The organism is Bradyrhizobium sp. USDA 4354 (assembly GCF_054060315.1).
In genome coordinates this window covers 6,980,756-7,037,894 of sequence record NZ_JBSSDC010000001.1, presented here as the reverse complement: position 1 = coordinate 7,037,894, position 57,139 = coordinate 6,980,756, and the positions used below count along the sequence as shown (strand labels likewise).

The following is a 57,139-nucleotide window of genomic DNA, read 5'->3' as shown; positions in this document are numbered from 1 at the left end:
TCGCTCGCAAGCCCGAGAAGACCTATCACCATGGCGATCTTCGCGATGCGTTGATCAAGGCCGCGCTGCACGAGGCAGAGCAGGGCGGCGCCGAGGCGATCAGCATCAAGGCGCTTGCCAAGCAGCTTGGCGTCTCGCAGCCGGCGCCATATCGGCATTTTGCCGACCGCGAAGCGCTGCTCACGGCGGTCACTGCGGAGGCGTTCCGGCAACTCTCAGCGCTCCTGCGCGAGGCAATGGCAAAGCCGTCGAAGCAGTCGAAACTCTCGCGGCTCGCTCAGGCGACGCTCGATTTCGGTCTGCGCCGCAATGGCATCTACCGCTTGATGTTCGCTTCGCGCACGGTGTCCTGTGCGGCCAAGGGCAGCGAGCTGCACGAGGCAACGCGGGAGACCTTCGCGCTCGTGATCGAAGCTTTGGAAGTGCCCGCCGTCGGCTACCTGCGCGAACGGCAGGCGCTCAAGATCTGGGCGGCGCTGCATGGTGTGGTGATGCTGGCCGAGCAGGGCCTGTTCACCGGTGAAGCGGCGCACGCCACGCGCGAGGAGCTGGTCGAGGATTTCGTCAACGAGACGAAGGCTGCGCTTGCGGTCGCAATCAAGGATGCGCTGCGTCGGACAAAGGCCGGCGCTTAAGCCTTCAGCAGCCTCATCAGCTTCTCGACAGCGCTGTCCGGCGTCGTCACGACGGGACGGCCGGTGGCCTCCGCAACCAGTGGCGCAGTCGCGGCGATGCTGAATTGCGCGAGCGCGATGACGTCGCAATCGCGCAGATCCTTCGACGCTTCGACAATCAGCCGGTCATGCGTGGCGCGGTCGCCGCGATCGAGCGCGGCCAGCGCGCCTTCAGCAAGCTTGGGCACGACCTGGACCGAGGCGGGAAACTCGGGCGGCATCGAGACCAGCGTTGGCGGAAAAGTCGAGAGCAGGCCGATGCGCTGACCCATCGTCGCCGCCCTCTCGATCATGGCCTCGTTCGGCTTCAGCACCGGCATCGGCGCATGTGCGCGCGCGACCGCCTCGATGCAGGGGCCGAAGGCCGAGCAGGTGAACAAGATCCCGTCTGCCCCGGTCGCTGCCGCATAATCGCCGAGCGCGAAGAAGCGCTCGGTCATGGCATCGTTGAGTTGGCCGTCGCGCGCCAGATCCGCCGACAAGCTGTCGTCGAGCAGATTCATCAGCCGCGCCTCGGGCCACGTCTGCGCGAACGCGGCCTCGATCGGTGCGATGGAGTGCTTGAGGGCGTGGATGAGGGCGATGCGCATGGGATGTCTCGTCTCCCTCGCCCCGCTTGCGGGGAGAGGTGAAGCACCTTTACTTGAACGGAATGGCGTACATCAAGCCGCCCTTGCTCCAGAGGCCGTTGAGGCCGCGATCGAGCTTGAGCGGGCTCGCTTTGCCGACATTGCGCTCGTAGATCTCGCCGTAGTTGCCGCCGGCCTTGATCGCCGTGACCAGCCATTTGTTGTCGAGCCCAAGCCGCGAGCCGAGGTCGCCGCTGGCGCCCAGCAGCCGCTGGATCGCGGGCGTCTGCGACTTCGTCATCTCATCGACATTGGCCTGCGTGACGCCGAGCTCCTCGGCCTCGATCAGCCCGTAATGCAGCCAGGTGATGATGTCGCTCCAGACCTCGTCGCCATTGCGGGTGAAAGGCCCGAGCGGCTCCTTGCTGATGGTCTGCGGCAGCACGACGTAGTCAGCCGGGTTCGGCGCCGCGGTGGTCACCGCGCCGGCCAGCGCGGAGGCGTCCTGGGTCATGGCATCGCAGCGGCCGCCGAAGAAAGTCTGGTACATGGTGTCGACGCGGTCGAACACCAGCGGCTTCCAGTCGATGCCGTTGGCGCGGCCGTAATCGCCCAGCGTGACCTCGTGCGTGGTGCCCTGCGCGACGCAGACGGTGGCGCCCTTGAGGTCCTTCAGCTCCTTCACGCCGAGGTCCTTCTTCACCACGAAACCCTGGCCGTCGTAGAAGTTGACCGGGCCCTGTCGCAGGCCCAGCGTGACGCCGCGCAAATAGGTCTGCGTCGAGTTGCGGTAGAGCACGTCGATCTCGCCCGATTGCAGGGCGGTGAAGCGGTTCTGCGCCGTCAGCGAGACGTAGCGCACCTTGGTGGGGTCGCCGAGCACGCCGGCCGCGAGCGCGCGGCAATAGTCAACGTCGAGGCCCTTGTAGTTGCCTTGCGAGTCCGGCGCGGAGAAACCGGCAAAGCCGGCGCTGACGCCGCATACCAGCGTGCCGCGGCTCTTCACCGTATCCAGCGTCGCCGCCGAGGCCATCACCGTCGATGCCGCGAGCACGCCCGCTACGATAACCACTTTCCTCATACTACTCTCCCCTCAGTGATTGACACTACGCAACACGTTGTCGACGGCCGTGCCGAGCTTGTCGACGATCAGGTCGATCTCGGCTGCGGAAGCGATATAGGGCGGCGCCAGCAGCACGTGGTCGCCGCGCACACCGTCCGCGGTGCCGCCGCCGGGATAACATCCGAGCCCGTTCGCGAAGGCTTCGACCTTGATCTTCTGGTGCAGCTTGAGCGCCGGATCGAACGAGGCGTGCGTCGCGCGATCGGCGACGAGCTCGATCGCCCAGAACAGCCCGCGGCCCCTGATATCGCCGACATGGCGGTGATTGCCGAAGCGCTCGGTGAGGCGCTGTTCGAGCCGTCGGCCGCGTTCCCTGACCTGGTTGAGCAGGCCGTCCTCGCGGATCACGTCCTGCACCGCGAGCGCCGCCGCACAGGCGAGGGGATGCGCAAGGTAAGTATGGCCGTGCTGGAATGCGCCGGAGCCCGCGCGGATGGTGTCGATGATCTGGCCGCTTGCGAGCATCGCACCAATCGGCTGGTAGCCGCCGCCGAGGCCCTTCGCGATCGCCTGGATGTCAGGCGCGATGCCCTCCTGCTCCCAGGCGTGCGTCGTGCCGGTGCGGCCCATGCCGCACATGACCTCGTCGAGGATCAGCAGCGCGCCATGGCGGTCGCAGATCTCGCGCACCGCCTTGAAGTAACCGTCGGGTGCGGTCACGGCGCCGGCGGTGGCGCCGACCACGGGCTCGGCGAGGAACGCCGCCACGGTGTCGGGGCCGAGCCGCTGAAACTCGGCTTCGAGCTCGGCGGCGAGGCGCGCGACGAACTGAGCATCCGACTCGCCCTCGCGCTTCTCGTGATAGGCAAAGGCCGGCGTCACATGGCTGAAAGCGGTCGAGAGCAGCGGTGCATAGGGGGCGCGACGCCAGGCGTTGCCGCCGGCGGCGAGCGCGCCGAGCGTGTTGCCGTGATAACTCTGCCGCCGGGCGATGAAGTGTTGCCGCTGCGGCTCGCCGCGCTCGATGAAATACTGCCGCGCCAGCTTGATGCTGGCTTCGATCGCCTCCGACCCGCCGCTGACGAAATAGGCGTAGGCGAGACCGCCGGGCTCGTGCCCCACCAGCGCTTCGGCAAGTGCTTCGGCCGGCTCGGAGGAGAAGAAAGCAGTATGCGCATAGGCGAGAGTGGACGCCTGCTTGGCCATCGCCGCGGTCACGCGCGGGTGCTGGTGGCCGAGGCAGGAGACCGCCGCGCCGCCGGAGGCATCGATGATGCGCCGGCCGTCCTCGGCGAAGAGATAGACGCCTTCGCCGCCGATCGCCTTGGGCGGCGTCTCGCGAAGCGAGCGATGCAGCACGCGGCTGGTGCGAGTGCTCATGGGTCAACCTTTCTCTGAGACGTAGGTGGAGGCCACGGCGAGCCGCGCCTCGGTATTTTCCAGGCGCTTCTTGGCGGCCGTACCGCCAAGCGAGAACGTGACCGCCGCGAGCGACTGCGCGATTGCGATCGCGCCCGTGAGGCTGGGGAAAAAGCCGGGCGAGGACGCTGCCTCGAACAGCAGCACGTGGTCCGCGCCCTCGGCCATCGGCGCCGAGAGGCTGTCCGCGATCGCGATCAGCGTCGCGCCGCTGCGATGAGCGGCTTGCGCAACGCGGACGCTGGCATGCGTGTAGGGCAGGAAGCCGATAACGATGACGGCTTCGCCGGGCCGGAAGGCGCCGAGATCGAGGTCGTCGGGCCCGGACGTGCCGACGAGCTGCACCTGTTCGGGACGGAACAAGCGCAGCTCGTAGTTTAGGAGTTCCGCGACGCTGCGGCAGCTTCGGTAGCCGGCGATCCAGATCCGCTTGGCGTCGTGCAGCGCGCGCGCCGCTTCCGCGATCGGCTGTGCCGGGATGCGCGGAAGGCCGGCGGCCTCGGCTTCGAACTTGTCGATGACGAGCGCGACATCGGCGTTCGGCCCCTGACGGCGGCCTTTTGTGCGGCCGGAGAAGGGCGCAGTCTGGGACGGCCGCCGCGCCTCGGTCAGCGCCGCACGCAGCTCGTCCCAGCCGGAATAGCCGATCGCCTTGGCAAGACGCGTGAACGCGGCGGGATCGGCGCCGGCTTCTGCCGCGAGATCGCGCATCGAACGGGTGGTGGCGTCGTAATCATTGGCGGCGACAAAGCGCCCGACCTCCTGCAACCGCATCGGCAGCGACGGCAATGCGATGCGCAGTTCGCTCAGGGGCGAGGATTTCGCGGGCTCGGCCATGAAACATTTGTTGCATGAAATGGAGTTTGGTGCAACAGTTGACGTGCGCCGCCGGAAATCGCTGCATTTGAACAAGGATTTTTGTGCTGTGACCGCCGATCACCCCAGACCGCCGCCGCGCCGCCGCTTCTTCGCGCTCGGGCGCAACGAATTGAAGGGCCTGTTCTGGCAGGTCCTGGTGGTCGGGATCGCAGTCGCAGTGATCGCCTTCCTCTGGTCCAACACGGTCACCAACCTGTCGGCCCGCCGCATCACCACCGGCTTTGCCTTTCTCGGCCGCGAGGCCGGCATGCCGATTTCCGACAGCCTGCTCGCATATAATCCGAGGGACACCTATTTCTGGGCGTTCGTCGTCGGCATCGCCAATACTCTGCGCGTCGCCGTGATCGGCATTGTGCTCGCGACGATCTTGGGCACCCTGATCGGGATCTCGCGGCTGTCGGCCAACTGGCTGCTGTCGCGGCTCGCCGCCGTCTATGTCGAAACGCTCCGCGACATCCCGCTGCTGCTTCAGCTCCTGTTCTGGTACGTGCTGATGCAGGCGCTGCCGGCCGCACGCGCCGCGTGGCGACCTGTCGAGGGTGTGTTCCTCTCCAATCGCGGCCTGATCCTGCCGGCGATCCCGTTCGGCCCGCCACAGCTTTGGGTGCTCGGCACCGCGGTGCTGGGTTGCGCGGTGTTCTATGTCATCCGGCGATGGCTGGTCGCGCAGCAGATGCGCGACGGCAGGCCGCGGCCGGCCTGGCCGTTTGCGCTCGGCCTCATCGTCGTGGTGCCGGTGGCGGTCTCGCTGGCGCTCGGCGTGTCCTGGTCGATCGAATGGCCGCAGCTGCGCGGCTTCAATTTTGTCGGTGGGCTGACGCTCGCCCCGGAATATTTCGCGCTGCTGATCGCGCTCGTGACCTACACCTCGGCCTTCATCGCCGAGATCGTCCGCAGCGGCATCCAGTCGGTGCCGCGCGGGCAATGGGATGCCGCCAATGCGCTCGGCCTGCGCCGCAGCTTCATGCTGCGGCAGATCATCCTGCCGCAGGCGCTGCGCGTCATCGTGCCGCCGATGACGAGCCAGTATCTCAATCTGACCAAGAACTCCTCGCTCGCGGTCGCGATCGGCTATCAGGACGTGGTCTCGATCGCCAACACCACGCTGAACCAGACCGGGCAGGCGATCGAAGCCATCGCGCTGATCATGGCGGTGTTCCTGACCATCAGCCTTTCCATCAGCTTCTTCATGAACTGGTACAACGCGCGCATCGCGCTGGTGGAGCGCTGATCATGACCGCGATCACGGACATCCCCGATGCACCCCGCGCCGCTCGCCGACCGCAGATGGGCAATCCGGTGCTGCGCTGGCTGCGCAAGAACCTGTTCTCGTCGATTCCCAACGGCATCCTCACGGTCGTGCTGCTGGCGATCCTCGCCAAGGGAATCTTCAGTTTCGTGCAGTGGGGCGTGGCGAACGCGGTGTGGCTGACGCCGGGGAACGATTCCAGCGCCTGTCGCGCGGCGCGTGGCGTTGGCGCCTGCTGGGCGATCATCCCCGAAAAGTACCGCTTCATCCTGTTCGGCACCTATCCATTCGACGAGCAGTGGCGGCCGGGGCTGTCGGTCCTGCTGTTCATCGCGCTGTACTACCTCTCGACCCGCCGCGCGCTATGGCGGCGCGAGCTGGTCTATCTCTGGATCGGTGCACTGGCGCTGATCAGCGTTCTGATGTGGGGCGGGGTGTTTGGCCTGTCCTTCGTCTCGCAGGACCGCTGGGGCGGACTGCCGGTGACGCTGATCCTGGCGACTTTTGGTCTCGCCTTCGGCTTTCCGCTCGGCATCCTGGTCGCGCTCGGCCGGCGCTCGAAGCTGCCGGCGATCCGCTCGCTCAGCGTGCTCTATGTCGAGCTGATCCGTGGCGTGCCGCTGGTGAGCCTGTTGTTCATGGCGAGCGTGATGTTTCCGCTGTTCATGCCCGCCGGATTCAATATCGACAAGCTGCTGCGCGCGCAGATCGCGATCATCCTGTTCGCCGGCGCCTATCTTGCCGAGGTCATCCGTGGCGGCCTCCAGGCCGTGCCGCGCGGGCAGTACGAAGCCGCCGAGGCGCTCGGCCTGTCCTACTGGCGCAAGCACCGGCTGATCGTCCTGCCGCAGGCGATCCGCCACGTCATCCCGCCGCTGGTCAACACCTTCATCGCCTTCTTCAAGGATACCAGTCTCGTCCTGATCATCGGCATCTTCGACTTGCTGACGACCGCGAAGACCGCGATCATCGATCCCGCCTGGCAGCAATTTTCGGTCGAGGTCTACATCTTCGTCGCCGCGATCTATTTTGTCTTTTGCTTTGCGATGTCGCGCTACAGTCGCAGCCTGGAGGCGCCGACAACGCCGAAGTGACGGTTCCTCGTTTTGGTGCCGCTTGTTTGCGCTTGCACTGATTGCCGATCTTGAGTTGTAATACCAGAGATTGCTCCTGCAGTCGATTTGGCGAGGCTGTCATGCGCGTGGCCGTTTTGCGGCAATTCACCGCCGCCCAGATCTGCGTCCTGATCTTCACAACTGCTCTCGGCGTGTCGTCGCGTGCCGCGGAGGGGTTACGGGGCTATCGCGCGCCAATTGGTGAGAGTTCGATTTCGGGAATTTCGTCGGGCGCGTTCATGGCCGTTCAGTTCGGTACGGCGTGGTCGTCGGTGATCAAGGGCGTCGGCGTGGTCGCAGGCGGCCCTTACTGGTGCGCGAAGGCGGACGCGCTCGACGTCGCCACCTGGTACTGGGGGCCGATCTGGCGGGCCACGGGTGCATGCATGAAAGGGCCGGCGTCGGATCTGGATCCGAAGGATTTTACGGCAAAGGCCGACGCGAAGGCCGCAGCGGGCGAAATCGACCCTCTCAGCAATGTCGGCAGGCAGAAGATCTATCTCTTTCACGGCTACAATGACGCGGTCGTCGACAAGGCCGCGACCGATGCGGCCGCCGATTTCTATCGCCATTATCTGGGGGATGCCAATCGCGGCAACTTGTTCTATCAGGCCACGCTCGGCGCGGGCCACTCGTTCGTCGTGATGAAACAGGGCGTACCCGGGCTCAACGACTGCAAGGCCAACGCGGAGCCCTATATCGACCAGTGCGGCTATGACCAGGCCGGCGTCATCCTGCAGCATATTTACGGCCGCCTGAATCCGCCCGGTCCCGCGCAGCTTGCAGGCTCGGTGAGGAGCTTTGATCAATCGATCTATACCACGCCGCATCTGCCCGACGCGCTGAGCATGGGCGATACCGGCTATGTGTTCGTACCTCAGGATTGCGAGCAGGGCAGTCCGTGTCGCGTCCACGTCGCGCTCCACGGATGCAAGCAGGACGTCGCCGATATCGGACGCAGATTCGTGGATGAGGCCGGCTACAATGCGTGGGCGGACACGAACCACCTGATCATTCTCTATCCGCAAACCAAGACCAGCCCATTCTGGCCAAGCAATCCGCAGGCCTGTTGGGATTGGTGGAGCTACGTCGACCATCAGGATAGCTACGTGACGAAGTCCGGATCGCAAATGAAGGCAATCAAGGCCATGCTGGATGCGCTCACGGCCGGGGCTGCGGCGCCCGCCGGCGCGACCGCGCCATCGCTATCGGCACCGCAGTCGCTCACGGTGATCGATACGTCGGATAGCGGCGCTGACCTGGCTTGGTCTCCAGTGGACGACGTAACAACCTACCGGGTTTCGCGTGCGGGGCCAGATGGTGCGTTCCAGGTGATTGGCGTCGTGACAGGAGCGAGCTTTGGGGATTCCGGCCTGATGCCACAAACAACATATCGCTGGCGTGTCTCGGTCATTCTGAACGGAGCGGAGGGCCCGAGCTCCGACGATGCGACCGGCACCACGCGATCGACGCCTCCTCGCTGCGATGATCCCGGCTCCTGCCCGATCGCCAAATAGCGAACCGAGCAACCGTCCTGCGTGCCGCGCGATGACTGGTAGGGTGCGACGGGAGGTCGTGCCGCGCTCTACTTTGTCTTTTGCTTTGCGATGTCGCGCTACAGTCGCAGCCTGGAGGCGACCAGCGGGAGGTGAGGTCTCGTGTCCCGGACAAAGGGGCAGCGCGCTAGCGCTGCGCCGCAGAGCCGGGACCCAGGGCAGCACCGGAAGTCGCGGAGAGATGGGCCTCGGCTCTGCAGCGCAACGCTTAAGAAGCGCTGCGCTGCGTCCGGGGCACGAGAGTGAGGCTAGTTCTTCACCTTCGGATCGATCGGCGTCGTGCCGCGCAAGCCCAGAATATCCTCCAGCACCTTCGCTCCTGCGATCACCTGCGCGTCGGCGCGCGGCGCGCCGACCACCTGCACGCCGACTGGCAGGCCGGACGCCGTGAAGCCGCAGGGCAGCGACAGCGAGGGGCAGCAGGCGAGCGTGATGGCGTAGACGATGCCGAGCCACTCGACGTAATTGTCGAACCTCTTGCCGGCGCATTCGGCGACATAGCGGTTCTCGATCGGGAAGGGCGGCACGATCGTGGTCGGCACCAGAAGCAGGTCGTAGCTCCTGAAGAACTCGACCGCCCGCGCGGTCATGCCGACGCGTTGCGCCTCGGCGCGCGCCAACTGGTCGACCGTGAGCTTGAGGCCTTCTTCGATGTTCCAGATCACCTCGGGCTTGAGCAGGTCGCGCTTGGTGCGCAGCAGATTGGCCTTGGTGATCGCGAAATCGAAGGCGCGCAGCACGTGGAAGCATTCGTGCGCCTCGCGCCAGTCGGGATGGGCCTCCTCCACGACGGCTCCGGCCTCCGCGAAACGTTCGGCGGCCTTGCGCGTGATCGCCTTCACTTCGGGATCGACCGGGGTGATGCCGAGATCGGGCGAGTAGGCGATGCGCTTCGGCTTGTCTTGCCCGCCTGTGCCGCCGACAGGAACGAGATTTCGGGGGCCGGCAGCGACAGCGGGTCGTCCGCATAATCGCCGCTCATGGCATCCAGCAGCAGCGCGAGATCCTCGACGTTGCGCGCCATCGGACCGACCACGCCGAGATTACGATCGATACCTGAGTTGGGAGTATGCGCGACGCGGCCGATGCTCGGCCGCATGCCGACGACGCCGCAGAATGCCGCGGGGTTGCGCAAGGAGCCGCCCATGTCGGAGCCCTGGGCGAGCCAGGCCATGCCGGTCGCAAGCGCCACCGCGGCGCCTCCGGAGGAGCCCGCTGCCGATTTGGTCGTGTCCCAGGGATTGAGCGTCGCGCCGAACACCTCGTTGAAAGTATTGGCGCCGGCGCCGAACTCCGGCGTGTTGGATTTTGCGTAGACCACCGCGCCGTTTGCCTCGAGGTTCTCGACCATGAGGTCGGACTTCGCGGGAATGTTGTCCTTGAAGATCGGCGAGCCTTGCGCGTTCAAGACGCCTGCAACGTCGGTCAGGTCCTTGATGGGGACCGGCAGGCCCGCCAGCAACCCGCGCGCGCCGGCCGGCTTCCGCATCAGCGCCTTGGCGCTATCCCGTGCGCGATCGAAGCACAGTATCGGCAGCGCGTTGACCTTGCCGTCGACGTCGCTGATGCGCTTGTCCAGCATATCCAGGAGCTCGAGCGGCGAGACGTCGCCGGAGCGCAGCTTGTCGACGACGGCGCATGCTGTTTCGCGGATCAGGTCTTGAGACAATTGGTTTACTCCTATGCATAATCTAGGTTCGTCATTGCGAGCGCAGCGAAGCAATCCAGACTGTTACCCGCGGATACATTCCTGGATTGCTTCGCTGCGCTCGCAATGACGAGGATAGAGTTAACCCCACCCCGCGCTGATGCCGCCGTCCACCGTATATATCACGCCCGAGGTATAGCCGGCGCGATCTGACGCCAGGAACGCCATGAGGTCGCCGATCTCGCGCGCATGCGCCGGCCTGCCGAGCGGCAGGCTCTTCTGGAATTCCTTGTAGCGGCTCTCGTCGCCGAACTGGTGCTTTGCCCGCGTCTTGAGCAGGGTGACATGGCGGTCGGTGCCGACGGGGCCGGGATTGATGCCGACGACGCGGATGTTGTCGGCCAGACTCTTGCCGCCGAGCGCGCGGGTGAACGCCATCAGCGCGGCATTGCCGGCGCTGCCGCAGATGTAGTTGGCGTCGAATTTCTCGCCGGCGGCGCCGATGTCGTTGACGATGACGCCGCCGCCCTTGGCCTTCAGCTGGGCATAGATGTGCCGCGTCAGGTTGATATAGCCGAACACCTTCAATTCCCAGGCGTGCCGCCAGGCCGCCTCGTCGATCTTGTCGATCGAGCCGCCGGGGATGTCGCCGGCGTTGTTGACCAGCACGTCGATGTCGGCAGCTTCCTTGGCGAGCCGTGCCACATCCTCAGGCTTGCGCAAGTCGACAATGCTCGTTGCGGCGTCGATCTGGTGCGCGGCGCGCAAGCGGTCGGCCAGCGCCTTCAGTGCCTCGCCGCTGCGGGCCGCCAGCAGGAGATGCGCGCCTTCCTCGGCAAACGCCTCGGCGGCGGCTGCGCCAATGCCCTTGGACGCGCCGGTGATCAGGACGCGCTTGCCACGCAGATGCAGATCCATGGGGAGTACTCGTTCGTGGGAACAGGATCAAATCAGTAGGCGCCCGGCTGCGCCATGGTCAACATTGCAGTGCAGCGTTGCACCGCCGTCGACTTTGGTCCATTGCAGTGCGGTCAAAAAAAGACGGCGGCTGCCGGACCAACCAAGGACGTTCTCGATGAGCAAGAAACAATACCGGATCGCGGTCATTCCCGGCGACGGCATCGGCAAGGAAGTCATGCCGGAGGGCCTGCGCGTCATGGAGGCGGCCGCCAAGAAGCACGGCGTCTCCGTGCATTTCGACCATTTCGACTTCTCGTCCTACGATTACTACGAGAAGCACGGGCAGATGATGCACCGATGACTGGAAGGACAAGATCGGCAAGCACGATGCGATCTATTTCGGTGCGGTCGGCTGGCCGGCCAAGATTCCGGATCACGTCTCGCTGTGGGGCTCGCTGATCAAGTTCCGGCGCGAGTTCGACCAGTACGTGAACCTGCGCCCGGTGCGGCTGATGCCCGGCGTGCCGTCGCCGCTGGCGGGTCGCAAGCCCGGCGACATCGATTTCTGGGTGGTGCGCGAGAACACCGAAGGCGAATATTCCTCGGTCGGTGGCCGCATGTTCCCCGACACCGAGCGCGAGTTCGTGACGCAGCAGACGGTGATGACCCGCACCGGCGTCGACCGTATCCTGAAATTCGCCTTCGAGCTCGCGCAGTCGCGGCCGAAGAAGCACCTGACCTCGGCGACCAAGTCGAACGGCATCTCCATCACCATGCCCTATTGGGACGAGCGCGTGGAGGCGATGGCCAAGAAGTTTCCGGGCGTGAAGTGGGACAAGTACCACATCGACATTCTCACGGCGAATTTCGTGCTGCATCCGGATTGGTTCGACGTCGTGGTCGGCTCGAATCTGTTCGGCGACATCCTCTCGGACCTCGGCCCGGCCTGCACGGGCACGATCGGCATCGCTCCGTCCGGCAACATCAACCCCGAGGGTGATTTCCCCTCGGTGTTCGAGCCGGTTCACGGCTCGGCGCCCGACATCGCGGGGCAGGGCATCGCCAACCCGATCGGCATGATCTGGTCGGGTGCCATGATGTTGGAGCATCTCGGCGAGAAGGAAGCCGGCAAGTCGATCGTCGACGCAATCGAGCGCACGCTGGCCGAACGGACGTTGCGCACCAAGGACCTCGGCGGCAATGCCGATACCACGGCGTGCGGCAAGGCGGTTGCGGACATGGTGGATTGATGTTCTTCCCCTCTCCCCTTGTGGGAGAGGGTGGCTCGCCTGTCCAGACCGGATAGATGGGTAACACAGTAGACCGGATGGATGGGTAACAGTTCTCTATCGGCTGGAGGATCAGCCGATGCCTTGGCGAGAGAGCTGTGCAATGGACCAGCGGATTAGCTTCATATCGGAACAGCGAACCGGCTTGTGGACGATGACGGAGCTTTGCGAGCGATACGAGATCAGCCGCAAGACCGGTTACAAATGGCTGGATCGTTACCGGTTGGAGGGACCTGGAGGACTTGCCGATCGCTCCCACGCCGCGCGGGTGCATGGGCGAGCGACGCCGCAGCACATTGTGGATGCGATCGTTGGGCTGCGGCTCGAGCGGCCGAGCTGGGGACCGCGCAAGATCGTCAGCAAGCTTGAGGCTCGCCAAGGGGATGTCGATTGGCCGTCGGCCTCGACGGCGGGCGAGATTCTCAAGCGGGCGGGACTGGTCAGCAGCCGTCGGGTCCGGCGACGAGCGCCGCCGCGTATGGGACAACTGACGGTGCCGCAGCATGCCAACCATGTATGGGCTCTCGATCACAAGGGCTGGATCCGGCTGGGCGACGGATCTCGCGTTGAGCCCTTCACGGTGACCGATGGCTTCAGCCGCTATTTGATTAGCCTGGCGGCGACGGGCAGCACGCAATATGCCGAGTGCCAACCGCTGCTGGAGCGGGCGTTTCGCGAGCACGGCTTGCCGCAGATCATCCGTTCCGACAACGGCTCGCCGTTCGCCTCAACCGGAACCACCGGTCTGACGGCGCTGTCGGTATGGTGGATCAAGCTTGGCATCAGTCATGAACGAATTGATCCTGGCCATCCGCAGCAGAACGGCCGACACGAGCGTTTTCACCTCACGCTTCTGGAAGCCATGCGGCCACCGCCGCCGACCAAGACCGCGCAAGCCCGCCGGTTCGCAGCATTTGTGCGCGACTACAACGAAGAACGGCCGCACGAGGCACTTGGGCAGCGTCCACCTGCCAGCGCCTACCACGCTTCTCCTCGTGCGATGCCAAGTCGGCTTCCGGAGCCGGATTATCCGGTCGAAGCGGCGGTGCGCCAGGTTCGCTCCAATGGCGAGATCAAATGGCGCGGCGATCTCATCCATCTCTGCAGCGCTCTCGCTGGGGAAACCGTTGCCGTGGAGGAAGCCGCTGACGGGCAATGGCAAGTACGTTTCTTCAACGTGCCGATCGGCATCATCGACCAAAAAACATCAACGCTGCGGCGCTGCGCTAGCGCAGCGCCGCAGCGGACCGAACCATGAACGACTGTTACCCATCCATCCGGTCTGTTTTGTTACCCATCCATCCGCTGGACACGCCGCGCAGCGGCGAGACGGGTGAGGGGTCTGTCTCCGCAGATTCAGACCTAACACTTGCAGAAGCGCTTGCGGAGAGAACCCCTCATCCGGCGCCATAGCCGAAGCTTCGCTTCGGCGTTCTCTTAAGAACGGCGGCCGACGGCCGCCTACGCCACCTCCTCCCACAAGGGGAGAAGGGGGGCGCGCGGAATGGCTTTTCCAATCCCGCGCCGCAGACAGCGATCAGCCCACGATCTTCTCGATCGCCGCTCGGTCCAACCCGAATCGTTTCCCGGCATCCAGAATCTCCTGCCAGGTGTTCGGATCGACCGGAACACCTTCGGCCAGGCGCTTCTCCTTGGTCTCGCGCTCGGGCTCGCCGGCGATTCTGACCTTGTCGACGCCGGGGGCAGGCGGCGAGCCGGTGTGCCAGGCAACGAAGCTCTCGACTTCGCGCGCGAGATTCTCGCCGGTGCCGAGCTTGCTCGGATCGATGATGATGGAGAGCATGCCGTTGAGCACGCGGCGCTTGCCGTCGGCCGGACCTTTGACGACCTCGCCGCCCGACAGCGCGCCGCCGAGGATTTCACAGACCAGCGCGAGCCCCGAACCCTTGTGTTCGCCGAACGGCAGGATGGCGCCGTACGGGGCGATCACCGTGTAACGCGGGTTGGTCGTCGGCTTGCCCTCGCTGTCGATGATGGTGCCGGGCTCGAGCTCGATGCCCTTGTTGTGGGCCACGCGGGTCTTGCCCTGCGCAATCTTGCTGGTGGCGAAGTCGAGCACGATCGGCTCCTTGCCCTTGCGCGGGATGCCGACGCAGAACGGGTTGGTGCCGTGACGGGCATCGCTGCCGCCCCAGGGCGCCACGATCGGGCGCGAGATCACGTTGACGAAGTGGATCGACACCAGTCCGTGATCGATGCATTGCTCGGCCCAGTGGCCGATGCGGCCGATGTGATGCGAGTTGGAGAGGCCGACGACGCAGACGCCGCTGCGCTTGGCCCGCTCGGCGCCGAGCTCCATCGCTTCAAAGCCCATCACCTGGCCATAGCCGGTGAGGCCGTCGAGGGTGAGCAGGGGGCCCGTGTCCATCACGATCTTGACGTGCTGGTTGACGGCGAGGCCGCCCTCGGCAACTGCTTCGGCATAACGCGGGATCATGCCGACGCCGTGCGAGTCATGTCCCTTCAGATTTGCCTCGACGAGGTTGGTGGAGACAAGATCAGCTTCGCGATCCGTGGATCCCCCCGCCTTGGCAATGGCGCGGATGACGTCGGTGAGCGGCTGTGCCTTGATGGTGCGATAGTCGGCCATTGTTGTTGCTCTTATCCCTTCACGATTTGGCGGGGCGCGTAGGGTGGGTTAGCCGAAGGCGTAACCCACCGTTTCTGTCTCCGGGGAAACCAAAGAGGTGGGTTACGCCGAGCAGATGCACTTCGCGCATCTGCAGGGCTAACCCACCCTACAAATTCACGATCCGGCGGCAGTGGACCCAGGCCGCTTCAATCAGGTTCTCGCTCGCCTCTGGCGTGCGGAAGGCCGAATGCGCCGACAGCGTCACGTTCGGCAGTTTCGTCAGCGGATGATCGCCGGGCAGCGGCTCGACGTTGAACACATCGAGGCCGGCATGGCGAATGTGGCTGGACTTCAGTGCGTCGATCATGGCGGCCTCGTCGACAACAGCGGCGCGGGCGGTGTTGACGAGGACGACACCACGCTTCATCGCGAAAATCTTCTCGCGCGTGATCATGCCGCGGGTTTCGTCGTTGAGCAGCAGATGCAGCGAAACCACGTCGCTCCTTGCCAGCACCGTGTCGAGATCGGTGAACTCCACGCCAGGATAGCTCTTCGGCGAGCGGTTCCAGGCGATCACCTTCATGCCGCTGCCCGTGGCAATGCGCGCAACTTCCGCGGCGATTCCGCCGAAGCCGATCAGGCCGAGGGTCTTGCCGGTGAGCTGCATGCCGTCCTCGCGCAGCCAGTTTCCGGCCCGCATTTCGCGGTCCATCATCGCGATGACGCGGGCCGAGGCCCACATCAGCGCGATTGCGGATTCGGCGACCGCGGTGTCGCCATAGCCCTTGATCAGATGGACGGAGATGCCGAGCTCGGCGAGCTCCTCCGGGTTCATGTAGCTGCGTGCGCCGGTGCCGAGGAAGACGACGTGTTTGAGGCCCGCGCACTTCTTCGCGACCTCGGTCGGCAGCGCAGTGTGGTCGACGATCGCGATCTCGGCGCCGTCGAGAATCTCGGGATATTGCTCGGGCTTGATGTCAGGGTCCCTGTGGATCCGCACCTTGGGATCGCCGGGCTTCTCCAACCGCTCCATGATCGCGGCGAGGGCCTCATTTGCGTCGACGAAAACTCCGCGCATCGTTCTCTCCAGTCAGGATGCGACGCCGGCGATCGCCAGCACGGTATGCATGAGAACGTTAGTGCCCGCGGCGCAATCGCCTTGCGTGGCGTCCTCCAGCTCGTTGTGGCTGATGCCGTCCTTGCAGGGCACGAACACCATCGCCGCCGGCATGACAGTGTTGAGGTTGCAGGCGTCGTGGCCGGCGCCGGACGTGATGCGGCGCGAGGAATAGCCGAGCGTCTTCGCGGCGTTCTCGACTGCTGCGATCAGCTTCGGATCGAAATGCGTCGGCGGCTTGCGCCAGACCAGATCGATCTTGACTTCGACCTTGCGACGCGTGGCGATATCGGCGATCGCCGCGCGAAGATCGCGATCGAGCGCGTCCATGATGGTGCCATCGGCACTGCGGCAATCCATGGTGAAGGCGATCTCGCCGGGAATGACGTTGCGCGAGGGATTTGCGATCACGGCCTCGCCGATGGTGCCGACCGCGTTGGGCCCATGCTTCTTGGCAATGGCTTCCATCGCCAGCACGATCTCCGATAGCGTCGCCAGCGCATCGCGTCGCAACGGCATCGGGGTCGAACCCGCATGGCTCTCGAACCCGGAAATCTTTCCGTCGTACCAGAGCACGCCTTGGCCGGAATCGACCACGCCGATGGTCTTGCCTTCCGCTTCCAAAATCGGCCCCTGCTCGATGTGCAGCTCGACGAAACAGCCGAGCTTCTGGAAGCCGACCGGCTTGTCGCCGCGATAACCGATGCCGTCGAGCGCCTGACCGACGGTCGTGCCTTCGGCATCCTTGCGCGACAAAATGTCGTCGGTGGTGAAGTCGCCGACATAGGCGGCGGACGCCATCATCGCAGGTGCGAAGCGCGAGCCTTCCTCGTTGGTCCAGTTGACGACGCAGATCGGCGCCTCGGTCTCGATGCCGGCATCGTTCAGCGTCCGGATCACTTCCAGCGCGCCGAGCGTCCCCAAAATGCCGTCATACTTGCCGCCGGTCGGCTGGGTGTCGAGATGCGAGCCGATGCCGACGGGCGGCTTCGACATGTCACGTCCCTTGCGCAGGCCGAACATCGAGCCGAGCGCATCCACGTGAACTTCAAGTCCGGCGTCCTCGCACGCCTTGCGGAACCAGTCGCGTACCTGCTTGTCCTCGGTGCTGAGCGTGAGCCGCCGCACGCCGCCCTTGGCGGTCGCGCCGAATTGCGCGGTCTCGTGGATGGAGCCCCACAGGCGGGCGGAATCGATTTGCAGGTTCGTGGCGGCTCGGCTCATGCGTCTCTTCCATTGATCGCTGTCATTCCGGGGCGCCCAAAGGGCGAACCCGGAATCTCGAGATTCCGGGTTCTCGCTGCGCGAGCCCCGGAATGACGGTAGAAAACCCGGCGCCTTTTTCAATGACGCGCCTGTGCGGGCGCGTCAACCGCGAGGCTGCTCTGCGCAATCTGCCGTGCAAGCTCGGCGACGCGCTCCACGGCCACCACATCGGGCGAGGCGAGCCAGCTCGCCGTGAAGGTCAGCGGCGCGATCGCGAGATCGGTGTCGAGCAGTTGCAGCCGCCCGTCGGCGAGCTCGTTCTCGACGATGGCGTCGGGGATCACGGCGATGCCGAGCCCCTCGACCGCCATGTGGATGACGGTCGCTAGCGAGGCGGAGGCATGCAGGCGAATCGGGGGTAGCTCCGGCCGGTCGAACACCTCGCGCACGACCTCGTAAGGTTTGGTCTTGCGCGGGAAGGTGATGATCGGAAACCGCGCGAGCTCCGCCGGCGTCACGGGCCCCTTGCCGAGCCCCAGCGAGGGGCTTGCGAGGAAGCCGATCGGATAATCGGCGAGCACGCGATTGTGCACGCCGGAAGCGGACAACGGCCCGACGACGAAGGCGAGCTCGATCTCCTGCGCGAGCAGGCGCGCGGTGAGGTTCGGCGTGATGTCGACCTCGATTTCCAGCGACAGGTTCGGATAGACCTCGTTCACGCTCTTCACGAGCCGCGGCAGCCAGGTGTGCACAATGGTCTCGGCGACTCCGAGCCGCATCACGCCGCGCATCGCCGACCGGTCGCCGATCTCCGCCATCATCGCGGCGCGCAGGCCGATCAGCTTCTCGGCATAGACCATCATCTGCCGGCCGCTTGGTGTCGGTGAGGCGACGCGATGATCGCGGTTCAGGAGCCTCACGCCCATCTCGCGCTCGAGCTGCGCGATGCGCTGGGAGATCGCCGGCTGGGTGGTGTTGAGCCTTTGCGCGGCGCCACGGAAGCTGCCGAGCTTCACAACCCAGAGGAACGTCTCGATCGATCTGAAGTCCAGCATTGGAAGGATTTTCCCAATCGATAAATCAGATTTATCGAGATTGATTAGAAACGACGATTAGACTTTATAGCACGCTTGGTGTTGGCTTGTCTTTGTCGAGTTTATAGGCAGGTCGATCACATGACTGTTTTGGTGGCAGCGCAGCAAGCTGAAACGCCCGACACCCTTCCGAGCCGCAAGGCCCGGCTCGCCTACCGCGAGGGGCTGGTCGCCTCCACCGCCGGCGTCGCCCCCGGTTTCGTCCAGGGCAATCTGGCGATCCTGCCGGCGGAATATGCCGGCGCCTTCCACCGCTTTTGTCAGCTCAATCCGAAGCCGTGCCCGATCATCGGCATGTCCGACGTCGGCAGTCCGCATCTCCCCTCGCTCGGCGCCGATCTCGACATCCGCACCGACGTGCCGCGCTACCGTGTCTGGCGCGACGGCGAGGTCGTCGACGAGCCGACCGACGTGAAGAGCTACTGGCGCGACGATCTCGTCACCTTCGTGCTCGGCTGCTCGTTCTCATTCGAGGAGGCGCTGCTCGAGGAGGGCATGCCGATCCGCCACATCGAGAAGAACGTGCGGGTGCCGATGTATCGCACCAACATCGCCTGCGGCGAGGCCGGCCCGTTCGCTGGTCCCATGGTGGTGTCGATGCGCCCGTTCAAGCCGGCGGATGCGATCCGCGCGGTGCAGATCACCTCGCGCTATCCCGCCGTGCATGGCGCGCCCGTGCATCTCGGCCATCCACACCTGATCGGCATCAAGGACATTGCGAAGCCCGACTACGGCGATCCGGTGCCCGTGGCCGACGACGAGATTCCGGTGTTCTGGGCCTGCGGGGTGACGCCGCAATCGGTGATCAACGCCGCGAAACTCCCGTTCGCGATCACGCATTCGCCCGGCTTGATGCTGGTGACGGATCTGAAGAACAAAAACATGGCCGTGATTTAGTGGGCAGCATCTGCTGCTTCTTCAGGCTTTACCGCATCCACCAATCACTTCATTCGATCAGCCGAAATTCAGTAACAGGGGACTTTGCCATGACGATCACTCGCCGCGACGTGTTGTTGGGGGCCACCGCCACTGCCGCTCTCGTGCCGCTGGCAGCGCGCGCACAGACGTCGGAAGTCGTGATCGGCGTGATCTATCCGTTCTCCGGCGGCAGCGCGCAGCAGGGCGTCGACGCGCAGAAGGCCTATGAGACCGCGCTCGAAGTCATCAACAAGGACACCGATTTCGACCTGCCGCTGGCCAAGGGCGAAGGCCTGCCGGGTCTCGGTGGCGCCAAGATCCGTCTCGTGTTTGCCGACCATCAGGCCGATCCGCAGAAGGGCCGCGCCGAGGCCGAGCGCCTGATCACGCAGGAGAAGGTCTGCGCCATCATCGGCACTTACCAGAGCGCCGTCGCCGTCACCGTCAGCCAGATCTGCGAGCGCTATCAGGTCCCGTTCGTTTCCGCCGACAACTCTTCGCCGAGCCTGCATCGACGCGGCCTGAAGTATTACTTCCGCGCCGCGCCGCATGACGAGATGTACTCGGCCGCGATGTTCGACTTCTTCGACGCCATGAAGAAGAAGGGCACCAAGATCGAGACGCTGTCGCTGTTCCACGAGGACACCATCTTCGGCACCGACTCCGGCAATGCCCAGACCAAGATCGCCGGTGAGCGCGGCTACAAGATCGTCACCGACATCAAGTATCGCGCCAACTCGCCCTCGCTCTCGGCCGAGGTGCAGCAGCTCAAGACCGCCAATGCCGACGTGCTGATGCCGTCGAGCTACACCACCGACGGCATCCTGCTGGTCAAGACCATGGCCGAACTCGGCTACAAGCCGAATGCTATCGTGGCGCAGGACGCGGGCTTCTCCGAGAAGGCGCTCTATGATGCCGTCGGCGACAAGCTCGAAGGCGTGATCTCGCGCGGCACCTTCTCGCTCGACCTCGCGCAGAAGCGCCCGATGGTCGGCAAGATCAACGAGATGTTCAAGTCGCGCTCGGGCAAGGATTTCAACGACCTCACCTCGCGCCAGTTCATGGGCCTCATCATCCTCGCCGATGCCATCAGCCGCGCCAAGTCGACCGACGGCGAGAAGATCCGCGATGCCCTGGCGGCAACCGACATCCCGGGCGAGAAGACCATCATGCCCTGGAAGCGGGTCAAGTTCGACGAGATGGGCCAGAACAACGACGCCGATCCGGTGCTCTTGCAATATGTCGGCGGCAAGTTCGTCACTATCTTCCCGCCGCAAGCCGCGATCGCCGAGGCGATCTGGCCGATGAAGTAAGAACTGCGGGGGGCAGCGGAGCAAATCGAGATCGTCGCACGGGCCTCGTCATTGCGAGGAGCGAAGCGACGAAGCAATCCAGACTATTGCCGCGGAGGCGTTCTGGATTGCTTCGCTTCGCTCGCAATGACGGAGCAAACGATGACGTTTCGAACGGGGGACCAGAGTTGACAGCCCAAGCCATTATCCAAAGTCTCGCGAGCGGCCTGCTCATGGGCCTGCTCTACGGACTGATCGCAGTCGGCCTAGCGCTGATCTTCGGCCTGATGGACGTCACGAATTTCGCCCACGGCGAGTTCCTGATGATCGCGATGTACCTGTCCTTCTTCCTGTTCGCGTTCTTCGCGATCGATCCCTTGCTGTCGGCGCCGCTGGTCGCCGCGGCGTTGTTCATATTCGGAGCGGTCGTCTATCTACTCCTTGTTCGCTTCGCGATGCGGGCGAAGGCCAATGCCGGCATGGTGCAGATCTTCACCACCTTCGGCCTTGCCATCGTGATGCGCGGCCTCGCGCAGTACTTCTTCACGCCGGACTATCGCAGCATTCCGCAGTCCTGGCTCGGCGGCAAGACCATCTCGTTTGCCGGCATCTTCCTGCCGGAACCGCAGCTGGTCGGCGCGCTGGTCTCGATTGCCGCGTTCGCCGGTCTCTACTTCTTCATCCACCGCACGGACTTCGGCCGCGCGATCGAAGCCACCCGCGAAGATCCCGGCGCAGTCGCGCTCGTCGGCATCGACAAGAACCGAGTGTTCGCGTTCGGCTGGGGCCTTGGCGCCGCGCTGGTCGGCCTCGCCGGCGCGATCATGGCGGTGTTCTTCTACATCTATCCCGATGTCGGCGCGTCCTTTGCGCTGATCGCCTACGTGACCGTGGCGCTCGGCGGCTTCGGCAGCGTGTTCGGCGCCTTCGCCGGCGGCATCATCGTCGGTCTCGTCGAAGCGGTCACCGCGCTGGTGCTGCCGCCGTCGCTGAAATCGGTCGGCATCTACGCGGTCTATCTGCTGGTCGTCTTCATCCGGCCGCGCGGCCTGTTCGGATCGATGTGATGGACAAGGATTTTGCAGCGCGGCGCCGCCGCGACCTCATCATCGCCGCGGTACTCGCCGTGATTGCGGCGCTGACGCCATTGTTCGTGAAGGATGTCGTCGTCCAGAACATCCTGATCCTGACGCTGATGTATGCGGGACTGTCGCAGAGCTGGAACATCTTGTCCGGCTATTGCGGGCAGATCTCGCTCGGGCACGCGCTGTATTTCGGCCTGGGTGCCTACACCACCGAGCTGCTGTTCACGAAGTTCGGCGTGCTGCCCTGGTTCGGCATGCTGGCGGGCGGGGTGGTGTCTGCGTTGATCGCGATGGGGCTCGGCTATCCCTTCTTCCGCCTGCGTGGCCATTACTTCGTGATCGCCACCATCGTCATCGCCGAAATCGGGTTGCTTCTGTTCCACAACTGGGAATGGGCAGGCGCCGCGATGGGTATCACCATTCCGATCCGCGGCGACAGCTGGCTGAAATTCCAGTTCCTGCGCACCAAGCTGCCGTACTTCTATTTCGCGCTGGCGCTGTGCTGCCTCGCCTGGTTCGTGACCTGGTGGCTGGAAAACTCCAAATGGGGATTTTGGTGGCGTGCGGTCAAGGACAATCCGGAGGCGGCCGAGAGCCTCGGCGTCGACGTGTTCAATTCCAAGATGGGTGCGGCCGCGGTCTCCGCTTTCCTGGTTGCCATCGGCGGCAGCTTCTACGCTCAGTTCGTCTCATACATCGATCCCGAAAGCGTCATGGGCTTTCAGTTTTCGCTACTGATGGCGCTGCCCGCCGTGCTTGGCGGCATCGGCACCCTGTGGGGGCCGGTACTCGGCGCGGCCATCCTGATTCCGTTGACTGAGCTGACGCGCTTCAAGTTCGGCGGCTCGGGGCGCGGTGTCGACCTCATTGTCTACGGCACGCTGATCGTTCTGATCTCGCTGGCCTTGCCCCGGGGGCTGCTGAGCCTGTTTTCACGCGCGAAGAAGACGGGAGTTGCCCGATGAGCGCGCTCCTTGAAACCCGTGGTGTCTGGCAGCGCTTCGGCGGCCTCGTCGCCAACAGCGACGTCTCGATCTCGGTCGGGCGCGGCGAGATCGTTGGCCTGATCGGCCCGAACGGCGCCGGCAAATCGACGCTGTTCAATCTCATCGCCGGCGTGCTGCCGCCGACGCAAGGCTCGATCTGGTTCGACGGCGAGGATGTCACCCGCATGCCGGCGGCCGAGCGTTGCCAGCGCGGCGTCGGGCGCACCTTCCAGGTGGTGAAGAGCTTTGAGACCATGACCGTCATCGACAACGTCATCGTCGGTGCGCTCGTGCGCAACACCGTGATGCGCGAGGCGCGCCGCAAGGCGCATGAGGTGCTCGAGTTCACCGGCCTTGCCGCGCGCGCCGACGTGCTCGCAAGCGACCTCGTGCCGGCCGAGAAGCGCCGCCTCGAAGTCGCGCGCGCGCTCGCGACCGAACCGAAGCTGCTGCTGCTCGACGAAGTCCTCACCGGCCTCACGCCGACCGAGGCGCAGACCGGCGTAGCGCTGGTGCGCAAGGTGCGCGATGCCGGCATCACCGTGCTGATGGTGGAGCACGTCATGGAGATCGTAATGCCGCTGGTGGACCGCGCCATCGTGCTCGACCTCGGCAAGGTGCTGGTCGAAGGCAAGCCCGCCGATGTCGTCCGCGATCCCAAGGTGATCAAGGCATATCTGGGAGATCGTCATGCTGTCAGTGCGTGAAGTCACGACCGCCTATCAGGGCCTGGTCGCGATCTCCGCGGTCTCGATCGAGGTCCAGAAGGGCGAGATCGTCTGCGTCGCCGGCGCCAACGGCGCAGGCAAGTCGACGCTGCTGAAATCCATCGCCGGCGCCGAACGGCCCCGGTCGGGCACGGTGACATTCGACGGCAAGCGCCTCGACGGCATGGCGCAGCATCACATCACCGCCACCGGCATTGCCTATGTGCCGGAGAACCGCCGATTGTTTCCGCGCCTGTCGGTGCGCGACAATCTTCGTCTCGGCAGCTATCTCTATCGGGGCGAAGCGAACCGCGAAGAGCCGCTCGACCTCGTTTTCAAGCTCTTCCCGCGCCTTCAGGAGCGTTTGGAGCAGCGCGCCGAAACCCTCTCCGGCGGCGAGCAGCAGATGCTCGCGATCGGCCGTGCGCTGATGACGCGGCCGCGGCTGTTGATGCTGGACGAGCCGTCGCAGGGCATCATGCCGAAGCTGGTCGACGAGATCTTCCAAGCCGTGAAGCGCATCCGCGACGCCGGCATGACCGTGCTGATCGTCGAGCAGCGCATGGCCGAGTGTCTGGAGATCGCCGACCGCGCCTACATCCTGCAAACCGGCCGCGTGCTGATGCAGGGCCCGTCCGTGGAGATCAAGGGCAATCCGGACGTGAGGAAGGCGTATCTGGGGCTGTAGCTGCGGCGATTGTTCCCAAAATCGCAACCGTCATCCTGAGGTGCGCGCTCTTGCGCGCCTCGAAGGATGAGCCGCGAGCGCCCGTAGCCCATCCTTCGAGGCTTCACCTTGCGATGCGAACGCATCGCAAGGCTCGCACCTCAGGATGACGGCGGTGTGTGTGGCGAATGCCCATGCTCCGGCAGCGAGACCCCGTACACCCTCACCAGATCCGTCACCTGCTCCGGCGACAAGTACCGCGGGTTCATCCCCCGTAGCAGGAGGTACAGCTTCGCGGTCTCTTCCAGCTCCTCCGTCGCGAATACCGCGGCTTCCAGCGTGTCGCCGGCAACGACTGGGCCATGATTGGCGAGCAGCACGGATGAATATTTCCCCGCCAGCCCCTTGATCGCATCGGCAACCGCGGGATCGCCGGGGCGGTAATAGGGCACGAGCGCGGTGGCGCCGCATTTCATCAGGTAATAGGCCGTCATCGGCGGCAGCGCGGCACGCGGGTCGATCTCGGGGAGCATCGAGAGCGCGACCGAATGGGTGGAGTGGAGATGCACGATCGCACGCGCACTGCCGCGCGTGTCGTAAAGCGCCGTGTGCAGCGGAACTTCCTTGGTCGGCGCGTCGCCCGACACCAGCTGGCCCTGCTCGTCCAGCCGTGACAGTTTTGCGGGATCAAGGAAGCCGAGCGAGGCATTGGTCGGCGTCACCAGCCAGCCGCCATCGTCCATCTTGACGCTGATATTGCCGGAGGATCCCGGCGTCAGCCCGCGCTCGAACAGGGACCGTCCGAAGCGGCAAATATCCTCACGCAGCAATGTCTCGTTGTTCATGGCCGTCATGCCTGCTTGTCTCACGCTTTGGCAGCGCGGCCAAGCCGTGTTATTTCGGTTGCCAAGCTGCCGCAAAGGGCGGCTATTTGGGAAACGCTCGCAAGGGTCAGTTGCATATGTCCGCCTCCACGTCACAAAATCAGCGTATCGCCGTCGTCGGGCTCGGCTCGATGGGGTTTGGCATGGCGACCTCGCTGAGGCGCGCCGGCCATGCCGTCACCGGCTGCGACGTTTCGGCCGATGCCGTCGCGCGTTTCGTGCAGGACGGTGGCGCGGGGGCCAGGACGCCGGCCGAAGCGGCCAAGGATGCCGATATCGTCGTCAGCGTCGTGGTCAACGCCGCCCAGACCGAGACCATCCTGTTCGGCAAGGATGGTGCCGCCGAGACCATGCCGAAGGACAGCGTCTTCATCTCCTCCGCGACCATGGACCCGGATGTCGCGCGGCGCCTGGCCAAGCAGCTGGAGGCGACCGGCCGGCACTATCTGGATGCGCCGATCTCCGGCGGGGCGCAGCGCGCCGCGCAGGGCGAGCTGACGATCCTCGCCTCCGGCAGTCCCGCCGCCTTTGGCAAGGCGCGGCCCGCGCTCGATGCCATGGCGGCAAAGCTCTACGAGCTCGGTGACGCCGCCGGGCAGGGCGCGGCGTTCAAGATGATCAATCAATTGCTCGCCGGCGTGCATATTGCCGCCGCCAGCGAGGCGATGGCGTTCGCGGCAAAGCAGGGCCTCGACATCCGCAAGGTCTATGAGGTGATCACGGCCTCCGCTGGCAATTCCTGGATGTTCGAGAACCGCATGCCGCATGTGCTCGACGGCGATTACACCCCGCGAAGCGCGGTGGAGATCTTCGTCAAGGACCTCGGCATCATTCAGGACATGGCGCGCAGCGCCCGATTCCCGGTGCCGGTCTCCGCCGCCGCGCTCCAGATGTTCCTGATGACATCAGCCGCCGGCATGGGCCGCGACGACGACGCCTCGGTCGCGCGCATGTACGCGCAGGTCACCGGCGTCAAGCTTCCCGGCGACAAGTAAGCAAGAGGAACTCTGATGCCCCGTTTTGCCGCCAATCTCTCGATGATGTTCACCGAGGCGCCGTTCCTCGACCGTTTCGACGCCGCCGCGCAAGCTGGCTTCACCGCCGTCGAGTTTCTCTTTCCCTACGAGCATCCGGCGGAAGCAGTCGGCGAGCGGCTCAAGCGCAACGGCCTGACCCAGGCACTGTTCAATCTGCCGCCGGGTGATTGGAACGCCGGCGAGAAGGGCTTTGCGGCGCTTCCCGCGCGATTTTCCGATCTCAAGGCGAGCCTGGAGACCGCCGTGCCTTACGCCAGGGCGACGGGCGTCAAGCGCCTGCACCTGATGGCCGGCATCGCCAACCGCGGCGAGCGCGTCGCGATCGAGGCGTTCTACAAATCGGTGGCCTGGGCTGCGGAGTTCTTCGCACCCCACGGCATTGATGTCGTGATCGAGCCGATCAATGCGCGCAACGTGCCCGGCTATTTCCTCAATGATTTCGGCTTTGCGCGCGACCTGATTCAGGAGCTGCGACTTCCGAACCTCAAGCTCCAGTTCGACATCTACCATTGCCAGATCATCCATGGCGACGTCACCATGCGGCTGCGCGAGATGATGCCGATCATCGGCCACATCCAGATCGCCAGCATTCCCTCGCGCAACGAGCCTGACGGCGAGGAGCTGAACTATCCGTTCCTGTTCGAAGAGCTCGACCGGCTCGGCTATGCCGGCTTCGTCGGCTGCGAATACAATCCGCGCGGCAAGACCACCGACGGCCTTGCCTGGTTCAAGCCTTATGCTGGAGTGAAGTCGTGACACTTGCGTTGGGCTGCATCGCCGACGACTATACCGGCGCCTCCGACCTCGCCAACACGCTGACGCGCGCGGGCCTGCGCACTGTGCAGACCATCGGTATACCTGCCGACGATCTGGCGCTGCCCGAGGTCGATGCCGTCGTGGTGTCGCTGAAGAGCCGGTCGATCGAGGCCGGCCTTGCCGTGTCCCGCTCGCGCGCAGCGGACAAATGGCTGCGCGGCCGCGCGGCGCGGGTCACGTGCTGTTCAAGATCTGCTCGACCTTCGATTCCACCGACGACGGCAATATCGGCCCGGTGATGGATGCGCTGCGCGCCGATTGCGGCGAAGGCGCCGTTCTGGTGACGCCGGCGTTCCCGGAGACCGGCCGTACCGTCTACCAGGGCAATCTGTTCGTCGGTGCCGTGCCCCTCAATGAGAGCCCGCTGAAGGACCATCCGCTCAACCCGATGCATGATTCCAACCTGGTGCGCGTGCTGGCGCGTCAGAGCAGGACGCAGATCGGCCTCGTCGATCTCGCCACGGTCACGCGCGGCGCCGATGCAGTCCGGGCGCGGCTGGCCGAGCTCGCGGGCAAGGGCATCGGTGCCGCGATCATCGACGCCGTATTCGACCGCGACCTCGAGACCATCGGGCTCGTGGCCGCCGAACGCCTTCTGTCGGTCGGCGCGTCCGGTATGGGCCTGGGGCTTGCGCGCGCGCTGGTGTCGACGGGCAAGGTCAAGCCGGCTGCCGCGAGCAGCGAGGCCGGAGCTGCCGTCGGCGGACCAGCAGCGTGTCTTGCCGGAAGCTGCTCACAGGCCACGCTTCAGCAGATCGCCAACGCCGAGCGCATCATGCCGGTGTTTCATCTCGATCAGGACCGTATTATTACGGGAGCGAACGAAGTGGGGCGGGCGCTCGACTGGGCAAGGCCGCGACTTGCCGACGGCCCGGTGCTGATCGCCTCGAGCGCCAAGCCCGATGAAGTCGCTGCATTGCAGGCCCGCCACGGCCGCGATGCCGCGGGGCACGCCATCGAGCAGGCCATGGCCGATATCGCCGAAAGGCTCGTGAAAACGGGCGTTCGGCGGCTCATCGTCGCCGGTGGCGAGACATCCGGCGCGGTGGTCGATCGCCTCGGAATTCCTGGCTTCCTTGTCGGCGCGGAGATTGCTGCGGGAGTCCCGGTGCTGCGCGCCGTTGGCGCTGACGCAGGCGACATGCTGCTCGCGTTGAAGTCTGGAAACTTCGGCGGTCCCGACTTCTTCTCGGATGCGCTGAGTCTCATGCGCTGAACGCAGGGCCTCCTTAGGTCCCTGTTCATTTCTTTAGGTTTCCGTACTCATACGGAGTCGTCGTCAACGTCCGCGCAGATGGTCTGCTGTTTGATGTCGGTGCTGCTCCCCTTTGGTTGATTCCTATAGCTTCCGACGCGCGCCCGCGCCAGCACAACGAGACCCCGATGATGTTTGCCAGGCTTTCCATCCGCGCCAAGATCATCGGTGTCGTGGCGGTCCTGCTGGTCGCCATGACCGGCATGGGCCTGCTCGCCGTCATGAAGATGCGGTCGACCAACGCCAGCACGGTCGACATCGCGACGAGCTGGATGCTGAGTGTTCGTGTGTTGGGCGATCTTCGCGCTGCCGTGATCACTTATCGCAACGTGGTTCGCGAGCACATGCTGTCCGAGACGCTGGACGACAAGTTGGCGGCCGAACAGACTGCGGCGGCCGTGACCGAAATGCTGGCCAAGTCCCGGAAGGATTACGAGCCGATGATCGCTTCGCCGGAGGAGCGGGCGCTCTATACCGAATGGTCGAAGCTGTGGGCCGAGTACCAGAAGGGCGCCGAAGAGGTCATAGAACTGTCACGTATGTCGGCAGGCAAGATTCCGCACGCAGCGCACGAGCTGAATACCAAGACGGTCAACAAGATCGGCCAGAAATCCGACGAGGTCCTGGCCAAGAATATCGAGCTCAACACCAAGGGCGGCGACAAGGCTGCTCGGGACGCGGCCGACGGCTATGCCTTCGCGTTCATGCTGGTTTCGGTCATTCTCGGCACCGCTGTCGTGATCGGCATTGGTCTCAGCTTCTATCTCATCCGTGACGTCTCCAACGGTATCAATTCGATCACAGTGCCGATGCAGGCACTCGGCAAGGGCGACCTCTCCGCCGAAGTCCCGCATCGCGGCGAGAAGACTGAGATCGGCGCCATGGCCGACGTGCTCCAGATCTTCAAGGAGGCGCTGATCGCCAAGAAGGCCGCGGACGAAGCCGCCGCGGCCGATGCCGAGGCCAAGATCGAGCGCGGCCGCCGCGTCGACGACATCACCCGCGAATTCGAAACGATGATCGGCGAGATCGTCCAGACCGTGTCGTCGGCCTCGACCCAGCTCGAATCCTCCGCCTCGACGCTGACCGCGACCGCCGACCGCTCGCAGCGGCTCGCGACCACGGTTGCCGGCGCTTCGGAGGAAGCCTCTACCAACGTGCAATCGGTAGCCTCGGCGACGGAGGAGATGGCCTCGTCGGTCGGCGAGATCAGCCGTCAGGTGCAGGAATCGGCGCGGATGGCGGGCGATGCCGTCGGCCAGGCGCGTGCCACCACCGAGCGCGTCAGCGAACTTTCCAAGGCCGCCTCGCGCATCGGCGATGTCGTCGAGCTGATCAACACCATCGCGGGCCAGACCAATCTCCTTGCTCTGAATGCCACCATCGAGGCGGCGCGCGCGGGCGAGGCCGGCCGTGGCTTCGCTGTCGTCGCCTCGGAGGTGAAGGCGCTGGCCGAGCAGACCGCGAAGGCAACCGGCGAGATCGGCCAGCAGATCTCCGGCATCCAGGCGGCGACCAATGACTCGGTCGGCGCGATCAAGGAGATCTCCTCGACCATCGAGCGTCTGTCGGAAATCTCGTCGGCCATCGCGGCGGCGGTGGAAGAGCAGGGCGCGGCGACGCAGGAGATCGCCCGCAACGTGCAGCAGGCGGCGCAGGGCACCCAGCAGGTCTCCTCGAACATCACCGACGTTCAGCGCGGCGCGACCGAGACCGGCACGGCGTCCTCGCAGGTGCTGTCGGCGGCGCAGATGCTGTCGAACGATTCCGGCCGGCTGAAGAGCGAGGTCAGCAAGTTCCTGACCAACGTCCGCGCCGCATAATCCTGCGCCCGACCAAAAACGACGAGCGGCGCCAAAAGCGCCGCTCGTTTGTCCTGCCGGGCAGCATGAGATCGCTCTCAGGTAGTAATTGGGGGGCTACCGCTAGTCTTACGGGCGGGCCGTTTCATCGATGGTTAAATCGGATTTACGACGGTTGAGAGAGCGGAACCTCGTGAGCGGCGGGTCCCGATTGGAATAATTTCATCCTGAATCCGGTCTGCTGGGGGCCCCGATGCGCAAGAATTTTCCGGTCACCGACGTCGAATATCCGGTCAGCGACGAGACGCTGATCGTCTCGCGAACTGACCTCAAGGGCAAGCTCACCTACTTCAACGAAGACTTCCTCGCCGCGGCCGGGTTCACATCGGCCGAACTGATGGGCCAGCCGCACAATATCGTTCGCCACCCCGACATGCCGCCGGAGGCGTTCGACAATCTCTGGGACACGCTGAAGGCCGGCAAGCCCTGGCTTGGCGCGGTGAAGAACCGCCGCAAGAATGGCGACTTCTACTGGGTGCTGGCGACGGCCTCTCCGATCCGCGAGAACGGGCAGGTCAAGGGCTTCACCTCGATCCGCACCAGACTGCCGGCCGATCAGCGCAAGCTCGCCGAGGAGGTCTACGCTGCAATCCGTGAGAAGAAGCCGCATGGCTATCGCATCGACGCCGGCATCATTCGCCGCCGCTCGTGGCTCGACCGCTTCAGCGTCTTCACCAGCACGCTGAAAGCGCGCCTCGTCACGACGATGGTGCTCCAGGCGCTGTTCATGCTCGCGCTCGGCATCGGCGGCGCGCTCGCCTCCGGCGGTTCGGCCAGCCTGATCCTCTCGACGCTGGCCGTCGTCGGCGCCGCCATCGTTGGTTTCGCGGGCCTTGCAACTATGGGTGCGATCCAGGGGCCGATGCAGCAGCTCAACGAGGTCCTGGTCAACCTCGTGCAGGACAAGCTCGACAACCGCATCGTGATCGAGCGCGACGACGAGATCGGTGAGGCGCTGCGCAACCTCCAGACCGTGCAAACCATCATCCGCTTCAGCCGCGACGAGGTGCAGGCAGTGCAGCGCCGTGCCGAGGCGCAGCGCAAGGCCGACATGACCAAGCTCGCCGACGGTTTCGAGGCTGCGATCGGCGAGATCGTCGAGACCGTGTCCTCGGCCGCGACCGAGCTCGAGGCTTCGGCCTCGACCCTGTCCTCGACTGCGGGCCGGGCGCAGGAATTGGCGACCGTGGTCGCCTCCGGGTCGGAAGCCGCCTCCAGCAATGTCCATTCGGTGGCTTCGGCCGCAGAGGAGATGTCGTCCTCGGTGCGCGAGATCGGCCGGCAGGTGCAGGATTCCTCCCGGATCGCGAGCGAGGCGGTCAATCAGGCTCATGCCACTACCGAACGTGTCAGCGAATTGTCGCGGGCCGCATCGCGGATCGGCGACGTGGTCGAGCTCATCAATGCGATTGCCGGCCAGACCAACCTGCTGGCACTCAACGCCACGATCGAGGCGGCGCGCGCGGGCGAGGCCGGTCGCGGCTTCGCGGTGGTGGCCTCTGAGGTCAAGGCGCTCGCCGAGCAGACGGCCAAGGCCACCGGCGAAATCGGCCAGCAGGTCGGCGGCATCCAGGCGGCGACGCAGGATTCGGTCAGCGCCATCGGCGAGATCAGCGGCACGATCGCGCGTCTGTCGGAGATCGCCTCGGCGATCGCAGCGGCCGTGGAGCAGCAGGGCGCAGCGACCCAGGAGATCGCCCGCAACGTTCAGCAGGCGGCTCGGGGAACGCAGCAGGTCTCGTCCAACGTCGGCGACGTCCAGCGCGGCGCCTCCGAAACCGGCTCGGCATCCTCGCAGGTGCTGTCCGCGGCGCAGATGCTGTCCCGCGACTCCAATCGTCTCAAGCTCGAAGTCGGCAAGTTCCTGAACTCGGTCCGCGCCGCCTGAGATGCGCGGCTGCATGGCTGCGATGTCGGTTTGCAGTGCGATAGCAGGGAAGTGAATGCCGGATAGCCGCCGGGGTTAGCGTTTCCGGCGGTGCTCAGGTAAAGGGGAAAGGGGATCGCCGTGGGGGCGGAATCCTCTTCCTCGCTTGACCTGGAATTGCCTGGCGCATGATTGCTCTGGTCCGTATTGCCCTGAGCCGGCCTTATACGTTCGTCGTGCTAGCGCTGCTGCTGCTGATCATCGGACCGCTCGCGGCGCTGCGGACCCCGACCGACATCTTCCCGGACATCCGTATCCCCGTCATTGGCGTCGTCTGGCAGTACACCGGCCTGCCGCCGGACCAGATGTCGGGCCGCATCACCACGCCGTTCCAGCGCGCGCTGACGACCACGGTCAACGACATCGAGCACATCACCGCCAATTCCTATAACGGCTTCGGCATCATCAAGATCTTCTTCCAGCCCAACGTCGACATCCGCACCGCCAATGCGCAGGTGACCGCGATCTCCCAGACGCTGCTGAAGCAGATGCCGCCGGGTGCGACGCCGCCCTTGATCCTGAACTACTCGGCTTCCACTGTGCCGATCATCCAGGTAGCGCTGTCAGGTGAGGGGCTTACCGAGCAGAACCTCGCTGATATCGGCATCAACCAGCTTCGCACGCCGCTCGTCACCGTGCCCGGCGCGGCGATTCCCTATCCGTTCGGCGGCAAGCAGCGCCAGGTCCAGATCGACCTCGATCCCACCGCGCTGCAGGCCCGCGGCCTGTCCGGCCAGGACGTCGCCAATGCACTGGCCGCCCAGAACCTGATCACGCCGGTCGGCACCCAGAAGATCGGCCAGTTCGAATACAACATCCAGCTCAACAACTCGCCGCTCCGGATCGACGAGCTCGGTAATCTGCCGATCAAAACCGTCAACGGCGCCATGGTTTATGTGCGCGACGTCGCCACCGTGCGCGACGGCAATCCGCCGCAAACCAACATCGTCCATGTCGACGGCAACCGCTCGGTGCTGATGATGGTGCTGAAGGCGGGCGCCACCTCGACGCTCGACATCATCGCCGGCATCAAGCAGAAGGTCATCGACGTCAAGGACCAGCTCCCGGACGCGCTGAAGATCGGCTTCATCGGCGACCAGTCGGTGTTCGTCCGCGGCGCGATCCAAGGCGTCGCCTTTGAGGGCGTGATCGCCGCGCTGCTCACCAGTGTCATGATCCTCTTGTTCCTCGGCAGCTGGCGCTCGACCATCATCATCGCGGTCTCGATCCCGCTCTCCGTCTTGGGCGCCATCATCATGCTGTCGGCGATCGGCGAGACGCTGAACATCATGACGCTCGGCGGCCTTGCGCTCGCGGTCGGCATTCTCGTCGATGACGCCACCGTCACGATCGAGAACATCAACTACCATCTGGAGCAGGGCAAGCCCGTCGAGCAGTCGATCCTCGACGGCGCCAATCAGATCGTGACGCCGGCCTTCGTCTCGCTGCTGTGCATCTGCATCGTGTTCGTGCCGATGTTCTTCCTCACCGGCGTGGCACGCTTCCTCTTCGTGCCGATGGCGGAAGCCGTGATGTTCGCGATGATCTGGTCGTTCATCCTGTCGCGTACGCTGGTGCCGACCATGGCGAACTATTTGTTGCAGGCGCATGTCCATCACGAAGGCGGGCCGCCGAAGTCGCGCAATCGCCTGGTCTGGTTCCAGCGTGGTTTCGAGGCGCGGTTCGAGCGCATCCGTGGTGGTTATCGCAGCCTCCTTGGCCTGGCGCTCGCGCACCGCTCGGTGTTCGTGATCGGCTTTCTCTGCGTGGTCGGCGCGTCCTTCGCGCTGGTGCCGTTCCTCGGGCGCAATTTCTTTCCCGCGGTCGATGCCGGCAACATCCTGATGCATGTCCGCACGCAAGTGGGCACCCGCGTCGAGGAGACCGCAAACCAGCTCGCCGACGTGCAGAAGGCGGTGCGCAAGCTGATCCCGGGCGAGATCGAGACCATGACCGACAATATCGGCATGCCGATCTCCGGTATCAACATGACCTACAACAACACCGGCGTGATCGGCCCGCAGGACGGCGACATCCAGATCAAGCTGAAGGAAGGCCACAAGCCGACGGAAGAGCACGTGAAGGTGCTGCGCGAGCAATTGCCGCGCCTGTTCCCCGGGGTCAGCTTCGCGTTCCTGCCGGCCGACATCGTCAGCCAGATCCTGAATTTCGGTGCGCCGGCGCCGATCGACCTGCAGATCCGCGGCGCCAATCTCAGCGCGAATTTCGCTTATGCCAACAGCCTGCTGGCCAAGGTCCGCAAGATTCCGGGCGTGGCCGATGCGCGTATCCAGCAGTCGCCGAACAACCCGACGTTCAACATCGATGTCGACCGCACGCGCGCGCAATATGTCGGCCTGACCGAGCGCGACGTCACCAACAGCCTCGTGGTCAATCTCGCCGGCTCCTCGCAGGTCGCGCCGACCTACTATCTCAATCCCGACAATGGCGTGTCCTATTCGATCGTGATGCAGACGCCGCAATACCAGATCGATTCGCTCAGCGCGCTGCAGACACTGCCGATCACGGCCGCCGGCAATGCGCAGTCGCCGATCCTCGGTGGCATCGCCGACATCAAGCGCTCGACCTCGAGCGCGGTGGTGTCGCAATACGACATCCAGTCGATGGTGCAGATCTTCGCCACGACCTCGGGCCGCGATCTCGGCGCGGTTGCCGCCGACATCCGAAAATCGATCGCCGACACTGCCAAGGACGCGCCGAAGGGTTCTTCGGTGGTGCTGCTCGGGCAGGTGCAGACCATGAACAGCGCCTTCACCGGCCTGTTGTTCGGCCTGCTCGGGGCCGTCGTGCTGATCTATTTCCTGATCGTCGTGAACTTCCAGTCCTGGTCCGACCCGTTCGTGATCATCACCGCGTTGCCGGCCGCGCTCGCCGGCATCGTCTGGATGCTGTTCATGACCGAGACGACGTTGTCGGTGCCGGCGCTCACCGGCGCCATCATGTGCATGGGCGTTGCAACCGCGAACAGCGTGCTCGTGATCTCCTTCGCCCGCGAGCGCTACGAGGAGCTCGGCGATCCCGTCACCGCGGCGCTCGAAGCCGGCTTCGTCCGGTTCCGCCCGGTGCTGATGACCGCGCTCGCCATGATCATCGGCATGGCGCCGATGGCGCTGGGGTTAGGGGAGGGCGGCGAGCAGAATGCGCCGCTCGGCCGCGCCGTGATCGGCGGCCTGATCTTTGCAACTTTCGCCACGCTGATGTTTGTTCCCGTGGTGTTCAGCATGGTTCACAAGAAACAAGGCGCCAAAGCCGCCGCCTCATTGGAGACTCCGCATGTCGCCCACTGAACCCCGCTCGGCGGTGTCGCACCGGAAACTGGGCATCTTCGGCGTGGCGGCGCTGATCGCGGCAGGCCTCGTTGTGGGCACCGGCATCCGCGCCCGCGAGGAGCAGGGCTCCAAGCTGAAAGAATGGACTGACGAGCAGGCCGTTCCCAGCGTGGCGGTGACGCTGCCCAGCGCCAAGGACCTCAACGCCACCATCGATCTGCCGGGCCGGCTGGAGGCCTACTACCGCGCGCCGATCTTCGCGCGCGTGTCGGGCTACCTGAAGAGCTGGAGTGCCGACATTGGCGCCCGTGTCAAAGCAGGCCAGGTGATTGCCGAGATCGAGGCGCCCGACCTCGATCAGCAGCTGCTGCAGGCCCGCGCCGACCTCGCCAGCCAGCAGGCCAGCGCCAGGCTGTCGGAAGCGACGCTCAACCGGCGCAAGACGCTGGTCGCCTCCAACTTCGTCTCCGCGCAGGAGATCGACGAGCGCACCGCCGATCTCTCCAACAAGAACGCGGCCGTCAATTCGGGCAAGGCCAATGTCGAGCGGCTGGAAGCGCTCGCCGGCTACAAGAAGATCACCGCGCCGTTCGACGGCATCGTCACCGCGCGCGACACCGACGTCGGCGCGCTGATCAATGCCGGCGGCGGCTCCGGCCCGGCGATGTTCGTGATCTCCGACATCGCCAAGCTGCGCGTCTACGTCAACGTGCCCCAGAACTACGTGCCGGCGATCAAGATCGGCGCCAAGGCGACGATCACCCTGCCGGAGTACCCGAACCGGACTTTTCAGGCGACGGTGGAGGCATCCTCGCAGGCCGTCGACGTCGCCTCCGGCACCACGCGCATGCAGCTTGGATTGGATAACTCCGCCGGCGAGCTGATGCCCGGCGGCTATGCCAGCGTGAAGCTCAGCCTCCAGCGCGACTCCGCGCCGCTCAGCATCCCCGCCAGCGCGCTGATCTTCAACGGCAGCGGTTTGCGCGTTGCGACCGTCGGCGCGGACGACAAGGTACGGTTCAAGAGCGTGACCATCGCCCGTGACCTCGGCCGCGAGATCGAGCTGGCCTCGGGGATTGCAGCCGACGATCGCGTCATCACCGCGCCGCCGGACGGCCTCTCGGACGGCGATGCAGTGCGTGTGGTCGGCGCCAAGCCCAAGCCGGCGACTGCGTCGGAGAAGCAGCCGCCGAAGAGCTGAGGCGCAGTCTCGCGCCCCCGGACGCCGGTCTCGTAGGGTGGGCAAAGGCGCGCTTTGCGCCGTGCCCACCAACCCTTTCCGATCACATGAAGATGGTGGGCACGCTCCGCTTTGCCCACCCTACGAGAGCTACGCCACCCGCCACTCCGGCACGCCATCCGCGGCCATCGCGATCTCGCCGAGTGAGCCGACCGGCGTGCGATCCATGTCGAGCAAATGCGCCAGCGTCGCGCTATCGCTCGCCGGGATTCGCGCCAGCGTGCGGCCGTCATCCGCTGTGCGCAGCATCACCACGCCGTGCTCGACCTCGCCGCCTCGGCCGTAGAGCACCGTAAAGCTCTCGACCTTGCCCTTGCCCGAAGCCTCCGCCACGAACTCCGGCACGGCGCGCTTGTTGCGGTCGGCCTCGCCTTGCACGCTCGTCTCCTGCGCCAGTGCTTCGCGCGGCGGCGTCTTCGAGACCACCAGCGCATGATGCTTGGTGACGAAGCCGCCCTGGCCGTAGAGCAGGCCGAGCTTTGCGCCATCGCGCACACGCCGCACCATCGCGCAGGCGGCGTGCGTCATGTAGGTATTGAGCGGCGCGCCGAAGAAGGTGAGACCGCCGGTCACGGTCGGCTGCACGTCGGCGCCAAGGCCCAGCGTCCGCCGCGCCATCTTGGGCACACACGGAAAGCAGCTGTAGAGCTCGATCGCGTCGAACTTCTTGCCATCGCCGCCTGCGAGGTCCATCACCGCTTTCAGAACCGCGTTCTGCGGATGGCTCTCGTAAAACTGGTCGCGCAGGAGATAATCGCGCGGCTCTTCGGCCGAGGCGCCGCCGAGCGGATAGACCAGTCTGTCCCCGGGAATCCCGGCCGCCCGCGCCTTGGCAAGGCTCGTGAGCAGCAGCGCGCCGCCCATGTTGACGCTGGGGTTGGCGACCATGAGCTTGTTGTAGGGCCAGGCGATCAGGCGGTTGTCCGCCGTCGGCGTCGTGATCTCCTCGGGCGTATAGCGCCGCTTCAGCCAGGCATTGGGATTCTGCGCGGCGGCTTCCGAATAACGCGACCACAGCGTGCCGGACTCCGCCATCGCCTCGCGCGGCGTCTGCCCCCAATGCGCAGAGGAGGCGGCCTCATAGAAGGGATAGACCGTGACCGGGCGGAACACGCCGAGCTTCACCGCTAAGGGCTTCTGGAATGCCGCACCGCGCTTGGGCTCCTCGACATCATGGGCGAACGGCGTCCATGGCAGTTTTGCCCCGGCGCGCTCGGCCTTGGTCGCAGTCGATTGCGCCTCCGCGCCGCACACCGCTGCCACGGTGCATTCGCCGCGTGCGATGCGCTTGGCGGCCTCGTGGATGTAGCGGATCGGGCTCTCGCCGCCGACCGGGCCGCAATAGCAATGCGCGGGCGAGATGCCGAGGCGCTCAGCCAAAAGCTTCTCCGGATCGCGGTAGCGCCAGCTCAGGAAGTTGACGACGTCGAGCGACTGCACCTCGCCGAGCAGCTTTGCGCCGGCATCGGCCTCGGCGCGCCGCAGTGCCTGTTCGAGCAGATCGAGCGGCTCGAGGCCTTCGGTGATCTCCTTGGGGCGATCGACGATCTCGCCGATGCCGACGATGACGGGGATGCGGTCTTCGGGATTCTTGCTCTTATCTGTCATGCTTTCATTCACGATGTCAGTTGTTCGTCGTTGCGAGCGCAGCGAAGCATCCAGGATCTTTCCGCGGAGGCAGTCTGGATTGCTTCGCTGCGCTCGCAATGACGAGTGGGATTGTCACTCCGCCACCAGCGCATTCATGTGCTCGACGGCTTCGGCGAACTCTTCCTTGAACTCCTGCACCACGGCACCCGCCGATTTCACGCTGTCGATCAGCCCAACCCCCTGGCCAACAAAGTAGCTGACGAGATCGCGCGCCTTGGCGTTGCCGCCTGCGGCCGCGCGGTCGATCGCGTTGAAGGCGTCGCGGCTGATGATGCTTTGCAGCGGCATCGGCAGTGCGCCGGGGCTTTCCGGCGCGCGGTCCCAGGCATCGGTCCAGACCGAGCGGAGCTGCCGGGCTGGCTTGCCGGTGCGGCCCTTCGAGCGCACTGCGTCGCGCGAGGACGCTGCGATCATCTTCTCGCGAAAGATCTCCGTGGTCTCCGCCTCGACCGTGGCGAGCCACACCGATCCGGTCCAGGCGCCCGCCGCGCCCATCGCCATGCAGGCCGCCATCTGCCGTCCCGTCATGATGCCGCCGGCCGCCAGCACCGGCACGTCGCGGATGGGTTTGATCGCCTTGATCACCTCCGGCACCAGCACCATGGTCGAGACCTCGCCGCAATGGCCGCCGGCCTCGGTGCCCTGCACCACGAGGATGTCGACGCCGGCGGCGACCTGGCGCAGCGCGTGCTCCTTGGCGCCGACCAACGCCGCAACGGGGACGCCGTGCGTCTTGCCCATCTCGATCATCGCCTTCGGCGGCACGCCCAGCGCATTGGCGATCAGCCGGATCGGATGATTGAAGGAGACCTCCAGCAGCTGAAGCGCGGTCTTCGCATCGAACGGCTGCGGCTGGTTGTCCGCGACCTCGGTGGTGGTGAGCTCGATGTCGTATTTCTTCAGGAGATCGCGCGTATAGTTGCGATGCTCCTGCGGTACGCGCGCTTCCAGGCTCTTCCAGGTGACATCCTTCTCGCCCGCGGTCGAGATGTTCTCGGGGATCAGCACGTCGATGCCGTAAGGCTTGCCATCGACGTGATCGTCGATCCATGTCAGCTCGCGTTCGAGCGTGTCAGGCGTGTGCACGGTCGCGCCCAGCACGCCGAAGCCGCCGGCGCGGCTGACGGCGGCGACGACATCGCGGCAATGACTGAAGGCGAGCAGTGGGAATTCGATCCCCAGCATGTCGCAGATCGGCGATTTCATGGCTCTCTCCCGGCGGTCTTCGCGCTCTCGTTGCTTTCGCTGGCAAAGCAAAGTGACGCAAGCCGATCGATGACATGCCGGATTCGGCGAGGCATCTTGTGTGTAGACGTCGCGCTCCACCCGCAGGCCGCAGGCCACGGCGTCCTAAGTGACGCCGTCATTCCGGGGCTCGTGCAAGCGAGAACCCGGAATCCATTTCTCACAGCATTCCTGGCAATGCGATGGATTCCGGTCGCGCCCTGCGGGCGCCCCGGAATGACGGCGGGGAGGGGGTGCCATGACAAAACGCTGAGTTGCCCCGTCCGGCAATGCATTTCGGCGCCCTTGTCATCGGCCATCCGCGGGCTAATTAATGCAGACGCATCTTTCCGCCGGAGCCCCCGCATGACCGATACCCCCGCCTACGTGCCGCCCAAAGTCTGGACCTGGAACAAGGAGAATGGCGGGCAGTTCGCCAACATCAATCGGCCCGTTGCCGGCCCTACCCACGACAAGGAGCTGCCGGTCGGCAAGCACCCCCTCCAGCTCTATTCGCTGGCGACGCCGAACGGGGTGAAGGTGACGGTGATGCTGGAGGAGCTCCTGGCGCTCGGCCACAAGGGGGCCGAATACGACGCCTGGCTGATCAGGATCGGCAACGGCGACCAGTTCGGCAGCGGCTTCGTCGGCATCAATCCGAACTCGAAAATTCCCGCGCTGATGGATCGCTCGGGTCCGGAGCCGATCCGGGTGTTCGAGTCCGGCTCGATCCTGTTCTACCTCGCCGAGAAGTTCGGCGCCTTCCTGCCGAAGGACATCAAGACCCGCACCGAGGCGATGTCCTGGCTGTTCTGGCAAATGGGCAGCGCGCCTTATCTCGGCGGCGGCTTCGGCCATTTCTACGCCTATGCGCCATTCAAGATCGAATACGCCATCGACCGTTTCGCGATGGAGACCAAGCGCCAGCTCGACGTGCTCGACCGGCGCCTCGCCGACAACGAATATCTCGCGGGCAAGGAGTACACCATCGCCGACATGGCGGTATGGCCCTGGTATGGCGCGCTCGCCAAGGGGCTGGTCTATGGCGCCGGCGAATTCCTCTCGGTGCAGGACTACAAGAACGTGCAGCGCTGGACCGACCAGATCGCCAAGCGTCCGGCGGTGAAGCGCGGCCGCATGGTCAACCGCGTCTCCGGCGACCCCGCCAGCCAGCTCCACGAGCGTCACGACGCATCCGATTTCGAGACCAAGACGCAGGACAAGCTCGCGCCCGCGACGTAGGGCCTTCGTCTCTCCCCGCGTACGGAAGAGGCCGAATTCGATCGAGGTCTCGTAGGGTGGGCAAAGCGAAAGCGTGCCCACCACCTCTCGCGTAGGCCGCGATGGTGGGCACAGCGCACGAAGAGCGCGCTTTTGCCCACCCTACGGCATCTCGCAACTTACGCCATGCTCAGCTCGTGGCGTCCCACCACCATCCAGTGGACCTCGTCCGGACCGTCCGCAAAGCGCAGGTGGCGGACGTCCTGATACATCTCCGCGAGCGGGGTCCAGTGCGAGATGCCGGTGGCGCCGTGCATCTGGATGGCCTGGTCGATGATCTTGCAGGCGCGCTCGGGCACCATGGCCTTGACCATGGAGACCCAGACGCGGGCCTCCTTGTTGCCGAGCACGTCCATCGCCTTGGCGGCCTTCAGCACCATCAGCCGCATCGCTTCGATCTCGCAGCGCGCCTGCGCGATGATCTGCATGTTGCCGCCGAGATGGGCGATCTTCTTGCCGAAGGCTTCGCGGGTCAGGCCCCGCTGCACCATCAGATCGAGCGCCTTCTCGGCCTTGCCGATCGTGCGCATGCAGTGATGGATGCGGCCCGGCCCGAGGCGGAGCTGCGAGATCTCGAAGCCGCGGCCTTCGCCGAGCAGCATGTTCTCCTTGGGCACGCGGACATTGTTGAAGCGCATATGCATGTGACCGCGCGGGGCGTGGTCCTGGCCGAACACGTACATCGGCCCGAGCACCTCGACACCGGGCGTGTCGCGCGGCACCAGGATCTGCGACTGCTGCTTGCTCGGCGCCGCATCCGGATTGGTCTTCACCATGACGATGAGGATCTTGCAGCGGGGATCGCCGAGACCCGAGATGTAATACTTCTCGCCGTTGATGACCCATTCGTCGCCGACGAGCTTGGCCGTCGTCGAGATGTTCTTGGCGTCGGAAGAGGCGACGTTCGGCTCGGTCATGACATAGGCCGAGCGGATCTCGCCGTTGAGCAGCGGCTTCAGCCACTTCTCCTTCTGCTCCTTGGTGCCGACGCGCTCCAGCACCTCCATGTTGCCGGTGTCGGGCGCCGAGCAGTTCATGGTCTCGGAGGCCAGCGGGCTCTTGCCGAGCTCGGCTGCGATATAGGCGTAGTCGAGATTCTTCAGGCCCTGGCCGGTCTCGTCGTCGGGCAGGAAGAAGTTCCAGAGGCCTTCCTGCTTGGCCTTGTTCTTGGCCTTCTCCAGCACCTCGAGCTGCTTCGGCGTGAAGCTCCAGCGATCCTCCTTGCCTTCGCCGGCCTTGGCGAACTCAATCGACATCGGCTCGACGGTGTCGCGGATGAACTTCTTGACGTGGTCATAGAGCGGCCGGACCTGATCCGACATCCTGAGATCGTTGAGCTCGTCGCCGGGATTGAGGGTGTAGTTGGTGGTGCGGGGAATGTAGGTGTGTTTTGTCATTGGTCCTCCCGGGGTCACTGCGATCGCATTGGCCCGGAGAATAGTCGCAGCGCCGCCAAAGTGCGAGCGCGCATTTTTCACGTAGCGCCATGCCATGCGATGGAATTTCGCGAGGGCGTTTGAAAAGTTGTTTGAATGGGGTGCGGGGAGGCGGCAGGTGCGCGCCTCACTCTCCGTTGTCATCGCCCGACTTGATCGGGCGATCCAGTATTCCAGAGACCGCAGTGATTGGGCCGAGAGGCCGCGGCGTACTGGATTCCCCGCTTTCGCGGGGAATGACAGCGGCGGTGTGGTTAGCTCGGCATCCGATGCATCGCGCAGATCTTGTTGCCGTCGAGGTCGCGCAAATAGGCGAGATAGAGCTTACCGCCCGGGCCCTGGCGGACGCCCGGCGGATCTTCGATCGATTTTGCGCCGGCTGCGACGCCAGCCGCGTGCCACGCATCGACCTGCTCCGGCGAATTGCAAGCAAAGCCGATCGTGCCGCCGTTCGCGCAGGTCGCCGGTTCGCCGTTGATCGGCTTCGACACCGAGAATACGCCGGTCTTGGTGATATAGAAGATCCGATGGCCGTCGACCCTGGCCGGCCGCACCTCGAGCGTGCCGAGCAGCTTGTCGTAGAACGCCTTGGCCTTGTCCAGGTCGTTGGTGCCGATCATGACGTGTGAGAACATTTGCCCATTCCCTCAGAGTTTGTAGCCCGGATGGAGCGCAGCGAAATCCGGGTCTTGCTTGCTTTTGGCCGTCCCGGATTGCGCTGCGCTCCATCCGGGCTACTTGAAATCTCAAAACGCCGTATAGCCGCCGTCGATCACGAACGTATCCGCCGTGTGATACGACGACGCCTTGCTCATCAGATACACCGCGATGCCGCCGAAATCGGATGCTTCGCCGAAGCGCCGCATTGGAATGCGCGGCATCACGTTGGCGACGAACTTGTCGTTGGCCATCAGCCCCGCGGTCATGTCGCTCTTGATCCAGCCGGGCAGGATCGCATTGGCGGTGACGCCGTAACGCGCCAGCTCGACGCCGAGCGCGCGCACCAGCGCGTTGATGGCGGCCTTGGTCGCAGCATAATGCTCGTTGCGGGCGGTGCCGAAGATCGAGGCGAGGCTCGAGGTCGCGACGAGGCGGCCAAAGGGATCGCCGGCATTGGCGCGATCCGTCATGTGCTTGGCCGCAGCCTGGAATGCGTGGAACACGCCGTCGAGATTGGTCGCAAACATCGTGCGCCATTCCTCCTCGGTGCGCTCGATGAAGGAGCGCCGTCCGCCGCCGCCGATGCCGGCATTGGCGAAGCAGCCGTCGACGCGACCGAAGATGTCGAGCGTCGCCTTCATTGCGGCATTGACCGAGGCCGGGTCGGTGACGTCGCAGACGCGGGTGTCGATCTTGCCGGCAAGGCCGGCCAGGCTTGCGGCAGCAGCCTTGTTCTTGTCGGGATTGCGGCCCCAGATCGAGACGTTGCAGCCCTGGGCCGCGAGCGCCTGCGCGATGCCGAGGCCGATGCCGCCATTGCCACCGGTGATCACGGCCACGCGGCCGGTGAGGTCGAAAATGGTCATAGAGCGTTTCCCATATTTGGCATGAGGCGCATCAGCCGCTGCGCACAAGATTGCTTGCTATGCTCCGATCACCATGGACAAGCTCGCGACAAAAATCAAATATGCGCCCCAAGCAAAACGAATTCCGGTCTGCGAAACTGACGCAGGCCGCAACTGACGAGGAAACCATGCAGTTCAAACACGTCACGCTCGATTTCGATGGATCGGTCGCGATCCTCAAGCTCGACCATCAGGAGGTGATGAACGCGGTCTCCGTGGATATGCTGGGCGGTCTCGCCGAGGCGCTCGATGCGATCGAGGAGAAGAAGGACGAGGTGCGCTGCGTGGTGCTGACCGGCGCGGGCCGCGCGTTCTGCACGGGCGCGAATCTCCAGGGCCGCAACAACCAGTCGAAGAGGACCAAGGCCGGCCTGACGCTGGAGACGGGCTTTCATCCCTTCCTGCGCCGTATCCGCAATCTGCACTGCCCGATCGTGACGGCGGTCAACGGGCCGGCCGCGGGCGCCGGCATGAGCTTCGCGCTGCTCGGCGACATGATCCTGTGCGCACGCTCATCCTATTTCCTGCAAGCCTTCCGCCGCATCGGCCTCGTGCCGGATTGCGGCTCGACCTGGCTCCTGCCGCGTCTCGTCGGCCGTGCGCGCTCGATCGAATTGTCGCTGATGGGCGAGCGGCTGCCGGCCGAGAAGGCGCTGGAATGGGGTCTCGTCAACCGCGTTTACGATGACGGCGTGCTGATGGAGGAGGCGATGAAGCTGGCGCGCGATCTCGCCAGCGGCCCGACCGTCGCATTGTTCCTGATCCGCAAGCTCTATTGGGACAGCCCGGAAAACTCCTTCGAGGATCAGCTCAATCTCGAATTCCAATGCCAGCTCCGCGCCGGCGACAGCGAGGATTTCCGCGAGGGCGTCGGCGCGTTTCTTGAGAAGCGTCCCGCGCAGTTCAAGGGCAAATGATCGAGCCGCAACTTTCCCGCAGCGTGGTGCGCTGGTGCGAAGGGGCGACCGGCGTCACCGGGGCCGCAAAGCTGTCGGGCGGTGCCAGCCAGGAAACCTGGCGCTTCGACATCATGCATCCTGATGGGCCGATCGGCGCGATCCTGCGCCGCTCGCCGAAAGGCTATGGCGCGGCGCCGACGCGCGCAGCGGGCCTTGGTGCTGAAGCGCAGTTGATGCAGCTTGCGTACGAGGCCGGCGTGCCGTCGCCGCGCGTGCTGCATGTGCTCACGCCGGAGGACGATCTCGGCACCGGCTTCATCATGCAGCGGGTCGAGGGCGAGACCATCGCGCGCAAGATTCTTCGCGACGAGGAGTACGCGGCGGCGCGGCCATTGCTTGCGCGACAGATCGGCAGCATTCTCGCCGGCTTGCATAGATTGCCAAAGGACAAGCTGCCGGAGCTGCGCAGCAGGTCGGCGACCCAGGAGATTGGCGAGTTCGAACGCGACTACCGCAGCCTGAACTGGCCCAAGCCCGTGTTCGAGCTGGCGCTGCGCTGGCTGCGCGACCACGATCCCGGGCCCGCGGCTGAGACGACGTTAGTGCACGGCGACTTCCGCAACGGCAATCTCATCATCGGCGCGGATGGCGTTCGCGCCGTGCTGGACTGGGAGCTCGCCCATCTCGGCGACCCCATGGAGGACCTCGGCTGGGTCTGCGTCAACTCCTGGCGCTTTGGCGAGATCGACAAGCCGGTCGGCGGTTTTGGCACGCGCGAGGAATTGTTCGCGGGCTACGAGGCCGCAGGCCGCAAGGTTGATCCGGCGCGCGTCAAGTTCTGGGAAGTGATGGGCACGCTGCGCTGGGGCATCATGTGCGGCGGCATGATGCAGCGGTTCCGCGAAGGGCCCGACCATTCGATGGAACGCGCCATGATCGGCCGCCGTGCCTCCGAGACCGAGATCGATCTGTTGCGGCTCTTGGCGCCGCGCGGGAGCTGACACATGCAGGACGAACCGACACCCATCGAGTTGACGAAAGCGGTCGCCGATTTCCTCCGCAACGACATCACGCCGCTGATCTCCGGCCACCAGGCCTTCAAGCTCCGCGTCGCCATCAACATCCTCGATCTCGTGACACGGCAGTTGACGCGGGAGCAGGGGAGTGATGCGAGGGAGGTGGAGCGATTGCGTGCGCTGCTCGGCATCGACGGCTCGGTGACGGAGCTGAACCGCGCGCTCGCGGAGCACATCGCCAAAGGTGAAGTTGATCTGGGAACGCCGGGCCTTGCCGAGCATCTGTGGGCGACCACGATGGACAAGCTTGCGGTCGATCAGCCGAATTACGCCTCGTACAAGCGCGAGCTGGGGCGGGGCGGGTAGGCCTCTCCCCGTCATTGCGAGGAGCCCTTGCGACGAAGCAATCCAGACTTCCTCCAGGGAAAGATTCTGGATTGCTTCGCTGCGCTCGCAATGACGATGTTGAGACAGGCGCGCGACCCTCTCCACCGTCATTCCGGGGCGTCGCGCAGCGACGAGCCCGGAAACCATTTGCCCGCACGCGCTGCCGTAAGATGGATTCCGGGTTCGCGCCTAAGCGGGCGCGCCCCGGAATGACAGCAGAGAGAGACGCGACCCTACTTCCCCACCCATTTCGGCGGCCGCTTTTCCGCAAACGCCTTTGGGCCCTCGATGTAATCCTGCGAGGCGACCATCGCCTGCACCGCCGGATAGTCGCGCTGCTCCGCGATCGCCTGCTCCAGCGAGACGCCAAGCCCCTTCTGGATCGCCTGCTTCGAGGCCCGGATCGACATCGGCGAATTCTTGGCGATCATCTCCGCCCAGCGCAGCGCGGCCGTCAGTGCCTCGCTCTGCGGCACCACCTCGTTGACGAAGCCGAGCTCGAGGCCTTCCTTGGCGCTGACATGGCGTGCGGTGAGGATCATGCCCATGGCGCGCTTCAGCCCGATCTGCCGCGGCAGCCGGTGCAGGCCGCCGGCGAGCGCGGCAAGGCCGACCCGCGGCTCGGGCAGGGCGAAGGTCGCGTTCTCCGCGGCGATGATCAGGTCGCAGGCCAGCGCGATTTCGAAGCCGCCGCCCATCGCGACGCCGTTCACGGCGGCGATGATCGGCTTGTCGCAATCGAAGCGCGAGGTCAGGCCGGCAAAGCCGCCCTTGTCCCAACCGCGCTTTCCCCCGGCGGCCTGCCACTTCAGATCGTTGCCGGCGCAGAATGCCTTGTCGCCGGCGCCGGTGACGACAGCAATCCACTGCTCGGGATCGGCGGAGAAATCGTCGAACACCTTTTGCAGCTCGAAATGCGCATCGGTGTGCAGCGCGTTGTAGACCTCGGGCCGCGACAACGTGACGATCGTGATCGGCCCCTTGCGTTCCACTTTTGAGAATTTCAGCTCCATCGCGCGCTCCCGCATTTTCTCATCAAGGAATATTGGCGTCATACTAGCGCGCGAGGGACCTCGAGCACCATCGAATTGCGCAAGGCGCTTTGCGTAGCCGTCACGCCTCGGCTTGCTTGACTTGCGCGTGCTCTTCTCCGCTTAATTATGCGAAGCAAGACTGCGCTTAGCGCCTTAACGCAAAACGATAAAACATTCCGGGAGAGAACCCTTGGATTTCTCATTGCCTGCCGATCTCGTCGCCTATCTCGGAGAGCTCGACCGTTTCATCGAACGCGAGATCAAGCCGCTGGAGGAGGCTGACGACAACATCCGCTTCTTCGATCACCGCCGCGAATGGGCGCGCACCGATTTCGAGAATGGCGGGTTGCCGCGGCATGAATGGGAGGCATTGCTGCGCAAAGCGAAGGATCTCGCCGACGCCGCCGGCCATCTGCGTTTCCCGGTGCCGAAGCAATATGGCGGCAAGGACGGCTCCAACCTCTGGATGGCCGTGATCCGCGAGCATTTTGCCGCGAAAGGCCTCGGCCTGCACAACGATCTCCAGAACGAGCATTCCATCGTCGGCAATTTCCCCGTCGTCACCATGCTCGACCGCTACGGCCGCGACGATCAGAAGGCGATGATCGACGGCTCGATCAGGGGCAAGTACCGCATCACTTTTGGCCTGACCGAGCCGCATCACGGCTCGGACGCGACCCACATGGAGACGCGCGCGGTGTCCGCGACCCGCGACAACGTCAAGGGCTGGATCATCAACGGCGAGAAGATGTGGACAACAGGCATGCACGTCGCCACGCACTGCGCGCTGTTCGCGCGCACCAGCGGCAATGACGGCGATGCGCGAGGGATTACCTGCTTCCTGGTGCCGGCCAAGAGTCCTGGTGTGAAGGTCGAGGAGTATATGTGGACCTTCAACATGCCGACCGATCATCCGCGCGTCAGCTTCACCGACGTGTTCGTGCCCGAAGATGCGCTGTTCGGCGAGGTCGGCCGCGGGCTGTCGCTGGCGCAGTGCTTCGTGCACCAGAACCGCATCCGCCAGGCCGCGAGCTCGCTCGGCGCCGCCGTCTACTGCATCAACGAGAGTGTCAAATACGCCCGAGAGCGAAAGCCGTTCGGCAGGGCGCTCGCAGAAAACCAGGCGATCCAGTTTCCGCTGGTCGAGCTCGCCACCCAAGCCGAGATGCTGCGCCTGTTGATCCGCAAGACCGCCTGGGAGATGGACCAGCTCACCGAGGAGCAGATCGAGCGCGCGCTGTCCGACCGCGTCTCCATGTGCAATTACTGGGCAAACCGCCTCTGCTGCGAATCCGCCGACCGCGCCATGCAGGTCCACGGCGGCATGGGCTACTCACGTCACAAGCCGTTCGAGCACATCTACCGCCACCACCGCCGCTATCGCATCACGGAAGGCAGCGAGGAGATCCAGATGCGCAAGGTGGCAGGGTTCTTGTTCGGCTATATGGGGCCGGGCAAGCATTGAGGCTTGCACTGCTATTGTAGGGTGGGCAAAGCGAAGCGTGCCCACCACCTCTCTCGGTGGGCACGGCGCGTTGCGCCTTTGCCCGCCCTAGGTACCGCTTCTTGCGGAAGCAGTCTGGATTGCTTCGTCGCAAGGGCTCCTCGCAATGACGCAGGAGAGAGGCGCGCACTGTCTCTGCACCGTCATTGCGAGCGAAGCGAAGCAATCCAGAAATGTCACCGCGGTGGTGCTATGGATTGCTTCGGCATTTCGCGATCAATTCACCCGCCGATCCTTCCCCGCCCAATACGGTTCGCGCAGCTGCCGCCGCAAGATCTTGCCGCTCGGATTCCGCGGCAGCGCAGGCAAGAACTCCACGCTCTTCGGCGTCTTGTATCCGGCGATGCGCTCGCGGGTGAAGTTGATGATGTCGGTGGCGCTTGCCTGCTTGCCCGGCTTCATCACCACCACGGCCTTCACCGCCTCGCCCCATTTGTCGTCGGGCACGCCGATCACGGCGGCTTCCGCGACATCAGGATGATCGCACAGCGCGCTCTCGACCTCGGCCGGGTAGATGTTCTCGCCGCCGGAGATGATCATGTCCTTGATGCGGTCGTGGATGTAGAGATAGCCGTCCTCGTCCATGTAGCCGGCATCGCCCGTGCGCAGCCAGCCGTCACCGCGCAGCGTCGCAGCGGTTGCCTCCGGCAAGTTCCAGTAGCCCGCCATGTTGGAGCCCGAGCGCGTCGCGATCTCGCCGACCTGGCGCGGCGGCAGCGGCTTGCCCTCGGGGTCCAGTATCACGATCTCGACGCCCGGCAGCGCCTTGCCGGCCGAGCGCATCCGCTCCAGCCCCTCGACATGATCCTCCGGCGGCAGCGCGACGATGGTGCCGGTGGTTTCGGTCATCCCGTACATCTGCACGAAGCCGCATTTGAAAACTTCGATGCACTCCTTCAGCAGCGCCGCCGGAATGGGAGAGGCGCCGTAGAGCATGTATTTCAGTCGCGAGAAATCGACCGTTTTCGCGCGCGGCTGCCGCACCACGAATTGCATCGCCGCCGGCACCATGAACAGCTTTGTGATGCCCGACTGCTCGAAGAAATCCAAAACCTTGGTCGGATCGAACTCGCGCGCGATCACACCGCGGGCGCCGTGATAGAGCCCCATCACGCCCCAGCCCGAGCCGCCGATATGGAAGATCGGCATCGCCACCAGTGAGACGTCGTCGGTCGACCACCGGTTCCATTCCGGCTTGTCCTCGGCATTGCCGGTCTGCACCAGGTTCAGGAAGTTCGCGTGGCTCAGCATCGCGCCCTTCGGCTTGCCTGTCGTGCCTGAGGTGTAGAGCTGGATCGCGATGTCCTTCGTGTCGATCGGCACGTTTGGATCGTCGCCGCTCTGCGCATCGCGCCACGCCGTAAAATCATGCCACTCCGGTGCGCCGCCTTCGGTGGTGATGATCGTGCGCACGCCCGGTATCTGATCCCTGATCTGGCGAACCTGCGTAATGAATTCCGGCCCGACGAACAGCACCGGCGCCTTGCAATCCGAGACGATGAAGGCGACCTCGGGCCCCGCGAGCCGCCAGTTCACCGGCGCCATCACGACGCCAGCCTTCATCGCACCCATCAAGAGCTCGAAATAGACGTCGCTGTTCTTGCCGAGATAGGCGATGCGGTCGCCCTTCTTGACGCCCAGCGCTATGAGTGCGTTCGCGACCTTGTTCGTCTTGATATCGAACTCGGCAAAGCTGGTGGTGCGGCCCTCGAATTCAAAGGCGATGGCGTTGCCGCGGCTCTTGGCGCGCCCGCGCACCATGTCGGCGAGGTTAGCCAGTGGCTGTGTGGACATGTCTCTCCCGTCGCGTCTTGTTCTTATGCCGCGGAGTGTGGCGTCATCTGTGGGTGAAGACAAGATGGGACAAATCAGCCACGGCTTCGTGTCCCGGACGCGCTGCAGCGCTCTTGCGCTGCTGCGCAGAGCCGGGACCCATGCTGCTTTTTGTGTAGGGAGAGATGGGCCCCGGCTCAGCAGTGCACCACGCCGAAGGCGGCGCGCTGCACTGCGTCCGGGGCACGAGAGAGCTTACCCCCGCTTCGCCCGGTCCTTCTCGTTCTGCGCCATGATGCTCTCGCGCGCGGCTTTCCAGTCGTCGTCGCTCCAGTCGCGAAGCTGGTAGAAGTTGCCGCCCATGGCGAGCGCCTGCGCGCCGTCCATGGCAATGGTCTCGCCGTTGATCCAGTCGCAGCCGCCGGAGATCAGGAACACGGCAACGTTCTGCAATTCCTCCATGGTGCCGACGCGGCCCATCGGGTTCATCGCCTTGGTGCGCGCGCCGGCTTCATCACCCGGCTTGATGCGCTTGCTCATGCCCTCGGTCGGGATTTCACCCGGTGCGATCGTGTTGAGGCGGATGCCGTAGCGGCCCCATTCGGCCGCCAGCGACATCGTCATGGCGTGGATCGCCGACTTGCTCATTGCCGAAGGCACCACGTAAGGCGAGCCGTTGCGCACCCAGGTCGTGGTGATCGAGACGACGTTGCCGGGTTGCTTCAAGGCGATCCAGCGCTTGCCGACCGCATGCGTCACATAGAACGTGCCGTGCATGACGATGTTGGCGACCGCGTCGAAGCCGCGCGGCGAGAGCTCCTCGGTGCGCGAGATGAAATTGCCGGCGGCGTTGTTGATGAGGTCGGTGAGGGGCCCATCGCGGAAGATGGTCTCGATCATCTCCTCGACCGCGAGCGCATTGCGGATGTCGACGCCGTGGCTGGTGACGCGGCCGCCATACTCGGCCATCAGCTCGGTTGCGGTCTCGTCACAGACGATCTTGCGCCGGCCGCAGATGTGCACCTCGGCGCCGAGCTGGAGGAAGCGCGCCGCCATCGATTTGCCGAGCCCAGTGCCGCCGCCGGTCACGAGAATGCGCCGTCCGGCCAGAAGATTTTCCTTGAACATCGCTGTTTCTCCCGTACGGATTGTCAGTTAATTGGTTGATTGACTAAATCCGGCCGCCGGCGTCCTGTAAAGCGGCACTGAACAAGAACAGGGGAGAATTCATCCATGGAAGATCGCGTCTCCATCTCGATCTCGGAAGGCGTTGCCGACGTGCGTCTGGTGCGCGCGGACAAGATGAACGCGCTCGATCAGGCCATGTTCGAGGCCCTTGTTGCCGCAACCGACCGGCTTTCGAAGGAAAAAGGCGTGCGCGTCGTCGTGTTGTCCGGCGAGGGCCGCGCCTTCTGCGCCGGCCTCGACATGGGGCGTTTTGCCGCCATGAAGGAGAAGGGCGGTAATGGAATTCCGGGTGGCGAAAATCGCGATCTCACGGTGCGCACGCACGGCCAGGCGAACTTCCCGCAGCAGGCGGTATGGGGATGGCGCCAGCTTCCGGTGCCAGTGATTGCGGCCGTGCACGGCGTCGCCTTCGGCGGCGGCTTCCAGCTCTCGCTCGGCGCCGACATGCGCTTTCTCTCCCCGGACGCGCGGATGTCGATCATGGAGATCAAGTGGGGGCTCGTCCCTGACATGGCCGGCACGCCGATCCTGGCCTCGCTGGTGCGCGACGACAGTTTGCGCGATCTCACCTATACCGGCCGCATCTTCTCCGCGCAGGAGGCGATGGCTTATGGCCTCGCCACGCGCATCTGCCGACGACCCGCGCGCGGCCGCGCTCGAAGTGGCGCGCGAGATCGCCGGCAAGAGCCCGGACGCGATCCGCGCCGCAAAACGGATGCTGAACAATCTTTCGGTCGATCCGGGACCTGCGCTGCTCGCCGAATCCGCCGAGCAGCAGAAGCTGATCGGCAGTGCGAACCAGACCGAGGCGGTGCGCGCCAATCTGGAGAAGCGCGCGCCGAAGTTTGCGGATTAATTTTCCGTCATTCCGGGATGCGCCGTAGGCGCAGGTCCGGAATCCATCGAGCCGCATACTCTGCCGTAAAATGGATTCCGGGTTCGATGCTTCGCATCGCCCCGGAATGACGAGCTGAATGGTATCCACGCTTCAACCCGACGAAAGATCGGAAAACAACAATGAGCGAAACGTCCCAGTTCCTCGGCATCGTCTCCGGTGACCGCCGCCGCTCTCATGCCGAGGTCGCCGATCGCGCCGATCGCATCGCCTCCGGGCTCGCCAAGCTCGGCGTCCGGCAGGGCGACTGCGTTTGCATGCTGATGCGCAACGACATCGCCTTCCTGGAAGCTGCCTACGCCGCGATGCGGCTCGGTGCCTACGGCGTGCCGATCAACTGGCACTTCAAGCCGGAGGAGATCAACTACATCCTGAACGACTCCGGCACGTCAGTCCTGATCGCACATGCCGACATGCTGCACGGCTTGCGTGATGCGATCCCAAGTGGCGTCACCGTGCTCAGCGTGCCGACGCCGCCGGAAATCCGCTCGAACTACAAGATCGATTCCGATCATCTGAAGACCCCCGATTTCGCGATCGATCTCGAATCCTGGCTCGCGCAACACCAGCCCTATGACGGCCCGGTCGTGCCGCAGCCCATGAACATGATCTACACCTCGGGCACGACAGGCCATCCCAAGGGCGTCCGCCGCAACGCCCCGACGCCGGAGCAGCAGGCGGCCGGCGAGCGCATGCGCGCGATGATCTATGGGCTCAAGCCAGGTGCCCGCGCGCTCCTGCCGGGCCCGCTCTATCATTCCGCGCCGAACTCGTTCGGAATCCGGGCCGGCAAGCTCGGCGGCGCGCTGGTCCTGATGCCGCGCTTCGAGGCGGAAGAATTCCTCGAGCTGATCGAGCGCTTTGGGATCGACACCATCTTCATGGTGCCGACCATGTTCATCCGCCTGATGAAGCTGCCGGAGGCGGTCCGCAAGAAATACGACGTCTCCTCGCTGCGCCACGTCATCCACGCCGCCGCGCCATGTCCGGCCGACATCAAGCGCGCCATGATCGAATGGTGGGGGCCGGTGATCTACGAGTTCTACGGCTCGACCGAATCCAGCGCTGTGACCTTCGCAACCTCCGAGGATGCGCTGAAGAAGCCCGGGACCGTCGGCAAGATTTCGCCCGGCGCCGAGCTGCGCTTCCTGGGCGAGGACGGCCGCGTGCTCGGCGTCGGCGAGATCGGCGAGATCTATTCCCGCATGGCTGAGCTGGCCGATTTCACCTATCACAACAAGCCCGAGAAGCGCGCCGAGATCGACCGCGACGGCTTCATCACCTCCGGCGACGTCGGCTATATCGACGAGGACGGCTACGTCTTCATCTGCGACCGCAAGCGCGACATGGTGATCTCGGGCGGCGTCAACATCTATCCGGCCGAGATCGAGTCGGTGCTGCACGCCTTTCCCGGCGTGCACGATTGCGCGGTGTTCGGCATCCCCGATGCCGAGTTCGGCGAGGCGCTGATGGCCGTGGTCGAGCCGCAAGCCGGCGTCACGCTCGATGCCGCCGATGTCCGCGCGCGACTGAAGACCTCGCTCGCCGATTACAAGGTGCCGAAGCACATCCAGATCCGCAGCGGCTTGCCGCGCGAAGATTCCGGCAAGATTTTCAAGCGCCGCCTGCGCGATCCCTATTGGGAGCAGGCGGGGCGGAAGATTTGATACTCCGTAGCCCGGGTGAGCGAAGCGATACCCGGGATACTGAGAGTAAGGTCCCGGATGTCGCTTCGCTCATCCGGGCTGCCTTGCTGTCTCCACGAACTCGACCGTCATCCTGAGGTGCGCGCCCTTGCGCGCCTCGAAGGATGGGCCGCGAGCGCCGGTAGCTCCATCCTTCGAGGCTTCACCTTGCGATGCAAGAGCATCGCAAGGTTCGCACCTCAGGATGACGCCGGTGTGTGTGGTTGACGTCGGTTCGGGCCACGAGAGATAACCGGGATTGGACGTCGGCTTTGTCTTCGCAGGGACAATTTTCGCGCCTATATAGTCAAAATCATCGACTGCGCGGATCGCCCCATGACCCCCGTTTCCATCCTGCTCAACATCCTCTGGATCCTCATCGGCGGTGCCTGGATGGCGTTCGGCTGGCTGATTGCCGCGGTCATCATGGCCGTCACCATCATTGGCCTGCCCTGGGCGCGGGCGGCGTTCAACATCGCCGTCTACACGCTGCTGCCGTTCGGCTCGAAGGCGGTCAGCCGCTATGACGTGACCGGCGTCGAGGATATCGGCACCGGCCCGCTCGGGGTGATCGGCAACATCATCTGGTTCGTGCTCGCCGGCTGGTGGCTGGCGCTCGGCCACCTCGTGACCGCGCTGGTGCTCGCTATCACCATCATCGGCATCCCCTTCGCCTGGGCCCATCTGAAGCTCGCGGGCATCGCGCTCTGGCCGATCGGCAAGGTGATCGTGCCGGCTTAGGGCGTGGACCCATCAATGTCGGCCTCCGGCGGCGGAGTGGAATTCGCCCTGCTTGCGGGGCATCGCCGGCTGATGACCCAACGCGGGCGTTCGCTGAAAAGCAGCGGACCGATCCGGGCTTGATTGCCTCGGCGCCGGAACGTGGGCTTTCGAATGCCACAAGCTTTCTGCCGAGGGAGCCATGAGCTTCGGCTATCTGCCCATCCTCGTGCGTCGCGCTGGGACTAGCGGGCTACTGATCGCTTGATCGGCTTAGGCTTACGCGCGGCGGGTTTCACTTAACAGCGTATGAGTGCCTTGTTGCGGGCACGGCAAATACATTTCGCCGCTTCCTCGTCGCACGGACAAGATGCGGTTGGGTCCTGCCAGTTACCTCTTTAGCTGATGATCTCCTTGACCTTGATGCCGCGCAAGGCTTCGATGCAGTCGGCCACCAAATGCAAGAGTTCTTGCCGCTTTATGTTCTTCACTTGGCGGCCTTCCATATTGACGAGAATGAATCTCGCCATTTCGTAGGCGACTTCAAACTGCGATTTGCCGGCAACCTCGACATCGATTTTTTCAGCCATTTCGCTCACCGCTGGCTGTGCTTGGAAAGCAGCTGCGCATGGGTAAACCTATAGGAAAGCGGGTGGCCCGGTCGAGTCCGGATCCGGCCCCCCGGGCGAGCCGCATTGAACTCGCCAGCTCCGCTCGCCATGTGTGGGAGACAGCTTGGAGCAGACAATGAAGAAGCTTTTCACCTGTGTGGCGATCATGGGCTGCTTGATCGCCTTCCACTCCGTCGCGCAAGCCCGCTCTGCATTCGACGGCTCCTGGGACCTCATTTTCGCGACGCAAAGAGGACCTTGCGATGCGACCTACAATTTCACCGTCAACATCACCGACGGAATAGTTACACATCCGAATTTGGTCCGGTTCAGAGGCTATGTGGCGCGTTCCGGCGCAGTTCGGGCGTCGGTGATAGTTCAGGACAAATTCGCCTCCGGCTCAGGTCGGCTCTCGAGCCATTTTGGCCGCGGGACGTGGAGCGGCCACTCAGGAACGCGCGCTGTTCAGGCTACTGGACCGCACAGCGCAATTGAGGGCGCTGAGCCAAGGCCGGAGGTCGCCCGCAGGGAGCAGGGCTCGTAGGGTAGAGCCCAGCGAAACCCATCAATCCCTCCGCCGGTGGCGAGGCATGATGGGTTTCGCAGGGTCTACGTTCTGGCCGATCGGAAAGGCGATCGTGCCGACCGCGGACCCTGGCTAGTGTCCGTTTGCCACCACAAGCGGCCGTTTGGGTAAGGTCCCCCTTTTGACCGGTCCGAAGCGGAAACCGAGCAGCGCAGCGCACGCAATCGCGCGGGCTACTTCTTTTTTGGTGTCAACCAGTCCTCGTCTTCCAGGGACGGTGCTTGTTTCTGCTGCTCCAGGATTTTCTTGTACTCCTCAGGGATCACCTGGCTGCGAGATGCTTCGTGCAGCGTGTGTGGGAACCAGGTCGCAATGCCCGGGAAAGCAATCATCAGGCCAACGCAGATCACCTGCAATATCATGAACTGGAACATGCCAGCGTAGATCGTCGCAAGACTCCAGCCCTTGACCACCTGTTTGAGATAGTACGCTGACATGGCGACCGGCGGCGACAGGAAGGCGGTCTGCAGCACCACCGCAACCAACGCTCCGAACCATATGAGGTCGATGCCCATGCCTTTCACGACGGGATAGAAGATCGGCAGAAACACCAGGATGATGGCCGGCCACTCAAACGGCCACCCCAGCAGGAAAATGAGGAGGAGCACGACAATCAGCATGAGGCTCGGCGGCAGCTGCAGGCCGAGCATCGTCTCGGTGATCCAGTTCGCCGAGCCGAGGCGGGCGAACACCGCACCGAAAATGTTCGACGTGACCGCCAGCAGCAGGACCATGCTCGACGTCGCCATCGTCGAGGTCATGGCGCGCTGCAATCCGCTGAACGAGAACCTGCCATATGCGATGGCGAGGATCAGCGCGCCGACGCTGCCGATGCCGGCGGCCTCCGTCGGCGTCGCAAGGCCCCCGATGATCGAGCCGAGCGTCGCCGTGATGAGCCCGAGCAGAGGCAGCGTTCCGACGACCACCTCGCGCGCAATGTATCCCGCGGAGTAGATCCGCTCATCCTTTGGCACTGGCGGCCCGAGCTTGGGATTGATGAAGGAGCGGCCCATCAGATAGGCGATGTAGATGCCGGCCAGCAGAAAGCCCGGTCCAAAGGCTGCAGCATAGAGATCGGCGACCGAAACCCCGAGCACCGGCCCCATCACGATCAGCATGACCGACGGGGGAATGAGAATGCCGAGCGTGCCGCCCGCCGTGATGGTGCCCGCTGAAAGCTTGGCATCATAGCCCGCCTTCGTCATGATCGGCGAGGCCATGATGCCAAGAACGGTGACGGCGGCGCCGACGATGCCTGTCGCCATCGCGAACACGGTCGAGGTCAGGATGACGACGAGGAAGAGTGCTCCGCGCACCGGCGCAAGCAGCATGCGGAACGCCGTGAAAA

General features: G+C 64.6%; 44 protein-coding genes and 4 pseudogenes (2 of these 48 cut by a window edge). 27 read left to right on the top strand and 21 right to left on the bottom strand.

Translation table 11 applies throughout. The features are described 5' to 3' along the window. Nucleotides 1-635, top strand: partial view of a TetR/AcrR family transcriptional regulator gene (locus ACVIIV_RS32710; RefSeq protein ID WP_456747860.1) — the 3' portion only. Its footprint begins 13 nt before the window's first position; the window shows 635 of its 648 coding nt (coding positions 14-648); the start codon falls outside the window, past its left edge; the stop codon is at nucleotides 633-635. Here the strand turns inward: ACVIIV_RS32710 and ACVIIV_RS32705 are convergent. The 4 genes from ACVIIV_RS32705 to ACVIIV_RS32690 are packed head-to-tail and all read right to left on the bottom strand — an operon-like array spanning nucleotide 632 to nucleotide 4,562. Further along, nucleotides 632-1,264, bottom strand: a complete 633-nt coding sequence (locus ACVIIV_RS32705; protein ID WP_456747859.1) for an aspartate/glutamate racemase family protein — start codon at nucleotides 1,262-1,264, stop codon at nucleotides 632-634. The two genes, ACVIIV_RS32710 and ACVIIV_RS32705, sit on opposite strands and share 4 nt — an antisense overlap. A gap of 49 nt (nucleotides 1,265-1,313) precedes the next feature. Next, entirely contained in the window at nucleotides 1,314-2,324 is a 1,011-nt protein-coding gene (locus tag ACVIIV_RS32700; protein ID WP_456747858.1) for an amino acid ABC transporter substrate-binding protein, read from the bottom strand. Between the two features lie 12 nt (nucleotides 2,325-2,336). Then, entirely contained in the window at nucleotides 2,337-3,686 is a 1,350-nt protein-coding gene (locus ACVIIV_RS32695) for an aspartate aminotransferase family protein (RefSeq protein ID WP_456747857.1), read from the bottom strand. Nucleotides 3,687-3,689: 3 nt separating this feature from the next. Continuing rightward, nucleotides 3,690-4,562, bottom strand: coding sequence for a MurR/RpiR family transcriptional regulator (locus tag ACVIIV_RS32690; protein WP_456747856.1), 873 nt, complete (start codon nucleotides 4,560-4,562; stop codon nucleotides 3,690-3,692). Between the two features lie 88 nt (nucleotides 4,563-4,650). Between ACVIIV_RS32690 and ACVIIV_RS32685 the strand changes: the two genes are divergently transcribed. The 3 genes from ACVIIV_RS32685 to ACVIIV_RS32675 all read left to right on the top strand — a co-directional run bounded on the left by ACVIIV_RS32685 (nucleotide 4,651) and on the right by ACVIIV_RS32675 (nucleotide 8,485). After that, on the top strand, nucleotides 4,651-5,835 hold the full coding sequence (locus ACVIIV_RS32685; RefSeq protein WP_456747855.1) for an amino acid ABC transporter permease: 1,185 nt from the start codon (nucleotides 4,651-4,653) through the stop codon (nucleotides 5,833-5,835). Between the two features lie 2 nt (nucleotides 5,836-5,837). Next, nucleotides 5,838-6,947, top strand: coding sequence for an amino acid ABC transporter permease (locus tag ACVIIV_RS32680; RefSeq protein WP_456747854.1), 1,110 nt, complete (start codon nucleotides 5,838-5,840; stop codon nucleotides 6,945-6,947). A 101-nt stretch (nucleotides 6,948-7,048) separates the two neighbouring features. After that, a complete protein-coding gene (locus tag ACVIIV_RS32675; RefSeq protein ID WP_456747853.1) occupies nucleotides 7,049-8,485 on the top strand; it encodes an extracellular catalytic domain type 2 short-chain-length polyhydroxyalkanoate depolymerase in 1,437 nt (478 codons plus the stop codon). Nucleotides 8,486-8,772: 287 nt separating this feature from the next. Here ACVIIV_RS32675 and ACVIIV_RS32670 read toward each other — a convergent pair. Together ACVIIV_RS32670 and ACVIIV_RS32665 are read right to left on the bottom strand one after the other, a co-directional pair. Beyond that, a pseudogene (locus ACVIIV_RS32670) lies at nucleotides 8,773-10,193 on the bottom strand (amidase). 120 nt (nucleotides 10,194-10,313) lie between these two features. Next, the gene (locus ACVIIV_RS32665) at nucleotides 10,314-11,090 is read right to left on the bottom strand and encodes an SDR family oxidoreductase (RefSeq protein WP_456747852.1); all 777 of its coding nucleotides are present in this window, start codon (nucleotides 11,088-11,090) and stop codon (nucleotides 10,314-10,316) included. Nucleotides 11,091-11,247: 157 nt separating this feature from the next. Between ACVIIV_RS32665 and ACVIIV_RS32660 the strand changes: the two are divergent. Both ACVIIV_RS32660 and ACVIIV_RS32655 read left to right on the top strand, forming a co-directional pair. Continuing rightward, nucleotides 11,248-12,322 (top strand): annotated as a pseudogene (locus tag ACVIIV_RS32660) (tartrate dehydrogenase). A 118-nt stretch (nucleotides 12,323-12,440) separates the two neighbouring features. Continuing rightward, nucleotides 12,441-13,619 carry an IS481 family transposase gene (locus tag ACVIIV_RS32655; RefSeq protein ID WP_456743958.1) on the top strand — a complete coding sequence of 393 codons (1,179 nt, stop codon included), beginning with the start codon at nucleotides 12,441-12,443 and terminating at the stop codon, nucleotides 13,617-13,619. Nucleotides 13,620-13,898: 279 nt separating this feature from the next. On the opposite strand, the gene ACVIIV_RS32650 is transcribed toward ACVIIV_RS32655, so the two are convergent. From ACVIIV_RS32650 to ACVIIV_RS32635, 4 genes are all read right to left on the bottom strand, one after another. Next, on the bottom strand, nucleotides 13,899-14,972 hold the full coding sequence (locus tag ACVIIV_RS32650) for a malate/lactate/ureidoglycolate dehydrogenase (protein WP_456747851.1): 1,074 nt from the start codon (nucleotides 14,970-14,972) through the stop codon (nucleotides 13,899-13,901). A gap of 148 nt (nucleotides 14,973-15,120) precedes the next feature. Beyond that, nucleotides 15,121-16,032, bottom strand: coding sequence for an NAD(P)-dependent oxidoreductase (locus ACVIIV_RS32645; protein WP_456747850.1), 912 nt, complete (start codon nucleotides 16,030-16,032; stop codon nucleotides 15,121-15,123). Nucleotides 16,033-16,044: 12 nt separating this feature from the next. Continuing rightward, nucleotides 16,045-17,295, bottom strand: a complete 1,251-nt coding sequence (locus tag ACVIIV_RS32640) for an allantoate amidohydrolase (RefSeq protein ID WP_456747849.1) — start codon at nucleotides 17,293-17,295, stop codon at nucleotides 16,045-16,047. Between the two features lie 119 nt (nucleotides 17,296-17,414). After that, nucleotides 17,415-18,332 carry a LysR family transcriptional regulator gene (locus tag ACVIIV_RS32635; protein ID WP_456747848.1) on the bottom strand — a complete coding sequence of 306 codons (918 nt, stop codon included), beginning with the start codon at nucleotides 18,330-18,332 and terminating at the stop codon, nucleotides 17,415-17,417. Between the two features lie 120 nt (nucleotides 18,333-18,452). Here ACVIIV_RS32635 and ACVIIV_RS32630 point away from each other — a divergent pair, with 120 nt between their 5' ends. The 6 genes from ACVIIV_RS32630 (at nucleotide 18,453) to ACVIIV_RS32605 (ending at nucleotide 24,047) form a co-directional block, all read left to right on the top strand. After that, nucleotides 18,453-19,268, top strand: coding sequence for a putative hydro-lyase (locus tag ACVIIV_RS32630; RefSeq protein ID WP_456747847.1), 816 nt, complete (start codon nucleotides 18,453-18,455; stop codon nucleotides 19,266-19,268). 89 nt (nucleotides 19,269-19,357) lie between these two features. Further along, nucleotides 19,358-20,602, top strand: coding sequence for an ABC transporter substrate-binding protein (locus tag ACVIIV_RS32625; protein ID WP_100230101.1), 1,245 nt, complete (start codon nucleotides 19,358-19,360; stop codon nucleotides 20,600-20,602). 167 nt (nucleotides 20,603-20,769) lie between these two features. Further along, nucleotides 20,770-21,648, top strand: coding sequence for a branched-chain amino acid ABC transporter permease (locus tag ACVIIV_RS32620; protein ID WP_456747846.1), 879 nt, complete (start codon nucleotides 20,770-20,772; stop codon nucleotides 21,646-21,648). After that, nucleotides 21,648-22,631 (top strand): branched-chain amino acid ABC transporter permease, encoded by a 984-nt coding sequence (locus ACVIIV_RS32615; RefSeq protein ID WP_456747845.1) that lies wholly within the window; start codon nucleotides 21,648-21,650, stop codon nucleotides 22,629-22,631. Before ACVIIV_RS32620 ends, ACVIIV_RS32615 begins: the two co-directional genes overlap by 1 nt. Continuing rightward, nucleotides 22,628-23,359, top strand: a complete 732-nt coding sequence (locus ACVIIV_RS32610; protein WP_456747844.1) for an ABC transporter ATP-binding protein — start codon at nucleotides 22,628-22,630, stop codon at nucleotides 23,357-23,359. Before ACVIIV_RS32615 ends, ACVIIV_RS32610 begins: the two co-directional genes overlap by 4 nt. Further along, nucleotides 23,343-24,047: an ABC transporter ATP-binding protein gene (locus tag ACVIIV_RS32605; protein ID WP_456747843.1), complete on the top strand. Its 705-nt coding sequence runs from the start codon at nucleotides 23,343-23,345 to the stop codon at nucleotides 24,045-24,047. Before ACVIIV_RS32610 ends, ACVIIV_RS32605 begins: the two co-directional genes overlap by 17 nt. A gap of 140 nt (nucleotides 24,048-24,187) precedes the next feature. Here ACVIIV_RS32605 and otnC read toward each other — a convergent pair whose 3' ends face one another. Continuing rightward, nucleotides 24,188-24,880: a 3-oxo-tetronate 4-phosphate decarboxylase gene (gene otnC, locus ACVIIV_RS32600; RefSeq protein WP_456747842.1), complete on the bottom strand. Its 693-nt coding sequence runs from the start codon at nucleotides 24,878-24,880 to the stop codon at nucleotides 24,188-24,190. A 107-nt stretch (nucleotides 24,881-24,987) separates the two neighbouring features. Here otnC and ltnD point away from each other — a divergent pair, with 107 nt between their 5' ends. From ltnD to ACVIIV_RS32565, 7 genes and pseudogenes are all read left to right on the top strand, one after another. Then, nucleotides 24,988-25,905 (top strand): L-threonate dehydrogenase, encoded by a 918-nt coding sequence (gene ltnD, locus ACVIIV_RS32595; RefSeq protein ID WP_456747841.1) that lies wholly within the window; start codon nucleotides 24,988-24,990, stop codon nucleotides 25,903-25,905. Nucleotides 25,906-25,920: 15 nt separating this feature from the next. Continuing rightward, nucleotides 25,921-26,703, top strand: a complete 783-nt coding sequence (gene otnI, locus ACVIIV_RS32590) for a 2-oxo-tetronate isomerase (protein ID WP_456747840.1) — start codon at nucleotides 25,921-25,923, stop codon at nucleotides 26,701-26,703. Next, a pseudogene (gene otnK / locus ACVIIV_RS32585) lies at nucleotides 26,700-27,979 on the top strand (3-oxo-tetronate kinase). Before otnI ends, otnK begins: the two are co-directional and overlap by 4 nt. 170 nt (nucleotides 27,980-28,149) lie before the next feature. Continuing rightward, nucleotides 28,150-29,841: a methyl-accepting chemotaxis protein gene (locus ACVIIV_RS32580; protein WP_456748882.1), complete on the top strand. Its 1,692-nt coding sequence runs from the start codon at nucleotides 28,150-28,152 to the stop codon at nucleotides 29,839-29,841. A 232-nt stretch (nucleotides 29,842-30,073) separates the two neighbouring features. Continuing rightward, nucleotides 30,074-31,768: a methyl-accepting chemotaxis protein gene (locus tag ACVIIV_RS32575; RefSeq protein ID WP_456747839.1), complete on the top strand. Its 1,695-nt coding sequence runs from the start codon at nucleotides 30,074-30,076 to the stop codon at nucleotides 31,766-31,768. A 167-nt stretch (nucleotides 31,769-31,935) separates the two neighbouring features. Further along, entirely contained in the window at nucleotides 31,936-35,115 is a 3,180-nt protein-coding gene (locus tag ACVIIV_RS32570; RefSeq protein ID WP_456747838.1) for an efflux RND transporter permease subunit, read from the top strand. Further along, nucleotides 35,102-36,298 (top strand): efflux RND transporter periplasmic adaptor subunit, encoded by a 1,197-nt coding sequence (locus ACVIIV_RS32565; RefSeq protein ID WP_456747837.1) that lies wholly within the window; start codon nucleotides 35,102-35,104, stop codon nucleotides 36,296-36,298. The genes ACVIIV_RS32570 and ACVIIV_RS32565 overlap by 14 nt, the downstream gene beginning before the upstream one ends. 129 nt (nucleotides 36,299-36,427) lie before the next feature. Here ACVIIV_RS32565 and ACVIIV_RS32560 read toward each other — a convergent pair whose 3' ends face one another. Further along, nucleotides 36,428-37,945 carry an acetyl-CoA acetyltransferase gene (locus ACVIIV_RS32560; RefSeq protein WP_456747836.1) on the bottom strand — a complete coding sequence of 506 codons (1,518 nt, stop codon included), beginning with the start codon at nucleotides 37,943-37,945 and terminating at the stop codon, nucleotides 36,428-36,430. A 114-nt stretch (nucleotides 37,946-38,059) separates the two neighbouring features. Then, complete coding sequence (locus tag ACVIIV_RS32555; protein ID WP_456747835.1) at nucleotides 38,060-39,193, bottom strand: nitronate monooxygenase; 1,134 nt, start codon at nucleotides 39,191-39,193, stop codon at nucleotides 38,060-38,062. 384 nt (nucleotides 39,194-39,577) lie between these two features. Here ACVIIV_RS32555 and yghU point away from each other — a divergent pair, with 384 nt between their 5' ends. Further along, a complete protein-coding gene (gene yghU, locus ACVIIV_RS32550; protein ID WP_456747834.1) occupies nucleotides 39,578-40,453 on the top strand; it encodes a glutathione-dependent disulfide-bond oxidoreductase in 876 nt (291 codons plus the stop codon). 158 nt (nucleotides 40,454-40,611) lie between these two features. On the opposite strand, the gene ACVIIV_RS32545 is transcribed toward yghU, so the two are convergent. From ACVIIV_RS32545 to ACVIIV_RS32535, 3 genes are all read right to left on the bottom strand, one after another. Next, on the bottom strand, nucleotides 40,612-41,889 hold the full coding sequence (locus ACVIIV_RS32545; protein ID WP_035709193.1) for an acyl-CoA dehydrogenase family protein: 1,278 nt from the start codon (nucleotides 41,887-41,889) through the stop codon (nucleotides 40,612-40,614). Between the two features lie 293 nt (nucleotides 41,890-42,182). Further along, nucleotides 42,183-42,563 carry a VOC family protein gene (locus ACVIIV_RS32540; RefSeq protein WP_456747833.1) on the bottom strand — a complete coding sequence of 127 codons (381 nt, stop codon included), beginning with the start codon at nucleotides 42,561-42,563 and terminating at the stop codon, nucleotides 42,183-42,185. Nucleotides 42,564-42,674: 111 nt separating this feature from the next. Continuing rightward, nucleotides 42,675-43,454 (bottom strand): SDR family NAD(P)-dependent oxidoreductase, encoded by a 780-nt coding sequence (locus tag ACVIIV_RS32535; RefSeq protein ID WP_456747832.1) that lies wholly within the window; start codon nucleotides 43,452-43,454, stop codon nucleotides 42,675-42,677. Between the two features lie 167 nt (nucleotides 43,455-43,621). Between ACVIIV_RS32535 and ACVIIV_RS32530 the strand changes: the two genes are divergently transcribed. From ACVIIV_RS32530 to ACVIIV_RS32520, 3 genes are read left to right on the top strand one after another with little or no spacing between them, the layout of a single operon-like run. Then, entirely contained in the window at nucleotides 43,622-44,410 is a 789-nt protein-coding gene (locus tag ACVIIV_RS32530; RefSeq protein WP_456747831.1) for an enoyl-CoA hydratase/isomerase, read from the top strand. Further along, a complete protein-coding gene (locus ACVIIV_RS32525; RefSeq protein ID WP_456747830.1) occupies nucleotides 44,407-45,393 on the top strand; it encodes a phosphotransferase family protein in 987 nt (328 codons plus the stop codon). The genes ACVIIV_RS32530 and ACVIIV_RS32525 overlap by 4 nt, the downstream gene beginning before the upstream one ends. Before the next feature lie 3 nt (nucleotides 45,394-45,396). Beyond that, a complete protein-coding gene (locus ACVIIV_RS32520; protein ID WP_456747829.1) occupies nucleotides 45,397-45,774 on the top strand; it encodes a DUF6285 domain-containing protein in 378 nt (125 codons plus the stop codon). A 254-nt stretch (nucleotides 45,775-46,028) separates the two neighbouring features. Here the strand turns inward: ACVIIV_RS32520 and ACVIIV_RS32515 are convergent, their stop codons facing one another. Then, entirely contained in the window at nucleotides 46,029-46,808 is a 780-nt protein-coding gene (locus ACVIIV_RS32515; RefSeq protein ID WP_456747828.1) for an enoyl-CoA hydratase-related protein, read from the bottom strand. Nucleotides 46,809-47,019: 211 nt separating this feature from the next. On the opposite strand from ACVIIV_RS32515, the gene ACVIIV_RS32510 reads away from it, so the two are divergent. Next, nucleotides 47,020-48,294, top strand: coding sequence for an acyl-CoA dehydrogenase family protein (locus ACVIIV_RS32510; RefSeq protein ID WP_456747827.1), 1,275 nt, complete (start codon nucleotides 47,020-47,022; stop codon nucleotides 48,292-48,294). Nucleotides 48,295-48,549: 255 nt separating this feature from the next. On the opposite strand, the gene ACVIIV_RS32505 is transcribed toward ACVIIV_RS32510, so the two are convergent. Then, complete coding sequence (locus ACVIIV_RS32505; RefSeq protein ID WP_456747826.1) at nucleotides 48,550-50,127, bottom strand: fatty acid--CoA ligase; 1,578 nt, start codon at nucleotides 50,125-50,127, stop codon at nucleotides 48,550-48,552. A 234-nt stretch (nucleotides 50,128-50,361) separates the two neighbouring features. Continuing rightward, nucleotides 50,362-51,234, bottom strand: a complete 873-nt coding sequence (locus ACVIIV_RS32500; RefSeq protein WP_456747825.1) for an SDR family oxidoreductase — start codon at nucleotides 51,232-51,234, stop codon at nucleotides 50,362-50,364. 105 nt (nucleotides 51,235-51,339) lie between these two features. Between ACVIIV_RS32500 and ACVIIV_RS32495 the strand changes: the two are divergent. The 3 genes and pseudogenes from ACVIIV_RS32495 to ACVIIV_RS32485 all read left to right on the top strand — a co-directional run bounded on the left by ACVIIV_RS32495 (nucleotide 51,340) and on the right by ACVIIV_RS32485 (nucleotide 54,615). After that, nucleotides 51,340-52,150 (top strand): annotated as a pseudogene (locus ACVIIV_RS32495) (crotonase/enoyl-CoA hydratase family protein). Between the two features lie 161 nt (nucleotides 52,151-52,311). Continuing rightward, complete coding sequence (locus ACVIIV_RS32490; protein ID WP_456747824.1) at nucleotides 52,312-53,856, top strand: acyl-CoA synthetase; 1,545 nt, start codon at nucleotides 52,312-52,314, stop codon at nucleotides 53,854-53,856. Nucleotides 53,857-54,210: 354 nt separating this feature from the next. Then, nucleotides 54,211-54,615 carry a YccF domain-containing protein gene (locus ACVIIV_RS32485; protein WP_456747823.1) on the top strand — a complete coding sequence of 135 codons (405 nt, stop codon included), beginning with the start codon at nucleotides 54,211-54,213 and terminating at the stop codon, nucleotides 54,613-54,615. 377 nt (nucleotides 54,616-54,992) lie between these two features. On the opposite strand, the gene ACVIIV_RS32480 is transcribed toward ACVIIV_RS32485, so the two are convergent. Next, nucleotides 54,993-55,184 carry a hypothetical protein gene (locus ACVIIV_RS32480; protein WP_456747822.1) on the bottom strand — a complete coding sequence of 64 codons (192 nt, stop codon included), beginning with the start codon at nucleotides 55,182-55,184 and terminating at the stop codon, nucleotides 54,993-54,995. Between the two features lie 780 nt (nucleotides 55,185-55,964). Further along, nucleotides 55,965-57,139: the 3' portion of a TRAP transporter large permease gene (locus ACVIIV_RS32475; RefSeq protein WP_456747821.1), read on the bottom strand. It continues 250 nt past the right edge of the window; 1,175 of the gene's 1,425 nt are visible here — the last part of the coding sequence; its start codon lies off the right edge, out of view; it ends in the stop codon at nucleotides 55,965-55,967.

Excerpts from the sequence above, each read along its gene's own strand:
- ACVIIV_RS32705 (WP_456747859.1), bottom strand. The coding sequence starts at position 1,264 with ATGCGCATCGCCCTCATCCACGCCCTCAAGCACTCCATCGCACCGATC.
- ACVIIV_RS32700 (WP_456747858.1), bottom strand. The coding sequence starts at position 2,324 with ATGAGGAAAGTGGTTATCGTAGCGGGCGTGCTCGCGGCATCGACGGTG.
- ACVIIV_RS32695 (WP_456747857.1), bottom strand. The coding sequence starts at position 3,686 with ATGAGCACTCGCACCAGCCGCGTGCTGCATCGCTCGCTTCGCGAGACG.
- ACVIIV_RS32690 (WP_456747856.1), bottom strand. The coding sequence starts at position 4,562 with ATGGCCGAGCCCGCGAAATCCTCGCCCCTGAGCGAACTGCGCATCGCA.
- ACVIIV_RS32680 (WP_456747854.1), top strand. The coding sequence starts at position 5,838 with ATGACCGCGATCACGGACATCCCCGATGCACCCCGCGCCGCTCGCCGA.
- ACVIIV_RS32675 (WP_456747853.1), top strand. The coding sequence starts at position 7,049 with ATGCGCGTGGCCGTTTTGCGGCAATTCACCGCCGCCCAGATCTGCGTC.
- ACVIIV_RS32665 (WP_456747852.1), bottom strand. The coding sequence starts at position 11,090 with ATGGATCTGCATCTGCGTGGCAAGCGCGTCCTGATCACCGGCGCGTCC.
- ACVIIV_RS32655 (WP_456743958.1), top strand. The coding sequence starts at position 12,441 with ATGCCTTGGCGAGAGAGCTGTGCAATGGACCAGCGGATTAGCTTCATA.
- ACVIIV_RS32650 (WP_456747851.1), bottom strand. The coding sequence starts at position 14,972 with ATGGCCGACTATCGCACCATCAAGGCACAGCCGCTCACCGACGTCATC.
- ACVIIV_RS32645 (WP_456747850.1), bottom strand. The coding sequence starts at position 16,032 with ATGCGCGGAGTTTTCGTCGACGCAAATGAGGCCCTCGCCGCGATCATG.
- ACVIIV_RS32640 (WP_456747849.1), bottom strand. The coding sequence starts at position 17,295 with ATGAGCCGAGCCGCCACGAACCTGCAAATCGATTCCGCCCGCCTGTGG.
- ACVIIV_RS32635 (WP_456747848.1), bottom strand. The coding sequence starts at position 18,332 with ATGCTGGACTTCAGATCGATCGAGACGTTCCTCTGGGTTGTGAAGCTC.
- ACVIIV_RS32630 (WP_456747847.1), top strand. The coding sequence starts at position 18,453 with ATGACTGTTTTGGTGGCAGCGCAGCAAGCTGAAACGCCCGACACCCTT.
- ACVIIV_RS32625 (WP_100230101.1), top strand. The coding sequence starts at position 19,358 with ATGACGATCACTCGCCGCGACGTGTTGTTGGGGGCCACCGCCACTGCC.
- ACVIIV_RS32615 (WP_456747845.1), top strand. The coding sequence starts at position 21,648 with ATGGACAAGGATTTTGCAGCGCGGCGCCGCCGCGACCTCATCATCGCC.
- ACVIIV_RS32610 (WP_456747844.1), top strand. The coding sequence starts at position 22,628 with ATGAGCGCGCTCCTTGAAACCCGTGGTGTCTGGCAGCGCTTCGGCGGC.
- ACVIIV_RS32605 (WP_456747843.1), top strand. The coding sequence starts at position 23,343 with ATGCTGTCAGTGCGTGAAGTCACGACCGCCTATCAGGGCCTGGTCGCG.
- otnC (WP_456747842.1), bottom strand. The coding sequence starts at position 24,880 with ATGACGGCCATGAACAACGAGACATTGCTGCGTGAGGATATTTGCCGC.
- ltnD (WP_456747841.1), top strand. The coding sequence starts at position 24,988 with ATGTCCGCCTCCACGTCACAAAATCAGCGTATCGCCGTCGTCGGGCTC.
- otnI (WP_456747840.1), top strand. The coding sequence starts at position 25,921 with ATGCCCCGTTTTGCCGCCAATCTCTCGATGATGTTCACCGAGGCGCCG.
- ACVIIV_RS32580 (WP_456748882.1), top strand. The coding sequence starts at position 28,150 with ATGTTTGCCAGGCTTTCCATCCGCGCCAAGATCATCGGTGTCGTGGCG.
- ACVIIV_RS32575 (WP_456747839.1), top strand. The coding sequence starts at position 30,074 with ATGCGCAAGAATTTTCCGGTCACCGACGTCGAATATCCGGTCAGCGAC.
- ACVIIV_RS32570 (WP_456747838.1), top strand. The coding sequence starts at position 31,936 with ATGATTGCTCTGGTCCGTATTGCCCTGAGCCGGCCTTATACGTTCGTC.
- ACVIIV_RS32565 (WP_456747837.1), top strand. The coding sequence starts at position 35,102 with ATGTCGCCCACTGAACCCCGCTCGGCGGTGTCGCACCGGAAACTGGGC.
- ACVIIV_RS32560 (WP_456747836.1), bottom strand. The coding sequence starts at position 37,945 with ATGACAGATAAGAGCAAGAATCCCGAAGACCGCATCCCCGTCATCGTC.
- ACVIIV_RS32555 (WP_456747835.1), bottom strand. The coding sequence starts at position 39,193 with ATGAAATCGCCGATCTGCGACATGCTGGGGATCGAATTCCCACTGCTC.
- yghU (WP_456747834.1), top strand. The coding sequence starts at position 39,578 with ATGACCGATACCCCCGCCTACGTGCCGCCCAAAGTCTGGACCTGGAAC.
- ACVIIV_RS32545 (WP_035709193.1), bottom strand. The coding sequence starts at position 41,889 with ATGACAAAACACACCTACATTCCCCGCACCACCAACTACACCCTCAAT.
- ACVIIV_RS32540 (WP_456747833.1), bottom strand. The coding sequence starts at position 42,563 with ATGTTCTCACACGTCATGATCGGCACCAACGACCTGGACAAGGCCAAG.
- ACVIIV_RS32535 (WP_456747832.1), bottom strand. The coding sequence starts at position 43,454 with ATGACCATTTTCGACCTCACCGGCCGCGTGGCCGTGATCACCGGTGGC.
- ACVIIV_RS32530 (WP_456747831.1), top strand. The coding sequence starts at position 43,622 with ATGCAGTTCAAACACGTCACGCTCGATTTCGATGGATCGGTCGCGATC.
- ACVIIV_RS32525 (WP_456747830.1), top strand. The coding sequence starts at position 44,407 with ATGATCGAGCCGCAACTTTCCCGCAGCGTGGTGCGCTGGTGCGAAGGG.
- ACVIIV_RS32520 (WP_456747829.1), top strand. The coding sequence starts at position 45,397 with ATGCAGGACGAACCGACACCCATCGAGTTGACGAAAGCGGTCGCCGAT.
- ACVIIV_RS32515 (WP_456747828.1), bottom strand. The coding sequence starts at position 46,808 with ATGGAGCTGAAATTCTCAAAAGTGGAACGCAAGGGGCCGATCACGATC.
- ACVIIV_RS32505 (WP_456747826.1), bottom strand. The coding sequence starts at position 50,127 with ATGTCCACACAGCCACTGGCTAACCTCGCCGACATGGTGCGCGGGCGC.
- ACVIIV_RS32500 (WP_456747825.1), bottom strand. The coding sequence starts at position 51,234 with ATGTTCAAGGAAAATCTTCTGGCCGGACGGCGCATTCTCGTGACCGGC.
- ACVIIV_RS32490 (WP_456747824.1), top strand. The coding sequence starts at position 52,312 with ATGAGCGAAACGTCCCAGTTCCTCGGCATCGTCTCCGGTGACCGCCGC.
- ACVIIV_RS32485 (WP_456747823.1), top strand. The coding sequence starts at position 54,211 with ATGACCCCCGTTTCCATCCTGCTCAACATCCTCTGGATCCTCATCGGC.
- ACVIIV_RS32480 (WP_456747822.1), bottom strand. The coding sequence starts at position 55,184 with ATGGCTGAAAAAATCGATGTCGAGGTTGCCGGCAAATCGCAGTTTGAA.